Annotated in this window: 48 protein-coding genes (1 of these 48 cut by a window edge); 25 read left to right on the top strand and 23 right to left on the bottom strand. The window is 71.7% G+C overall.

The window, feature by feature from the left end; translation table 11 throughout:
- Positions 1-459, bottom strand: partial view of a M4 family metallopeptidase gene (locus tag PV343_RS30390; protein ID WP_319150250.1) — the start only. It extends 612 nt beyond the left edge of the window; 459 of the gene's 1,071 nt are visible here — the first part of the coding sequence; it begins with the start codon at positions 457-459; its stop codon lies beyond the left edge, outside the window.
- Between the two features lie 341 nt (positions 460-800).
- Between PV343_RS30390 and leuA the strand changes: the two genes are divergently transcribed.
- The 11 genes from leuA to PV343_RS30335 all read left to right on the top strand — a co-directional run bounded on the left by leuA (position 801) and on the right by PV343_RS30335 (position 17,058).
- Positions 801-2,522, top strand: coding sequence for a 2-isopropylmalate synthase (gene leuA / locus PV343_RS30385; protein WP_319150249.1), 1,722 nt, complete (start codon positions 801-803; stop codon positions 2,520-2,522).
- Between the two features lie 186 nt (positions 2,523-2,708).
- Positions 2,709-3,404 carry a TerB family tellurite resistance protein gene (locus PV343_RS30380; protein ID WP_319150248.1) on the top strand — a complete coding sequence of 232 codons (696 nt, stop codon included), beginning with the start codon at positions 2,709-2,711 and terminating at the stop codon, positions 3,402-3,404.
- Between the two features lie 142 nt (positions 3,405-3,546).
- The gene (locus PV343_RS30375) at positions 3,547-5,619 is read left to right on the top strand and encodes an MMPL family transporter (RefSeq protein ID WP_319150247.1); all 2,073 of its coding nucleotides are present in this window, start codon (positions 3,547-3,549) and stop codon (positions 5,617-5,619) included.
- 68 nt (positions 5,620-5,687) lie between these two features.
- Positions 5,688-6,986 (top strand): sensor histidine kinase, encoded by a 1,299-nt coding sequence (locus PV343_RS30370; RefSeq protein ID WP_319150246.1) that lies wholly within the window; start codon positions 5,688-5,690, stop codon positions 6,984-6,986.
- 56 nt (positions 6,987-7,042) lie between these two features.
- Positions 7,043-7,654 carry a response regulator gene (locus PV343_RS30365; protein ID WP_387949906.1) on the top strand — a complete coding sequence of 204 codons (612 nt, stop codon included), beginning with the start codon at positions 7,043-7,045 and terminating at the stop codon, positions 7,652-7,654.
- Complete coding sequence (locus PV343_RS30360; RefSeq protein WP_319150244.1) at positions 7,651-8,871, top strand: sialidase family protein; 1,221 nt, start codon at positions 7,651-7,653, stop codon at positions 8,869-8,871. Before PV343_RS30365 ends, PV343_RS30360 begins: the two co-directional genes overlap by 4 nt.
- A gap of 160 nt (positions 8,872-9,031) precedes the next feature.
- Positions 9,032-9,658, top strand: coding sequence for a hypothetical protein (locus PV343_RS30355; protein WP_319150243.1), 627 nt, complete (start codon positions 9,032-9,034; stop codon positions 9,656-9,658).
- The gene (locus PV343_RS30350; protein WP_319150242.1) at positions 9,655-10,242 is read left to right on the top strand and encodes a hypothetical protein; all 588 of its coding nucleotides are present in this window, start codon (positions 9,655-9,657) and stop codon (positions 10,240-10,242) included. Before PV343_RS30355 ends, PV343_RS30350 begins: the two co-directional genes overlap by 4 nt.
- On the top strand, positions 10,242-14,951 hold the full coding sequence (locus PV343_RS30345) for a putative T7SS-secreted protein (RefSeq protein ID WP_319150241.1): 4,710 nt from the start codon (positions 10,242-10,244) through the stop codon (positions 14,949-14,951). Before PV343_RS30350 ends, PV343_RS30345 begins: the two co-directional genes overlap by 1 nt.
- A gap of 42 nt (positions 14,952-14,993) precedes the next feature.
- Positions 14,994-15,362 (top strand): hypothetical protein, encoded by a 369-nt coding sequence (locus PV343_RS30340; protein WP_319150240.1) that lies wholly within the window; start codon positions 14,994-14,996, stop codon positions 15,360-15,362.
- Positions 15,363-15,804: 442 nt separating this feature from the next.
- Positions 15,805-17,058, top strand: coding sequence for a DUF1266 domain-containing protein (locus tag PV343_RS30335; RefSeq protein WP_415923525.1), 1,254 nt, complete (start codon positions 15,805-15,807; stop codon positions 17,056-17,058).
- Positions 17,059-17,090: 32 nt separating this feature from the next.
- Here PV343_RS30335 and PV343_RS30330 read toward each other — a convergent pair whose 3' ends face one another.
- On the bottom strand, positions 17,091-17,999 hold the full coding sequence (locus tag PV343_RS30330) for a hypothetical protein (protein ID WP_319150238.1): 909 nt from the start codon (positions 17,997-17,999) through the stop codon (positions 17,091-17,093).
- Positions 17,999-18,406, bottom strand: a complete 408-nt coding sequence (locus PV343_RS30325) for an ATP-binding protein (protein ID WP_319150237.1) — start codon at positions 18,404-18,406, stop codon at positions 17,999-18,001. Before PV343_RS30325 ends, PV343_RS30330 begins: the two co-directional genes overlap by 1 nt.
- A 202-nt stretch (positions 18,407-18,608) precedes the next feature.
- Here PV343_RS30325 and PV343_RS30320 point away from each other — a divergent pair, with 202 nt between their 5' ends.
- From PV343_RS30320 to PV343_RS30310, 3 genes are read left to right on the top strand one after another with little or no spacing between them, the layout of a single operon-like run.
- A complete protein-coding gene (locus PV343_RS30320) occupies positions 18,609-19,460 on the top strand; it encodes a helix-turn-helix domain-containing protein (RefSeq protein ID WP_319150236.1) in 852 nt (283 codons plus the stop codon).
- A 7-nt stretch (positions 19,461-19,467) separates the two neighbouring features.
- Complete coding sequence (locus PV343_RS30315) at positions 19,468-19,668, top strand: DUF397 domain-containing protein (protein WP_319150235.1); 201 nt, start codon at positions 19,468-19,470, stop codon at positions 19,666-19,668.
- A gap of 3 nt (positions 19,669-19,671) precedes the next feature.
- The gene (locus PV343_RS30310; protein ID WP_319150234.1) at positions 19,672-19,884 is read left to right on the top strand and encodes a hypothetical protein; all 213 of its coding nucleotides are present in this window, start codon (positions 19,672-19,674) and stop codon (positions 19,882-19,884) included.
- Positions 19,885-19,917: 33 nt separating this feature from the next.
- Here the strand turns inward: PV343_RS30310 and PV343_RS30305 are convergent, their stop codons facing one another.
- Genes PV343_RS30305 through PV343_RS30285 form a run of 5 tightly spaced genes read right to left on the bottom strand, consistent with a single transcriptional unit; the run spans position 19,918 to position 26,525 of the window.
- The gene (locus tag PV343_RS30305; protein WP_319150233.1) at positions 19,918-20,844 is read right to left on the bottom strand and encodes a dihydrodipicolinate synthase family protein; all 927 of its coding nucleotides are present in this window, start codon (positions 20,842-20,844) and stop codon (positions 19,918-19,920) included.
- On the bottom strand, positions 20,845-21,924 hold the full coding sequence (locus tag PV343_RS30300) for an ABC transporter ATP-binding protein (RefSeq protein ID WP_319150232.1): 1,080 nt from the start codon (positions 21,922-21,924) through the stop codon (positions 20,845-20,847).
- Complete coding sequence (locus PV343_RS30295) at positions 21,921-23,921, bottom strand: dipeptide/oligopeptide/nickel ABC transporter permease/ATP-binding protein (RefSeq protein WP_319150231.1); 2,001 nt, start codon at positions 23,919-23,921, stop codon at positions 21,921-21,923. The genes PV343_RS30300 and PV343_RS30295 overlap by 4 nt, the downstream gene beginning before the upstream one ends.
- Complete coding sequence (locus tag PV343_RS30290) at positions 23,921-24,877, bottom strand: ABC transporter permease (protein ID WP_319150230.1); 957 nt, start codon at positions 24,875-24,877, stop codon at positions 23,921-23,923. The genes PV343_RS30295 and PV343_RS30290 overlap by 1 nt, the downstream gene beginning before the upstream one ends.
- 4 nt (positions 24,878-24,881) lie before the next feature.
- Entirely contained in the window at positions 24,882-26,525 is a 1,644-nt protein-coding gene (locus PV343_RS30285; protein ID WP_319150229.1) for an ABC transporter substrate-binding protein, read from the bottom strand.
- A gap of 447 nt (positions 26,526-26,972) precedes the next feature.
- Between PV343_RS30285 and PV343_RS30280 the strand changes: the two genes are divergently transcribed.
- The 3 genes from PV343_RS30280 to PV343_RS30270 all read left to right on the top strand — a co-directional run bounded on the left by PV343_RS30280 (position 26,973) and on the right by PV343_RS30270 (position 28,917).
- Positions 26,973-27,194: a hypothetical protein gene (locus tag PV343_RS30280; protein WP_319150228.1), complete on the top strand. Its 222-nt coding sequence runs from the start codon at positions 26,973-26,975 to the stop codon at positions 27,192-27,194.
- A gap of 99 nt (positions 27,195-27,293) precedes the next feature.
- The gene (recO, locus tag PV343_RS30275; protein ID WP_319150227.1) at positions 27,294-28,040 is read left to right on the top strand and encodes a DNA repair protein RecO; all 747 of its coding nucleotides are present in this window, start codon (positions 27,294-27,296) and stop codon (positions 28,038-28,040) included.
- A gap of 28 nt (positions 28,041-28,068) precedes the next feature.
- Positions 28,069-28,917, top strand: a complete 849-nt coding sequence (locus PV343_RS30270) for an isoprenyl transferase (protein ID WP_319150226.1) — start codon at positions 28,069-28,071, stop codon at positions 28,915-28,917.
- A gap of 36 nt (positions 28,918-28,953) precedes the next feature.
- Here the strand turns inward: PV343_RS30270 and PV343_RS30265 are convergent, their stop codons facing one another.
- Genes PV343_RS30265 through PV343_RS30250 form a run of 4 tightly spaced genes read right to left on the bottom strand, consistent with a single transcriptional unit; the run spans position 28,954 to position 32,076 of the window.
- Positions 28,954-29,367: a Fur family transcriptional regulator gene (locus tag PV343_RS30265; protein WP_043475479.1), complete on the bottom strand. Its 414-nt coding sequence runs from the start codon at positions 29,365-29,367 to the stop codon at positions 28,954-28,956.
- A 59-nt stretch (positions 29,368-29,426) separates the two neighbouring features.
- The gene (locus PV343_RS30260; RefSeq protein ID WP_020939870.1) at positions 29,427-30,329 is read right to left on the bottom strand and encodes a metal ABC transporter permease; all 903 of its coding nucleotides are present in this window, start codon (positions 30,327-30,329) and stop codon (positions 29,427-29,429) included.
- A complete protein-coding gene (locus PV343_RS30255; protein WP_387949902.1) occupies positions 30,329-31,099 on the bottom strand; it encodes a metal ABC transporter ATP-binding protein in 771 nt (256 codons plus the stop codon). The genes PV343_RS30260 and PV343_RS30255 overlap by 1 nt, the downstream gene beginning before the upstream one ends.
- 17 nt (positions 31,100-31,116) lie before the next feature.
- A complete protein-coding gene (locus PV343_RS30250; RefSeq protein ID WP_319150224.1) occupies positions 31,117-32,076 on the bottom strand; it encodes a metal ABC transporter substrate-binding protein in 960 nt (319 codons plus the stop codon).
- A gap of 160 nt (positions 32,077-32,236) precedes the next feature.
- On the opposite strand from PV343_RS30250, the gene PV343_RS30245 reads away from it, so the two are divergent.
- Positions 32,237-33,619: a glycine--tRNA ligase gene (locus PV343_RS30245; RefSeq protein WP_319150223.1), complete on the top strand. Its 1,383-nt coding sequence runs from the start codon at positions 32,237-32,239 to the stop codon at positions 33,617-33,619.
- 57 nt (positions 33,620-33,676) lie between these two features.
- Here the strand turns inward: PV343_RS30245 and PV343_RS30240 are convergent, their stop codons facing one another.
- Both PV343_RS30240 and PV343_RS30235 read right to left on the bottom strand, forming a co-directional pair.
- Positions 33,677-34,792, bottom strand: coding sequence for an endonuclease/exonuclease/phosphatase family protein (locus PV343_RS30240; protein ID WP_319150222.1), 1,116 nt, complete (start codon positions 34,790-34,792; stop codon positions 33,677-33,679).
- Between the two features lie 206 nt (positions 34,793-34,998).
- The gene (locus PV343_RS30235) at positions 34,999-36,051 is read right to left on the bottom strand and encodes a chitinase (protein ID WP_319150221.1); all 1,053 of its coding nucleotides are present in this window, start codon (positions 36,049-36,051) and stop codon (positions 34,999-35,001) included.
- A 218-nt stretch (positions 36,052-36,269) separates the two neighbouring features.
- Here PV343_RS30235 and PV343_RS30230 point away from each other — a divergent pair, with 218 nt between their 5' ends.
- Positions 36,270-37,280 carry an aldo/keto reductase gene (locus tag PV343_RS30230; protein ID WP_319150220.1) on the top strand — a complete coding sequence of 337 codons (1,011 nt, stop codon included), beginning with the start codon at positions 36,270-36,272 and terminating at the stop codon, positions 37,278-37,280.
- A gap of 26 nt (positions 37,281-37,306) precedes the next feature.
- A complete protein-coding gene (locus tag PV343_RS30225) occupies positions 37,307-37,894 on the top strand; it encodes a TetR family transcriptional regulator (protein ID WP_319150219.1) in 588 nt (195 codons plus the stop codon).
- Positions 37,895-37,972: 78 nt separating this feature from the next.
- Here the strand turns inward: PV343_RS30225 and PV343_RS30220 are convergent, their stop codons facing one another.
- Both PV343_RS30220 and PV343_RS30215 read right to left on the bottom strand, forming a co-directional pair.
- Complete coding sequence (locus PV343_RS30220) at positions 37,973-38,197, bottom strand: hypothetical protein (protein WP_319150218.1); 225 nt, start codon at positions 38,195-38,197, stop codon at positions 37,973-37,975.
- A 112-nt stretch (positions 38,198-38,309) separates the two neighbouring features.
- Positions 38,310-39,737, bottom strand: a complete 1,428-nt coding sequence (locus PV343_RS30215; protein WP_319150217.1) for an MFS transporter — start codon at positions 39,735-39,737, stop codon at positions 38,310-38,312.
- 101 nt (positions 39,738-39,838) lie between these two features.
- On the opposite strand from PV343_RS30215, the gene PV343_RS30210 reads away from it, so the two are divergent.
- Complete coding sequence (locus PV343_RS30210) at positions 39,839-40,768, top strand: helix-turn-helix transcriptional regulator (RefSeq protein ID WP_319150216.1); 930 nt, start codon at positions 39,839-39,841, stop codon at positions 40,766-40,768.
- 63 nt (positions 40,769-40,831) lie between these two features.
- Here PV343_RS30210 and PV343_RS30205 read toward each other — a convergent pair whose 3' ends face one another.
- On the bottom strand, positions 40,832-42,283 hold the full coding sequence (locus PV343_RS30205; protein WP_319150215.1) for an MFS transporter: 1,452 nt from the start codon (positions 42,281-42,283) through the stop codon (positions 40,832-40,834).
- 256 nt (positions 42,284-42,539) lie between these two features.
- Between PV343_RS30205 and dusB the strand changes: the two genes are divergently transcribed.
- Positions 42,540-43,673: a tRNA dihydrouridine synthase DusB gene (gene dusB, locus PV343_RS30200; protein ID WP_319150214.1), complete on the top strand. Its 1,134-nt coding sequence runs from the start codon at positions 42,540-42,542 to the stop codon at positions 43,671-43,673.
- A gap of 16 nt (positions 43,674-43,689) precedes the next feature.
- On the opposite strand, the gene PV343_RS30195 is transcribed toward dusB, so the two are convergent.
- The 3 genes from PV343_RS30195 to PV343_RS30185 all read right to left on the bottom strand — a co-directional run bounded on the left by PV343_RS30195 (position 43,690) and on the right by PV343_RS30185 (position 49,706).
- Entirely contained in the window at positions 43,690-45,306 is a 1,617-nt protein-coding gene (locus PV343_RS30195; RefSeq protein ID WP_415923526.1) for a CDP-alcohol phosphatidyltransferase, read from the bottom strand.
- Positions 45,307-46,311: 1,005 nt separating this feature from the next.
- Positions 46,312-48,249, bottom strand: coding sequence for a glycogen debranching N-terminal domain-containing protein (locus PV343_RS30190; RefSeq protein ID WP_319150213.1), 1,938 nt, complete (start codon positions 48,247-48,249; stop codon positions 46,312-46,314).
- Entirely contained in the window at positions 48,246-49,706 is a 1,461-nt protein-coding gene (locus PV343_RS30185; RefSeq protein ID WP_319150212.1) for an MGH1-like glycoside hydrolase domain-containing protein, read from the bottom strand. Before PV343_RS30185 ends, PV343_RS30190 begins: the two co-directional genes overlap by 4 nt.
- Before the next feature lie 130 nt (positions 49,707-49,836).
- Between PV343_RS30185 and PV343_RS30180 the strand changes: the two genes are divergently transcribed.
- Both PV343_RS30180 and ppdK read left to right on the top strand, forming a co-directional pair.
- The gene (locus tag PV343_RS30180) at positions 49,837-51,057 is read left to right on the top strand and encodes an ROK family transcriptional regulator (protein ID WP_319150211.1); all 1,221 of its coding nucleotides are present in this window, start codon (positions 49,837-49,839) and stop codon (positions 51,055-51,057) included.
- A 472-nt stretch (positions 51,058-51,529) separates the two neighbouring features.
- The gene (ppdK, locus tag PV343_RS30175; protein ID WP_319150210.1) at positions 51,530-54,250 is read left to right on the top strand and encodes a pyruvate, phosphate dikinase; all 2,721 of its coding nucleotides are present in this window, start codon (positions 51,530-51,532) and stop codon (positions 54,248-54,250) included.
- Between the two features lie 160 nt (positions 54,251-54,410).
- Here the strand turns inward: ppdK and PV343_RS30170 are convergent, their stop codons facing one another.
- A complete protein-coding gene (locus PV343_RS30170) occupies positions 54,411-54,707 on the bottom strand; it encodes a zinc-ribbon domain-containing protein (RefSeq protein WP_319150209.1) in 297 nt (98 codons plus the stop codon).
- Positions 54,708-54,935: 228 nt separating this feature from the next.
- Positions 54,936-55,496, bottom strand: a complete 561-nt coding sequence (locus PV343_RS30165) for a DUF4232 domain-containing protein (RefSeq protein WP_319150208.1) — start codon at positions 55,494-55,496, stop codon at positions 54,936-54,938.
- A 116-nt stretch (positions 55,497-55,612) separates the two neighbouring features.
- Here PV343_RS30165 and PV343_RS30160 point away from each other — a divergent pair, with 116 nt between their 5' ends.
- Positions 55,613-56,545 carry an oxidoreductase gene (locus PV343_RS30160; RefSeq protein ID WP_319150207.1) on the top strand — a complete coding sequence of 311 codons (933 nt, stop codon included), beginning with the start codon at positions 55,613-55,615 and terminating at the stop codon, positions 56,543-56,545.
- Here the strand turns inward: PV343_RS30160 and nirD are convergent.
- A complete protein-coding gene (gene nirD, locus PV343_RS30155; protein ID WP_319150206.1) occupies positions 56,526-56,888 on the bottom strand; it encodes a nitrite reductase small subunit NirD in 363 nt (120 codons plus the stop codon). The genes PV343_RS30160 and nirD overlap by 20 nt on opposite strands.
- Between the last annotated feature and the right edge of the window lie 107 nt (positions 56,889-56,995).

Here is a 56,995-nt window from a genome sequence, read left to right as displayed (position 1 = left end):
CACCATCTGCTCGCCGTTCCAGAAGGCGTTGTCGTAGTCGGTGCCGTAGTGCACGCTCGCGTCCAGCGGCAGGCCCTCGCCGTCGATGGAGTTGCGGCCGTACGCCTTCAGGTACAGCTCGAAGGTGGCGCCGAGGCCCGCGTAGGCGCGGTTGACCGTGGCGTCGGGACCTGCCTCCGAGCCCTCCTCGCGGACCTTGGCGCCGGGCAGGTCCTCCCGGTGCCCGGCGTCGTAGATGGTGCGGTGCGGCTGGTCGGCCGCCGCCGAGGCGGGCGGGGCGACGGAGGGCGCGCCGATCACCGTGGTCAGGCGGCGGTGGGTGCGCTGGTAGGCGTCGTGCTCCAGGGACCGGCGGGCGGGGCCGGACAGGGCGGGGTCCTCGTTCCGGGCGAGCCGGTCGAGGACGTGCGGCGGCACGATCGTGCAGAAGACGGGCTGGGAGCCCCCGTTGGTCGTCATGTCGGGCACCCTTGCACTGCGTGACGCCCGTGTCACTAGGAGAGACCATGATTGCCGAAATACGGTGACAATAGGGTGCGATCGACCTCGCTCTCCGTAGCCGAAGTGGTATGGCGCACTATTTGTCCATTTAGCTATGGTTTGCCTGCGCGGTCCCGCATACTGATACGGGCTCTCGCGCCGCGGTGCGCTCGGCTAGCATTCTCCGCATCATGCTTTTCGGGCTGCTCCTCCTTAGCTGCCGCGGCGAGGGCCTGTAGTCGAGGCCGACCCCCTCCCCGCGGAGCTCGGCGTTGCGTCGTCGGCCGTCCTTCCGGACACCTTCCAAGGAGCCCCGCATCATGGCGAACCGCCAGCAGCCCAGTTCCATGCCGGTCCACAAGTACGGTCAGTACGAGCAGGTCGGCATCCCGGACCGCACCTGGCCGGAGCAGCGGATCACCGCCGCCCCCCGCTGGCTCTCCACGGATCTGCGGGACGGCAACCAGGCCCTGATCGACCCCATGTCGCCCGAGCGCAAGCGCCGGATGTTCGACCAGCTGGTCAAGATGGGCTACAAGGAGATCGAGGTCGGCTTCCCCGCCTCCGGCCAGACCGACTTCGACTTCGTGCGCTCGATCATCGAGGAAGAGGGGGCGATCCCGGACGACGTCACGATCTCCGTACTGACCCAGGCCCGCGAGGACCTGATCGAGCGGACCGTGGAGTCTCTGAAGGGTGCCCGCCGCGCCACCGTCCACCTGTACAACGCCACCGCCCCGGTCTTCCGCCGGGTCGTCTTCCGCGGCTCCAAGGACGACATCAAGCAGATCGCCGTCGACGGCACCCGCCTGGTGATGGAGTACGCCGAGAAGCTGCTGGGCCCCGAGACCGAGTTCGGCTACCAGTACTCGCCGGAGATCTTCACCGACACCGAGCTGGACTTCGCGCTGGAGGTCTGCGAGGCGGTGATGGACGTCTACCAGCCCGGCCCGGGCCGCGAGATCATCCTCAACCTGCCCGCCACGGTGGAGCGTTCGACCCCGTCCACGCACGCGGACCGCTTCGAGTGGATGGGCCGCAACCTGTCCCGCCGCGAGTACGTCTGCCTGTCCGTCCACCCGCACAACGACCGCGGCACGGCCGTGGCCGCCGCCGAGCTGGCCCTGATGGCCGGCGCCGACCGCGTCGAGGGCTGCCTGTTCGGGCAGGGCGAGCGCACCGGCAACGTCGACCTGGTCACCCTGGGCATGAACCTGTTCTCCCAGGGCGTCGACCCGCAGATCGACTTCTCCGACATCGACGAGATCCGTCGCACGTGGGAGTACTGCAACCAGATGGAGGTCCACCCGCGCCACCCGTACGTGGGCGACCTGGTCTACACGTCCTTCTCCGGCTCCCACCAGGACGCCATCAAGAAGGGCTTCGACGCCATGGAGGCCGACGCGGCCGCGAAGGGCGTCACCGTCGACGACATCGAGTGGGCGGTGCCGTACCTGCCCATCGACCCCAAGGACGTCGGCCGCTCCTACGAGGCCGTCATCCGCGTCAACTCGCAGTCCGGCAAGGGCGGCATCTCCTACGTCCTGAAGAACGACCACAAGCTGGACCTGCCGCGCCGCATGCAGATCGAGTTCTCCCGGCTCATCCAGGCGAAGACCGACGCCGAGGGCGGCGAGATCACGCCGAAGGAGATCTGGGCGGTCTTCCAGGACGAGTACCTGCCCAACCCCGACAACCCGTGGGGCCGCATCCAGGTCCGCACCGGCCAGTCCACCACCGACACCGACGGCGTCGACACCCTGACCGTCGAGGCCACCGTCGACGGCGAGGACACCGTCCTGACCGGTTCCGGCAACGGCCCGATCTCCGCCTTCTTCGACGCCCTGCAGTCCATCGGCGTCGACGTACGCCTGCTGGACTACCAGGAGCACACGATGAGCGAGGGTGCCTCCGCGCAGGCCGCCTCGTACATCGAATGCGCGATCGGTGACAAGGTTCTGTGGGGTATCGGCATCGACGCGAACACGACGCGTGCGTCGCTGAAGGCGGTCGTCTCGGCGGTCAACCGCGCGACCCGCTGAACCCCCTCTGACCGGCCCTTTCGGGGCCCCGGCCGCCGCATCCGGCGGCCGGGGCCCCGTCGGTTATCGGCCATCGCGCCGTGGAGGTCACGGAAAGGTCTCGTCCGAGGTACTGACTGAACCTCCAGGATGTGGCTAACATCACGCCAGCGCGGCGATGTTGCCGCGTCGTGACGGAGGTGCGACGTGCTGCCAGTACGGGGACGAGACGGCCGTGCCACCAGGGCTGCCCGCATTCTGGGCACCCGCACCGCATGGACACCCGTCGGGGACGGCGAGTTCTTCTGCCCCGGCTGCGGAGGCGACCGCAACTACCAGCGGCTGACCGGCCGGCGCCGCTTCACCCTCCTCGGGGTGCCCGTGCTGCCGCGCGGCGCGACCGCACCGGTCGTGGAGTGCGCGTCCTGCCGCCACCACTACGGCACCGACGTCCTCGACCACCCCACCACCCGCCGCTTCTCCGCGATGCTCCGCGATGCCGTGCACACCGTCGCCCTGGCGGTCCTCGCCGCGGGCGGCACCACCTCCCGTACGGCCCTGGAGACCGCCGCCTGCGCCGTCCGCGCCGCCGGCTTCGAGGACTGCACCGAGGACCAACTCGCCGCCCTGGTCGACGCGCTGGCCGCCGACACCGGCCGGGTCGCGGACGGACCGTGCGGCGCGAGCCTGACCATAGAGCTGCACGAGGCCCTCGACCCGCTCGCACCCCACCTCGCCCCCGGCGGCCGCGAGGCCCTGCTCCTCCAGGCGGCCCGCGTCGCCCTGGCCGACGGCCCCTACACCCCCGCCGAGCGCGACGCCCTCACCACCATCGGCGCCGCCCTGACCATCTGCGCCGACGACGTCAGCAGGCTGCTGGCCGCCGCCCGTACCCCGTCCTGATACTCCCCGGGGAGTAGCCGCACCCCCGGGACACCCGGGGCAGTAGCCGCGAACTCGCCCCCACGCCCGACGAAAGAGCCCGCCCCCGGCGGAAGTCTGGAAGCCGTAACCGGACATCCGCTGCAGAGGGAGGGCCCGATCCATGGGGGCCGCGACAACACGTGCGAGAGACGGCCGACGGGGGCTGCCCTGGCTGGTGCTGGGACTGTGGGTGGTCCTGCTGGCCGTGGCGGGACCCTTCGCCGCCAGGCTCACCGACGTCCAGCACGACCGTGCCACCGACTACCTGCCCGCCTCCGCCGACTCCACCCGGGTGGCCCGGCTCCAGGACCGGCTGCCGGGCGGCGAGACCACCGAGCTGGTCGTCGTCTACCACCGCGCCGGCGGCCTCACCGCCGCCGACCGGGCCACCGCCGCCCGGCAGCTCGCCGCCGTCGCCCACCGCCACACCCTGGCCACGCCCCCGCGGGGCGTCCCGTCCGCCGACGGCACCACCCTGATGTACCCGGTCGCGAGCAACGCCCCCGGAACCGACGAGAAGAAGCGCGACGCCCTCGTCGACGACGTCCGCGCGGCCGCCCGGAGCGCGGACGGGCTGACGGTCCGGGTCGGCGGCCCGGCCGCCCTCGCCACCGACGCCTCCAAGGTGTACTCCTCCCTCGGCGGCCCCCTGCTCTACACCACCGTCGCCGTCGTCGCCGTCCTGCTGATCCTCATCTACCGCAGCCCCCTGCTGTGGCTGGTCCCGCTCGCCGTCGCCGGCGTCGGCGACTTCCTCGCCCGCTCCGCGGCCTACGGCCTGCACCAGTTCTTCGGCACCACCGTCTCCGGCCAGAGCGCCGGCATCATGACCATCCTCGTCTTCGGCGCCGGCACCGACTACGCCCTCCTCCTGGTCTCCCGCTACCGCGAGGAGCTACGGCGCCACGAGCGGCCGTACGACGCCATGCGGGCCGCCCTGCGCGGCTGCGGGCCCGCCGTGCTCGCCTCCTCCGGCACCGTCGCCGCGGGCCTGCTGTGCCTGCTCGCCGCCGACCTCAACTCCAGCCGCGGCATGGGCCCGCTCGGCACGGTCGGCGTGCTGTGCGCGCTGGCCGCCATGCTGACCCTGCTCCCCGCCGTCCTGGTCCTGCTCGGCCGCCGCGTCTTCTGGCCCCTCGTCCCCGCCCACGGCAGCAAACCCAAGGCGCGCCGCTCGCTGTTCGCCGCGATGGGCTCCTCCGCCGGACGCCGTCCGCTGACCGTCCTCGCCTCCGGTGCCGTCCTGCTCGGCGCGCTCGCCCTCGGCGCCCTGCACCTGCCCGGACCGCTGAAGCAGCTCGACACCTTCGTGGACCGGCCCGACTCCGTCACCGCCATGGAGACCCTCGCCGCCGCCTACCCGCAGCGGTCCGCCCAGCCCATCGAGATCCTCGCCCCGGCGGACCGCGCCGACGCCGCCCTGACGGCGGTCGAGGGCACCCGGGGAGTCGCGGCCGCCCGGAGGGGCCGTACCGGCGGCGGCTGGACCGAGATCACCGTCACCGCGGCCGCCCCGCCCCAGTCCGCCGCCGAGACCGCCACCATCGAGGCGCTTCGGCACCGGCTGCCCGGCTCCCACGTCGGCGGCCCCAGCGCCCAGCAACTGGACCTGAAGGACACCGACGCGCGCGACCGGCTCGTCGTCGTACCGCTCGTGCTCCTGTCCGTGCTGCTGATCCTGGTCCTGCTGCTGCGCTCCCTCGTCGCCCCGCTGATCCTGGTCGGCGCGGTGGTCGCCGTCTGGGGCGCGGCGCTCGGCCTGGGCGGACTGGCCTTCGGCCCGCTGTTCGGCTTCCACGGCAGCGACCCCGGACTCGGCCTGCTCTCCTTCGTGTTCCTGGTCGCCCTAGGCGTCGACTACGGCATCTTCCTGATGCACCGCATGCGGGAGGAGTCACTGCACGGGGCCGGACCGGCCGAGGCCGCGCTCACCGCGCTGCGCACCACCGGCGGTGTCATCGCCTCCGCCGGACTCGTCCTCGCCGCCACCTTCGCGGTGCTGACCGACATGGGCCTGGTCCCCCTGGTCCAACTGGGCTTCGTCATCGCCGTCGGCGTCCTGCTGGACACCTTCCTCGTCCGCACCTACCTGGTGACCAGCGCGAGCGTGGCGCTGGGCCGCCGGGTGTGGTGGCCCGGACGGCTGTCCCGGCCGGCGCCGGACCCTGACCGGGTGCCGGAGCCCGTGGGCTGAGTCCCGCGGCCCGTGAGCCGAGTCACGGTGCGCCCCCGCCCTGTGCGGGGGCGCACGCGCAACGGAAGATGAGGACCGTGCAGGCAACCGTCACCGCTCCCCGCCCCCGCCCGGCCGGGGCATTCCTCCCCGCGTCCGCCGTGCCCCCGCGGCAGGACGCCGCCCTGGCCGCCGGCCTCGCCGCCCTGGCCTCCGCGATCGCCGTCACCGTCGGCAGCGGACGGCACCCGGACGCGCTCGGCTGGACCCTGCTGCTCGTCCTGCACGTGCCGCTGGCCTGGCGCCGGCGCGTGCCGCTGGCCGCGCTGGCGATCATGATCCCGCTGATCGCCTTCTACCATCAGCAGGACTTCAACCACTCCGCCCCGACGGCCGCGTCCATGGTCGTCCTGTACACCGTGGCCGTCAGCAGCGGCCCCCGGCGCACCGCCGTCATCGGCTGCGCCGTCATCGCCCTCATGCTGCTCCTGAAGATCCGCCACGGCATGGCCGGTCTCGCGGTGAGCTTCCAGATCAGCGGCTGGATCATCTCCATGCTGGTCCTCGGCGGCTACATCCGCGTGTACCGGGAGAACGCGGCCGCGGCCCTCGAACGCGCCGAACGGGCCGAACGCACCCGCGAGGAGGAGGCCCGCCGCCGCGTCGCCGAGGAACGCCTGCGCGTCGCCCGCGACCTGCACGACCTGCTCGCCCACAGCATCACCCTGATCGGGGTGCGGACCTCGGTCGCCGCGCACGTCCTCGCCACCGACCCCGAGCGCCTGGACCGGGCCGCCGTCGCGCGGGCCCTCGACGACATCGCCGAGACCTGCCGCACGGCCCGGGGCGAACTGCGCACCACCCTGGACGTCCTGCGCGACCCGGACTCCCCGGACAGCCGCGGCCCGCTGCCCGGACTGCCCGGCCTGGCCGACCTCGCCCGGGCGACCGCGGGCGCCGAGGTGGACCTGACGGTCACCGCCGGCGAGGTGCCGCCGGCCGTGGGGGCGGCCGCCTACCGGATCGTGCAGGAGGCGCTCACCAACGCCGTACGCCACGGCGGCCGGGAGGACCTGACGGTCCGGGTGCGGGTGGACGAGACGGACGGTGCCCTGCGGGTGCGGGTCAGCGACGACGGGGTGGGCGCGGGGGCGGGCGCGCGCACCGGGGAGGGAGCGGGGGCCGGGTACGCCGGGCGTGCCGGAGACGCCGACAGCGCGGGGAAGGCCGAGGACGGCACCCCCGGCACCCCCGGCGCGCCCGGCTACGGACTGCTGGGGATGCGGGAGCGGGCGCGCAGCGTCGGCGGGACGGTGACCGCGGGGCCCCGCACGGACGCGCCGGGCTTCGAGGTGATGGCCGTACTGCCGCTGGGAGGCACCGCGTGACCCCCGTCCGGGTGCTGCTCGCCGATGACCAGGCCCTGGTCAGGGCCGCGTTCGCGATGCTCGTGGAGACCGCGCCGGACATGGTGGTCGTCGGGCAGGCCGCCACCGGCCGCGAGGCCGTCGACCTGGCCCGCACCGAACGCGCCGACCTGGTGCTGATGGACATCCGCATGCCCGGGCTCGACGGCATCGAGGCGACCCGGCTGATCGCCGCCGACGAGGACCTGGCCGGGGTGCGGGTCCTGGTCCTCACCACCTACGACACCGACGAGCACATCGTGGACGCGCTGCGCGCCGGCGCCTCTGGGTTCCTGGTGAAGGACACCCGCCCAGCCGACCTGCTCGACGCGATCCGCGTCGTCGCCGCGGGCGAGGCGCTGCTCTCGCCCGGACCGACGGCACGGCTGATCGAGCGGTTCCTGCGCAGCCCCTCCGCCCCGCCGACGGCCGGTCCCGAGTGTCTGTCGGAGCGGGAGCGGCAGGTGCTGACCCTGGTCGCGAGGGGCCTCAACAACACCGAGATCGCCGAGGCGTTGGGGCTGAGCCCGCTCACCGCCAAGACCCATGTGAGCCGGATCATGGGCAAGCTGGGGGCGCGCGACCGGGCCCAGCTCGTCGTCGTGGGCTACGAGTCCGGACTGGTGACTCCGGGGACCATGGGGGCGTGACCCCGCTGAGCCGCGTCCTCCTCGCCGCCACCGCCTTCCTCACCCCGCTCACCACCGCCCACCCGGCCCGTCCCGCGCCCCCCGCGCGCCTCGCGTCCGGCTGCGTCTCCTCCGTGCCGTACGCGGCCGGGCAGGGCGGCTACGCCACCTACCGCATCCCCGCGACCGTCGTCACCCGGCGCGGCACCGTCCTGGCCTTCGCCGAGGGCCGGCACGACGGCGCGGGCGACAGCGGCGACATCGACGTGCTGCTGCGCCGCTCCACCGACGGCGGCTGCACCTGGGGCCCGCAGGCGGTCGTGGCCGCCGGGGAGGGCGACACCCGCGGCAACCCGGCCCCCGTGGTCGACCCGCGCACCGGCGCGGTCGTCCTGGTCACCTCGTACAACGGCGGACCGGTGACGGAGGCGCAGATCATGCGCGGCGAGGCCGCCCCGGACCGCGGCCGCCGGGTGTTCGTCCAGCGCAGCGTGGACGACGGCCGTACCTTCACGCGCCCGAGGGACATCACGGCTGAGGTGAAGCCCGCGCACTGGCGCTGGTACGCCACCGGCCCCGGCCACGCCCTGGCCCTCACCCGGGGCCCGCACACCGGCCGCCTCCTGGTCCCCGCCGACCACTCCACCGCCCCGCCGGCCGGCTCGTCCGACAGCGGCGAGGAGTCCAGGTACTACGGCGCCCACGCCCTCTACAGCGACGACGGCGGCCACACCTGGCACCTGGGCTTCACGGACACCACCCACGACGGCAGGACGAACGCCAACGAGACGACCGCCGCCGAACTCCCGGACGGCCGGGTTTACTTCTCGTCCCGAGACCAGAACGGCACGACCCCCGGCAACCGCGTGGACACCTACTCCGGCGACGGCGGCGAAACCCTGGACCGCCCCTGGCGCCGCCAGCCCACACTGGACGACGTCCCGGTGGTGGAGGGCTGCGCTCTGCAACTTCTCGGTGCGGATGCCCCTTTGATGTTCTCGGCGCCTTCGACACCCACCACTCGCCGTGGGATGGCCCTGTGGCGCAGCCCGGACGCGGGAAGGACCTTCATCAAGCTCCGCACCCTGTCCCCACGGCCGGCCGCCTATTCCGACCTGGTCCAACTGGACCTGAGCACGGTCGGGGTCCTGTACGAGACGGGTGAGGAGGGGCCGTACGAGAGGATCGAGTTCGCACGGGTACGCCTGGACCGGCCGACCGGGGCGCCACGGGGGTGACCCGAACTGTGCGTAATACGACGCTAGTTGACGGACCTTTGCCCATTATTGATCCGAAGCCCGTTGCTCACGCAAGCCCCCTCATGTGAGCATGGAAGATCGTTCACTGATCGCAAAGCAGCCGAACGTATCAGGACGGCTTGGTGAGGGGGAAGGCGCTGTGACCAGCGCTGAGCCGACGGGGGAGTCGGACGAGGGTGAGGTGCGTCCGCGCAGGTCGGCGCTGTCGGACATCGCGGAGCAGACGATTCTGCGCGCGGGCGAGGAACCGTCGCCCGGCGGCGGCACCGCCCCGGGGACCGTACCGCACCACGACTCGCGCGTGCTTGCTGAAGCGAACGAGAGCACCCGCTTCGCAGCGCACCGGCGCCGGTTCGGCGCCCGGCTCGGAGAGTTCCGCCGCAGCCGGGTCCTCGTCCCGTACGGGGAGAACGGCGCGGCGCTGACCGTGGAACTGCAAGGCGCACGGTGGTTGCTCGCGTTCACCGACGAGGCCGCGCTCGCACGCTTCGCGCGAGCGCGCGGGGAGACCGACCGGACCTGGCGGTACCGGGCGGTGTGGGGCGCCGCGGTCCTGGACGCGGGCGTCCCGGCGGTGGCCGCGGGGGCCGGAACCGAGGGCGGGGCCGGGCTGCCGTGCGGGGTGCTGGTGGACGCGGGTGACGGTGAGCGGGGACTGGTGCTGCCGCCGGTCGTGGGGATAGTGCCGGACGCATGCGCCCTGAACGGCCCAGCCATGGGCGCGGACGCGCACGCGGACAGCGGAACGGGGGAGGGACGGCGATGACCACGCCGAGCGGGGGCGGACAGCCGGACCTGCGGGTGCAGGGGCTGAAGCTGATGGCCGAGGGCATCAACAAGGCGCTGAGCGAGATGGATTCGCTCGGCGGGATGAAGGGCTGGGCGGGCGCGGGGCGCGGTTTCACCGGCCTGGAGATGGACGGCATGGCCGTCGGCGACGACCACCTCGGCGCGATGCTGCACACCTTCTGCGAGCGGTGGCAGTGGGGAGTGCGCGACCTGATGCAGGAGGGCAACGCGCTGGCGGAGGGGATGGGGCTCGCGGCCGGCACCTTCCACCAGACGGACGAGTACGTGAAGGGCTCGCTGAAGGTCGCCTACAACTCCGTGGTCGGGGACCCCTTCGCCTCCAACGACCAGGTGGAGAAGGAGAGCCTGGACCAGATCAACCACGCGGCGGCGACCACGGGTTACGGCGAGAAGGACCGCGAGAACCTGGTGGACTCCGTGAAGCAGACCGGCAAGGGCATGCTCACGGACGTGGAGACGAGCGAGGGAGTGCCGGGCAGCCCGATCCCGCTGTCGCCGTCGATCGTGCGGGACGTGACGGGGTCCGGGGAGGGCAACTGATGTCCTTCACGAGCAAGTTCAACCACGCGGTCGGATCGCTCAAGTCCGGTTACGACCACGTCAAACGGACGACGGGCCACGTCATCGACGAGGGCGCCCACGGTGTGGGCGACGCGCTCGACTGGGCCGGCGCGCACGGCGCGGCGGACAAGGTGGACGACTGGGGCGACTCCACGGCGTCCAAGCTGGGCGCGCACGTGGACGAACAGCAACTGGACGAGACCGAGGACCCGAAGGAACTCATCCACGGAGACCCGGCCAAGTTGCGCGAGACGGCGGGCCACCTGCGGACCTTCGCGCAGTCCTTCGGCGCCGTCGCCTCCGGCATGCAGAAGCTGGACTCGTCGGACTTCCAGGGCGAGGCGGCCGACACCTTCCGCGAGAAGTTCGCCACCCACCAGACCAAGTGGCGCCAGGCCGCCGAGGCGTGCGGCGAGGCCGCCGCGGGCCTGGAGGACTTCGCCCACACCGTGGAATGGGCCCAGGCCCAGGCTCGGGAGGCGGTGGCGAAGTACCGCGAGGGCAAGGCCGCCTCGAAGACCTACCAGCAGCAGGTGAAGACGTACGACGACGCGGTCGAGGCGGGCGACAAGGACCCCGGGCCCAGGCCCTCGGAGCAGGACCCGGGCGACGGGGCCAAGCAGGCGGCGGAAGAGATCCTGGCCGCGGCGAGGCGCCAGCGCACCCAGCTCGCCTCGGAGGCGGCGGCCCGTCTCGAACGAGCCCTGCAGCACGCCCCCAGCGAGCCCTCGGCCCTGAACCAGCTCAAGCTCGACGGCGCGGACGCCTGGGACGCCGCCAAGACCGAGGACATGCGCTTCTTCGGCGGCTTCATGCGCGGCCTCGGCGACCTGAACAACCTGGCCCGCAACGCCAACCCGCTCGACCCGTACGCGATCACGCACCCCTACGAAGCACTCCAGGCCAAGGTGGAACTGCTCGGCGGAGCCGTCCACATGGTCACCCACCCCACCCAGACCGCCGACGGCCTGTGGAACTCCTTCCTCCAGGACCCGGGCGGCGTCGGCGGCGAACTCCTCCCGCAGTTCCTCATCCCGGAGGCGGGCGCGGAGGGCGCGGCCGTGGACGGAGCCCGCGCGGCGGAGAGCGGCGTGAAGGGGGCCGAGGAAGGGGTCGCGGGGGAGCGGGGGGCGACGAATTCCGCCCGCGGCGAGGTCAGCCACGACCCGGCGCGGAAGTCCCACGGAGAGGGCAGCACGGAGAGCGGGGGCACCGACCCGATCAACCTCGCCACCGGGAAGATGTACCTGCCGCAGACGGACGTCACCCTCCCCGGCGTGCTGCCTCTTGTCATCAGGCGGCGAGTGGAGTCCGGCTACCACCTCGGCCGCTGGTTCGGTCCCTCCTGGTCCTCCACTCTGGACCAGCGCCTGGAGATCGACGCCGAAGGGATCGTCTTCATCACGGAGGACGGCCTGCTCCTGTCGTACCCGCACCCGGCGCCGGGCCTGCCCACCCTGCCCAGCCATGGCCCCCGCCGACCGCTGGCCCGGGTGGACGAGGGCTACACGGTCACCGACCCGGCGACGCTGCGCACCTGGCACTTCGCGGACAGGGGCGACAACCTGGCGGTGCTGGAGCAGATAGACGACCGCAACGGCAACTGGATCACGTTCGAGTACGACGCGGAAGGTACGCCGCTGGCTGTGACCTCCAGCAGCGGCCAAGGGGTCGGCATCACGACGGATGCCGGCCGAATAACCGCCCTCCACCTCGCGGCGACCGGTGAGGTGCTGAAGCGGTACGGCTACACGGACGGCAATCTGACGGAGGTCGTCAACTCCTCGGGTCTACCGCTCCGCTTCACGTACGACGGCGCGGGCCGGGTCACCTCCTGGACGGACACCAACGACCGCGGCTACGCCTACGAGTACGACGACCAGGACCGCTGCACGGCCGAGGGCGGCACGGCGGGCCACATGAAGCTGAGCCTGTCGTACCGGGACCCGGCCCCGGAGACCGGCCTGCGGACGACGACCGTGACGACCGGCGAGGGCCACACTCGCCACTACCTCGTGAACGCCACCTGGCAGGTGGTCGCGGTGACCGACGCCCTGGGCACCACCACCCGCTACCAGCGCGACCGGTACCACCGCCTGCTGTCACAAACGGACCCGCTCGGACACACGACGACGTTCCGCTACGACGAAGAAGGAAACCTCACCTCGGTCGTCCGCCCGGACGGCCGCGAGGCACGAGCCGAGTACAACGCGCTCGGTCTGCCCGTGAAGGTGGTGAACACGGACGGCACGGTGATCCGCCAGGCCTACGACGAGCGGGGCAACCGCACGTCGGTGACGGACTCGGCGGGCCGGACCACCCACTTCACCTACACGGAGGCGGGCCACCTGACTGCCGTGACCGACCCACTCGGTCACACGACGACAGTGGTCTGCGACCGTGCCGGTCGTCCCGTGGAGATCAGGAACCCGCTGGGCGCGACGACTCGCTACGACCGCGACGCGCACGGGCGCCCGACCGCGATCACGGACCCCGCAGGCGCGACGACCCGCCTGGAGTGGACGGTCGAAGGCCGGCTCTCGCGCCGCACGGCTCCCGACGGCACCACGGAGACGTGGACGTACGACGGCGAGGGCAACTGCACCAGCCACACCGATCCCGTCGGCGGCGTCGCCCGTTTCGAGTACACCCACTTCGACCTGTTGACGGCACGTACGGGCCCGGACGGTGTGCGCTACGAGTTCGACCACGACATGGAACTGCGCCTGACGAAAGTCACGAACCCGCAGGGCCTGACGTGGACGTACGAATACGACGCGGCGGGCCGCCTGGTGACGGAGACGGACTTCGACGACCGCGCATTGAGGTACGCGTACGACGCCGCGGGCCGCCTCGCCTCCCGCAGCAACGATCTCGGCGAGGTGGCGTCCTTCCAGCGCAACGAACTGGGCCAGGTGACCCGTAAGGACACGGCGGGCCAGGTGACGACGTACGCGTACGACTTCACCGACCAACTCGCCCAGGCGACCGGCCCCGACGGCACCACGCTCACCCTCCTGCGGGACCGCCACGGCCGCCTGCTCTCGGAAGCGGTGAATGGCCGCACCCTGACCTACACGCACGACGCGGCCGGCCGCCGCACCGGCCGCACGACACCGACCGGCGCCACCACCACCTGGTCCTACGACGCGGCCGGCCGCCGCACCGGCATGGTCGCCTCCGGCCGCACGATCGACTTCACCTACGACGAGGCGGACCGCGAACTGTCCCGCCGCATAGGCGAGACGGTCACGCTGGAGCACGCCTTCGACGCGCTGGGCCGCCTGACGACCCAGTCGGTCAGCGGGGCGGAGGGCCGCACGGTGCAACACCGGGTGTACACCTACCGCGCCGACGGCAACCTCATCGGCATCGAAGACCAGCTCTCCGGCTCTCGCCACTTCGACCTCGACGCGGCGGGCCGGGTGACGGCGGTACACGCGGCGGGCTGGACGGAACGGTACGCCTACGACGAGGCGGGCAACCAGACCCAGGCGAGCTGGCCGTCGAACCACCCGGGTCAGGAGGCGGTGGGCCCGCGCACCTACACGGGCACCCGCATCACCCGCGCGGGCAACGTCCGGTACGAACACGACGCGCTTGGCCGCATCACCCTCCGCCAGAAGACCCGCCTGTCCCGCAAGCCGGACACCTGGCACTACGAATGGGACCCCGAGGACCGCCTCTCCTCGGTGACGACCCCGGACGGCACGCGCTGGCGCTACACGTACGACCCACTGGGCCGCCGCACGGCGAAACTCCGCCTGGCGGAGGACGGCGAGACGGTCGAGGAACGGGTCGACTTCACCTGGGACGGCACGACACTCTGCGAACAGACGACGACGTCGGTGGAGCTACCCCACCCCGTCACCCTGACCTGGGACCACCAGGGCCTACGCCCCGTGACCCAGACGGAACGCATCACCGCGGCCGACGCCCCCCAGAACGAGATCGACTCCCGCTTCTTCGCCATCGTCACCGACCTGGTCGGCACACCGAGCGAACTCGTCGACGAGAACGGCGACATCGCCTGGCACACCCGAAGCACCCTGTGGGGCACGACGGCATGGGCTGCCGACAGCACGACGTACACGCCTCTGCGCTTCCCGGGTCAGTACTACGACCCGGAGACCGGGCTCCACTACAACTATTTCCGCCACTACGACCCAGAGACCGCCCGCTACCTCAGCTGCGACCCTCTCGGACTTTCCCCCGCCCCCAACGCCACTGCGTATGTTTACCATCCTCACACACGCTCAGATTCGCTAGGGCTTGCGCCGGACTATCCTGATGACGAAAAGCCGCGCGGAACGTTTGACTTTCGGGAGCCTAATCCGGATTTTCCCCCTGACAGTGCAGCCGTAGACGCCATGCGGTCCGCACCGACCGGCGGGAACATTGACTGTTCAGAGGTCGCTGAATATATTCGGAGAGAGAGCGGCGGAGGTGGGAAGATAATAAACTTCACCACACGCAATAGTTCCGAAATCGTAATCCCTGAACAAATGGGTCAAGAGTTGGTCACGTATCGCTATCACGATGTCTATACGGACGGAAGGTATGTTTACGACCCAGTAATGAGCAGAGACCCAATTCCTTATGGTGACTTCGAGCGAGCCATTCGTCTCCTGAATCCGGGAAAGAAGCTCATCATTTCGGACGGGGGGTATTCCGGCCCTCTCTGGTGATAGTAACGGGATGTGAGAATGTCAACGCGCAGTGAACGAGCGATGCAGGCGCTGAGCAGGTTTGGTGATCTCGCCTGGTTTAAATTGCCCACGGAATACAATGCAGTTTATGGGTACCGCCAGGTGCCTTATATGGGATGGCGCTTTGTGGTATCCAATGTGAATGTTGCGCTGCTCATCCAAGCTGTAGTGGAAAAGCTGTCAACTCAAGTGGAGTGGACGTTCGACAGAACAAGCCGAAACTGGCTGCTGTTTCCGAGTCGAATCTTGCAGGAGGCTCAAGGCCTCGATAATCCAGCCTTTGCAAACGCGGTCAGCTCGATCAGTGCCCACGATGAAGAATTCTGCCGAAAAGCCTTTTCGGATTTGGAACTCATCATCGCGAGCCTTCAGGAAGCTACAGTCCCGTAGGAATAGGGTTGATTGGCGGGGTGGAGTTCGAATGCAACCGAGGCCACCGGCTCGTCCCCGTCGGCGCCTGCGGCCTCTGTGTCGTGAGCGACGTCACTGTGAGCGGCTGGCCTCGACCGCGCAGGCCTCAGCCGTCCGCCCGGCTTCACCCATGAGGTGGTCTTCCGGCGCTGTCCTGTCTGCCAGCAGCACAACATCGTGCGTGAGGACGACTTCTTCTGCGTCTTTCGCGGCAGTGATCTGCCTGGGCTGTGGGCGGGTGGGTCAGAGAGGCGTCGGCACCCCTGATCGCGGACTGTGTGATCATTTCGGCGAAGAAAAATGCGACTATGAGCTCCGGTGGGGTTCGTACGGTATGCCTTTCGCGGATGATCCTTTGCGGTAGAGTCATTACTGCTACTCGCCCGTTTTGTGAACACTTAAGAGATAGGGGTTTCCGTCCATGTCACCCGGCGCTCCGCCTGCCGCCTACGGAAACGTCGTGCCCCCTGCCTGGGTCCCGCCCACCGAAATCGAGCAGGCGTTGCTCGACTACAAGTTGCGTGAGGACTGGGCCGCGTACTTCGACAGGCTGGCACGGGAACCGCTGTACCACGAGATATCGCGGGACAGGGCGGATACCGACCCCAGCACGACGTACTCGGTTTTCGGGCACGATCCGCGTGTCGGCGGTCCCGTCTGGGCGGTGTACACCGTGGGCATGCTGCCCGCTCCCGAACCGCATCGGGTGTTCGGCATCCACAGCCTCGGGTGGCTCGCCGATGCGTGGAAGCCGGGGCGTCCCGCGTGGATCGTGGTCAATCCGGGCAGCCCCTGTGAGGCGTTCCTCCCGGCGGCCCCACCTCATTCCGGGGCGTGGGCTCAGCATCATCGGCCCGGTCGCCCCCTCGGTGGCCGCCACAGGCTGCTCACTCTCCGGGTGGGTGGCCCACTTCAGGGATCTGTCGCCCACGGCCTCGCCTGCGGAGCGCTCCTGTGCGTCAGCAACGGGTCCGTATGGAATGCCATGGGCTGGCACGGGACGGGATACATAAACGAGCGGAAGCGGCTTCGCGAGTGGTGGGGCATCACCACCCGCGAGGAGTGGCAGCACTACCTCCGCGACCTCCTTGCCTGCGAGCAGCACAGCTCGGTCTGGGACTTCGCCCTCGGGCTGCGCCGCACCATCGCCCGGGACTTCGGTGGGCACGTCGACCCGGGGTACTGGCGACAGGCCGCAGCCAACGTCATCCGCTCGAAATCCGAGGGGTCGGTCGTGGTCACCGGAGACGGTGTCACCCGAACGGATCCTCGGCCCGAGCCCGAGATCGTGGCGCAGATCGAGGGAGTTCAGCGGCTCATCGGGCGTATCACCCGCTATGAAGCTCGCATGCGTGCCGACGGCGTGCTCGGCGAGGGGGCGTACGTCTCGTCAGTCGACGCGTGGGACCTCGGGCGGGCCTCGAAGATGGCCCGGTGGGGCCTCGGGGCCCGGTTCGGCACGCTGGAGGAGGCCGAGTACGCCGTCGTACAGGCGGGCCGAGTGGCCTCGCACTCCTACAGGTCGTGGCAGGACTTCTCCGCCGCCTACATCCTCGGACGGTGCCTTCACTTCGATGAGGAGGAGTTCGGCGACTGGTACCAGGACATGGTCGACGCCCACCGGATCCTGATGTCCGACCCCGGCAGCCCCTGGCTCAACCTTCCCTTTCGGTAGCCGTCTCGCCAGGGGTGAGTCCAGTCCTGCTGTCACTCCTCGGCGAACAGCTCCGACGTGTCCGTGGCGTGCACCGCCCGCTGGGCCCAGATCTCGAGCTGGTCCAGGTCCGCGCACGCCGCTACCCGTTCGCGGACCTCGTCCGGCACCTGAACTCCGCGCCACTGCAGGATGCGGAGGACCATCTCGGCCTTGGTTTCGATCCGGCCCTGCTCCAGTCCCTCCTCCAAGCCTTGTTCACGCCCCTCCTCCCGCACCTGCTCGGCCAGCGGGTGGCGCCAGAAGTACTGGATCGCTGTCATCAGGTTCCTCCACATCTGCTTCGCCTGGGGGTCGGTCAGGCACGAGTCGATGAACTGCACGAAGACGGCGGCGTTGTCAGGGTCGATAGTCCTCAGGGCGGAGGCCAGGGATTCCAGTATGGCGGCGGCCTGGGGGCCGCGTCCGTGTGTCATCGCCGAGAGCACCGCAAGAGGTACGTCCCGTTCGGCCTGGCGCTCGTCCGTGATCACCGGCACGTTGTCCGGGCCGAGCACGAGGGGCCGTACGGTCAGCGAGTGCCAGCCGGGGAAGCCGAGCCGGATGGGGCGGGACGCCCAGCGGGCCGTGGCGCTGCTCTGGGTGATCACGATCAGGACCGGCTCGCAGCGGTACTTCTCGTACAGGTAGGAGAGGTAGTAGGGCCAGCTGCCGCGTTTTCGGTCGTCCGCCTTGCCCTGTGACTCGACGACCAAGAGGTACGTGCCCTCGTCCGTCTCCGCCCGCAGCAGCGTGTCCACACGGCGCTCGACCGGTTCGATCTCCGTGAGGTCCACGTTCATCGCCGCGATCTCCCTCGGTTCGGGGAACGGCACGTGCAGCACCCGCTGTAACGCTCGGGTCAGCAGCGCCGGGTCCTTCTGGAAGATCCGGTGCAGTGCCTCGTGGGGCGAGCCGACCATCACACCGCCTCCAGCTCGCACCACACGTACTTGCCGCGGTCCCCGAACCGGCCCGACGGCTGCCAGCCCCAGTAGTCCGCGCAGGCCCGGATCAGGGCAAGACCGCGTCCGTCCTCGGCCAGTTCGGAGATCTGGTCCAACGGCTGGGGCGGCTGTGGCGGTCCGGGGTCCGTGTCCCAGGCCCCGATCCACACCAACCCCTGTGCCGTACGGCGAACCCTGAGCGCGGCCGGCCCCTTCGTGTGCCGTACCGCGTTCGAGATCAGTTCCGTCGCCAGGAGCTCCGCGGTGTCGACGAGCCGGATCAGGCCGTGCAGCGTCAGGACCATGCGCAGGGTGCGGCGGCACACCGTCACGGCTCTCAGATCGTTGGGGATGTAGAGGGTGTAGTCCCATGTCTCCGACATGCGGCAACTCCGTTCAGAAGGTGAGATTTCGGTGCGGTGGCATTGCCGCGCCCGCCTTGGCAGGGCGGAGCGGTGCGCTTCCGCTGCGTGCGCTTTATGTCACCGAACGTAGGGGCCAAATTTGGTCCCGTGCAAGTCGTTGTCGTAATCTCCGCCTGAACGAGTCACTCCTTCCGTGCAGTTGGCAACCTCAGGAGGGGCCATGCCGCGCAGGCAGCAGGCGAGTGCACGTCAGCAGCGCCTCGGCGCCGAGCTGCGGAGACTTCGTGAGGCCGCGGGGCTCAAAGGGCGAGAGGCCGCCGCGTTGCTGGGGACCGACTCCGCGCAGGTCAGCCAGATCGAGGCCGGCCTCGCTGGTGTCAGCAAGGTGCGCTTGCGGCGGATCGCGGCCCAGTACGCCTGCACCGACACGGAGCTGGTGGACGCCCTGGCCGCGATGACCGTCGCTCGGACGCAGGGGTGGTGGGAGGAGTACCGAGGACTCCTCCCGACGTCGTTCCTGGACCTGTCTGAGCTGGAGCACCACGCCGCGTACCGCTGGGACGTGGAATTCCTGTACATCCCCGGGCTTCTCCAGACGGAGGACTACGCGCGGGCGCTCTTCTCGTCCCGGGTTCCCGAACTGCCCGAGGAGGAGTTGGAGCTGCGCGTTCGGCACCGGATGCGGCGGCGGACCATCCTCGAACGGGAGCGGCCGACCCCGTACGACGCCTTGGTCCACGAAGCGGCGCTGCGCATCATGGTCGGCAGCCGCGCCGCCTCACGTGCTCAGCTCACGCGCGTCCTGGAGCTTTCCGAGGCGGACCACGTCTCTGTGCGCGTGATCCCCTTCGAGCTCGAGCACTTCAACGACGTCGGTGCCGCCATGACGTATGTGGGTGGTGCCGTGCCGAGACTCGACACCGTCGTGCGCGATGGACCTCATGGCACGGTCTTCGTCGACTCTGCGGCACAACTGGGTGTGTTTCGAACGCACTTCCGTAGACTGCAGGCGGTGTCGCTTGATCCTCAGGGATCGCGCGACCTCATCCACAGGCTGTCAAAGGAGCTGTGAGGCGCTCATGGCCAACCGTGATCAGTGGCGCAAGTCGTCCTACTCCGGCGGCGGCGACGGCAACGCCTGCGTGGAGATAGCCGCCCGCCATCTGCGGATAGCAGTCCGCGACTCGAAGGCCCCCGCCAGAGGGATGCTCTCCTTTCCGCCGCGAGCCTTCGCCCCCTTCCTGGAAGCCCTGAAGGGGCAGCGGTCCGAGGGGCGGTGAATCGTGCAGAAGAAGTCGCGCGAAGAGCTCGTTCGCATCGTTCAGCAGCTCATTGACGCGAACCTCCCGGAAGAGGCGGAGGACCGTCTTCTGGGCAGCCTCAGGGCGAGCGTGCTCCATCCGCGGGTGTCGGACCTGATCTACTACTCCGACCCTCCGCTCACAGCGGACGAGGTAATCGAACAAGCTCTCGCTTATCGCCCTATCGCACGGTGAGTGAATCCGGGCTCACTGCCAACCGCTGGAGCACTAGAGCAACCCCGCCCCCGCCAAGAACTTCCCCACCCTCGCCACCTCGTCCCCCGACAACGGCACCTGCGGCTCCGCCGTCGCCGCGCAGGCGATGACGCCGCGCAGGTGCAGCGCCGCCTTGAAGGCGCCCAGTGCGGACGAGCTGGTGCCCATGCGCTCCGGGGCGCCGACCCCGACGATGCCGAACAGGGCGCACAGCCGCTCCTGTTCGGCGCGGGCGGCCTCCCAGTCGCCGGACCGGCACAGGCGGTGCAGGCGGACGTAGCCGTGCGGGTCCACGTTGGCGAGGCCGGGGACCGCGCCGTCGGCGCCGAGGGCCAGCGCGGAGTCGACCAGCAGCTCGGAGCCGGTCAGGACGCTGAAGCCGGGATGGGCGCGGGCGCCGGTGACGATCTCGCGGAAGGCGGCCAGGTCGCCGCTGGAGTCCTTCAGACCCGCCAGTACGCCGTCGGCCGCCAGGCCGAGCACCACCTCGGCGGGGAGCTTGGTGTGCACGGCGGACGGGATGTCGTAGGCGATCACCGGGACCGGGCTCGCGGCCGCGATCCGGCGGTAGTGGTGGACGATCTCGGACGGGTGGGTGCGGGCGTAGAAGGGGGCCGTGACGACGACGGCCCGGGCGCCGGCCGCGGTGACCGCCGAGACGTGGTCGAGGACGCGCGGGGTGGTCATGTCGATGGCCCCGGCGATGACCGGCAGCTCTCCGGCGACGTGGGCCACCACCGCCTCCACCACCTGCCGGCGCTGCCGGTCGGTCAGGAAGGCCGCCTCCGAACTCGAGCCCAGCAGGAACAGGCCGTGCACCCCGCCCGCCACCAGGTGGTCGACCAGCGCGAGCAGCGAGGGCACGTCCACCTCGCGCTCCGGTGTGAGGGGCGTGCAGACGGGCGGGACGACACCGGTCAGCGGGGCGGGCAGGCTCATTCAGGGCTCCTGACGGGCTGGGCCCCGGGCACGGGGCGACCGGGCAAGGGTCGGCTGGGCAGGGTTCGGCTGGTCCTCCTCCACAGGATGGTGGCAGCGGTAGCGGTGTCCCGGGCGTGACGCGGCCGAGAAATCCGGCATCGCGGCGGCGCACACCTCGTCGGCCTTCCAGCAGCGGGTGCGGAACGGGCAGCCGCTCGGCGGGCGGGTCGCCGAGGGCACCGGGCCGGTCAGCGGGATCGGGTCGACGGGCTCCAGCAGACCGGGCGTGGCGGAGAACAGGGCCCGGGTGTACGGGTGCCGGGTCCGCATCCCCGCGGATCCCGGTCCCGTCGTCCGCCCCGGCGGCGCGGTGACCCGGTCCGCCGGGGTCTCCTCCACGATCCGGCCGAGGTACATGGTGATCACCCGGTCGCTCATCCGCCGTACCGTCTGGATGTCGTGCGAGACGAACACCAGGGCCAGGCCCAGGCGTTCGCCGAGGTCCAGCAGGAGGTTGAGGATCTGGGCGCGGACCGAGACGTCCAGGGCGCTGGTCGGCTCGTCGGCCACCACCAGGCCGGGGTCCAGGGCGAGGGCGCGGGCGATGGCGACGCGCTGGCGCTGGCCGCCGGAGAGCTGCCCGGGCAGGGCGTCGGCGACCGCCCGGGGGAGACCGACCAGGGCCATCAGCTCCCTGACCCGCTCCTCGCGGGCGGCCCTGGTGCCGCGGCCGTGGACGTCCAGCGGGTCGCGCAGGATCCGCCGTACCGTCAGCCGGCGGTTCAGGGCCGTCGACGGGTCCTGGAAGATCATGCCGGTGCCCGCGCCGACCACCGCGCGGCGCTCGGCCGGCGGCATCGACCATAGGTCGCGGCCCCGGAAGGACACCGTCCCGGCGGTCGGCCGCTGGATGCCCACCAGTACCTTCGCCAGCGTCGACTTCCCGCACCCCGACTCGCCGACCACGCCGACCGTCTCACCGGGCGCGACGGCGAGATCCGCGCCGGTCAGCGCGTACACCCGGTCGCGGGTGAACAGGCCGCCGCCGCGCGCCTTGTGGACGACATGGGCGTCCCTGACTTCGACGACAGCGCTCACTGCAGTGCCTCCTCGCTCTCCGTCGACGTCAGCTCCACCGCCGGGTGGTGGCAGGCGGCTGTGTGCGTGGGCGTGCCCGTGAGGACGGGCGCGGTGGTGTGGCAGACCTCGGTGGCGAGCGGGCAGCGGTCGGCGAAGCGGCAGCCCGCCGGGAAGTCCGCCGGGGCCGGTACGACGCCCCTGATCTGCGTCAGCCGCTCCTCGGCGGACTCCAGCGAGAGCACGCTGCCGAGCAGGCCGCGGGTGTAGTGGTGGGCTGGTGCGGCCACCAGGTCGGCGGTCACCCCGGTCTCCACGATCTGCCCGCCGTACATGACCGCCACCCGGTCGGTGACGTCGGCGACCAGCGCCAGGTCGTGCGAGACCAGCACGAGCGCGAACCCCAGCTCCTCGCGCAGCCGCAGCAGCAGCTCCATCACCTGCGCCTGCACGGTCACGTCCAGGGCGGTGGTCGGCTCGTCGGCGACGATCAGCCGGGGGTCGCGGGAGAGGGCCATGGCGATCAGGACGCGCTGGCGCTGACCGCCGGAGAGTTCGTGCGGATAGCTGCGCAGGGTGCGCTCGGGGTCCAGCCCGACCAGCGACAGCAGTTCGCGCGGGCCACGGCGGCCGCCGCGCCGTACGAGCTGCTTCAGCTGGGCTCTGACGGTCATCGCCGGGTTCAGCGAGGACAGCGCGTCCTGGTAGACCATCGCCATCTCGTGGCCGAGCAGCCGCCGCCGTACCCGCATCGGCTCCGCGAGCAGGTCCCGCTGCCGGAAGCGCACCTGGCCGGTGACCCGGGCCGTCCGCGGCTGGAGTCCCATGACCGTGAGCGCGGTCAGCGACTTGCCGCAGCCCGACTCGCCGACCAGGCCCAGCACTTCACCGGGGTACACCTCGAAGCTGACGCCGTCCACGATGTCCACGCCCCGGTGCCGGCCGGAGAACCCGATGGCCAGGCTCTCCACCGCGAGCACCGGCGGGCCGTCGGTCCCGTCGGGCGCGGACCGGGTGCGGGCCCGGGAGCGCAGCCGCAGGGCGGCCTCGGCGAGGCCCGGCAGCGGGAGCACCTCGCCGGTGCCGGGCTCCGGTGTCTCCAGGCGGTCCCCTCGTGCCAGGTCCCCTCGCGCCTCCACCTCCCGGGCGGCCGGTGCCGCCCACGCGTCCGAGACGCCCTCGGAGAGGACGTTCAGGGCCAGGACGGTGAGCAGGATCAGCGCCCCGGGGAAGACGGTCGCCCACCAGCCGCCGGTCAGCACCATGTTCTTGCCGTCGGCGATGACACTGCCCCAGGACGGGTCCGGGGGCCGCACGCCCGCGCCGATGAAGGACAGCGACGCCTCGAAGACGATCGCCTCGGCGACCTGCACCGTGCAGAACACCAGCACGGGCGCGGCGCAGTTGACGGCCACGTGCCGCAGCACGATGTGCGGGGTGCGGGCGCCGATCACCCGTTCCGCGGTCACGTAGTCCTCGCCGTACTGGTCGAGCACGTTCGCCCGCACCACCCGGGCCACGGGCGGGGTGAACAGGAACGCGATCGCGTAGATCAGCACGCCGATCCCGCCGCCGAAGACGGCGACGAGCACGGCGGCGAGCGCGATGCCGGGGAACGCCATCACCACGTCCAGGCAGCGCATCAGCGTCTCGTCGACGGCCTTGCGGGAGGTCGCCGCGAGCGCCCCGAGCAGCGCGCCGGCGACCAGTGCGAGTGCGGTCGCGCCCAGCCCGATCGCCAGCGACCAGCGGGCGCCGTACATCAGCCTGCTGAGGACGTCCCGGCCGAGGCTGTCCTGACCCATCCAGTGCGCGGCGGACGGGTGCCCGGTGCCGCCGGCCGGGTCCTGCTGGTCGAGCGGGTCGTCCGGGGCGAGCACCGGGGCGAGAACGGCGACCAGGAGGACCAGGCCGAGGAAGCAGACGGCGACCTTCGACACGGGCGGGAGCCGGCGCCACCCCCGGAGCCGGACTCCGGGTCGGGAGAGCCGCCCGGCGAGGCTCGCGCGCGTGTCCATCAGGCCGCCCTCAGACGTGGGTTGACGAGCAGGTAGAGGATGTCGATGACGAGGTTGACGACGACGAACCCGGTGGCCGTGGTCAGCACGACCCCCTGGACCACGGCCGGGTCGCCGTTCTGCACGGCGTCGATCATCAGCTTGCCCATGCCGGGCAGCGAGAAGATCGTCTCGATGACGACCGCGCCGCCGAGCAGGTAGCCGACCCGCAGCCCGAGCACCGTCAGCGGGTTGACGAGCGCGTTGCGCAGCACGTTGCGGCCGACGACCACCCGGGGCGGCAGCCCGCTGCCGATCGCCGTGCGGACGTAGTCCTTGTCCAGTTCCTCCACCACCGACGTCCGCACGATCCGGGTGAGCTGGGCGGCCACCGGCAGCGAGAGGGCGAAGGCGGGCAGCGCCATGGTCTTCAGCCAGCCGGTGACGGAGTCGGCCGGATTGACGTAGCCGCCGGTCGGGAACCAGCCCCGGTCCACCGCCAGGTACTGGATCATCAGCAGCGCCAGCCAGAATCCGGGTGCCGCCACGCCGACGAGGGAGACGACCCGGATGAGCTGGTCGGGCAGCCGGTCCCGGTGGACGGCCGCCGTGACCCCGCCGGCCAGGGCCAGCACCACCGCGATGCCGAGGCCGAGGAAGGTCAGCTGGAGGGTGAGCGGCAGCGCGGTGGTGATCTGGTCGGCGACCGGTGCCCGGGTCAGCGCGCTGGTACCGAGGTCGCCGTGGAGCAGGTCGCCGACGAAGTGGACGTAGCGCACCGGCAACGGGTCCAGCAGGCCGTTGCGCTCCCGGAACTCGTGCAGTTGCCCCGGGGTGGGGCTGGCGCCCTGGAAGAACGCGGACGCCGGGTCGACGTCCGAGAACCGCATCACCAGGAACACGAACAGCACGATCCCGAGCAGCAGCGGCACCAGCAGGGCGACGCGGCGGAGCAGGATCCGTACGACCGCCGTCATGTCGTCAGGCCCACCGCGCCTGCAGGAGGTTGAGGCCCGGGTAGGGCTGTGGCCTTATCCCGCTGAGCGCGCGCGGGTCCCAGGCGGTCATCAGCTCGTTGTGGACGACCGGGTAGAGGACGGCCTGTTCGGCGACGACGTCGATGTAGTCCTGGATCATCGTCTTCTTCCGCGCCGGGTCCGGCTCCCGGGTCGCCCGGTCCATGTCCCGGAACAACGCCTTGGCGACGGGGTGGTCGGCCCAGCGGGTGTACCGCATCCAGAGGTTCTCGGGCCCGTAGTTGTAGTGCATGATCAGGTCGGCGTCGAGGCCGAACTGGTTGGGGTTGGAGGCGGCCGCGACCACCTGGTAGTCCTGCTTCTGGTCCATCTTGGTGAACACGGCCGTGGTCTCCTGCGGCGCCAGGGTGGTCTCCACGCCGATCGCGTCCCAGGACGACTTGACGGTCGGCAGGCAGTCCACGATCCAGCTCACGTTCACGGCGAGGATCTCGATCTTCAGGCCCTTGACCCCGGCGGCCTTCAGCAGCGCCCTGGCCTTCTCGGGGTCGTGGTCGTAGACGGTCCTGGCCCGCCGGTAGCCGGGGTTCCCCTCGTCCAGGAACGAGGTCGCCGGCTTCCCGTGCCCCTTCAGCGCGACCCGCACCATCTTCTCGGTGTCGATGGCGTGGTGCAGCGCCTGCCGCACCCGCACGTCGTCGAAGGGCTTGTGCCGGGTGTTGAACATCAGGAACAGGTTGTTCATCCCGGCACCGCCCGCGACCTTCAGCCCGCCCTGCTCCAGCCGCGCGACGTTGGCGTACGGGATGTTGTCGGCGATCTGCGCGCCCGCGCCCGACCCGGAGATCCTCGCCACGCGCGGGGCGGCGTCCACGATCGTCAGCCAGTTCATCCGCTTGAAGGCGGGCCTGCGCGGGCCGTTGTAGGCGGCGAACGCCTCGAAGGTGGTGTTCGACTTCGGGTGGTGCGCGGTCTGCCGGTACGGTCCCGAGCCCACCGCCAGCCCCTTGATCGCGTCGTCCCAGGCGCCCGGCCGGGAGAACACGTGCTGGGGCATGACCTTGGCCAGGGTGAGCCGGGCGAGCCCGTCCGGGAACGGGAACCTCAGGCGCAGCTCGACGGTCCGGGCGTCGACCTTCCTGGCCTCCTTCAGCCAGCTCACGAAGAAGCCCTTGGCGAGGGTCTGGGTGCCCGGGTCGAGGATCCGGTCGAAGACGAAGACGACGTCGTCCGCGGTGACCGGCTTGCCGTCGTGGAAGGTCGCGCCGGAGCGCAGCGTGAACCGCCAGGTGGTGGCGTTCGGGTCCTTCGGCAGCTCGGTGGCGAGCGCCGGGTAGGGAGTCCGGGAGATGGGGTCGGTGTCGAGCAGCCCCTCGTAGACGTGGTTGTTGGCGGCCATGGCGAACGCGGACGCGGTCTGCGTCGGGTCCCAGCTCCCGTCGTTGCCGTACCCGATCACCGCGGTCAGGGTGCGGTCCTTGCCGCTGCCCTCGCCCCCGGTGTCGTTCGTGGACTGCGGGCCCGCGGAGCAGCCCGCCAGCACCGGCGGCAGGGCGGCCGCCGCGCCCAGCGCTCCCGTGTACTTCAGGAACGACCGGCGGCGCGCCGCCGGCCTGTCCGGCCCGTCGTCGGTCACGTCGTCGCGCACGGTTCCTCCAGCGAGGTCGGGGAGGGGAAGGGAGGGCGATGGGGTGCTAGGGAGACGCACGAGGGAGGACATACGACGTCCTACGTCCGATCGGTCAGCGTGACCATAGGAGCGCCGCCGGGGGCGGTCAAGGGAGCACACACGAATGGCCCAGCCGCCCGGGGCGGCCCGGACGGGCGCGGGGCGCGGCGCCGGAGGGCGGGGCGCGGCCCCTCGCTCCTCTCCCCGGTCGCGTGCGCCGGGGCACACGTGTCCCCGAGTGTAGGCGCGCAGAGCCATCGAGGGGACACGAAGAGTGAAAACGGAGGAGACCGGAGAGGAAAGGGGAACCACCGGTTCGGCGCGACACCCGGCGCCGGACGCCGAAGAGGCGGAGGACACCTTGAGGGAACCGCGGATCTCGCCGGCACGGGCGACCGTCGCCGCCGGCCCAGGGGCGGCGCCCCGATGAAGCCCGCGCAGCCGCCGCTCGGCACCTGCGCCGTCGACACCAGCACCGGGAGGCTGGGTGTCGTCATGGGGCACGAGGGGCCTTACGTACAGTTACGGCCGTACGGCGGGGGCAGGGAGTGGGACTGCGACCCCGGCACCGTCCGCAGCGCCACCCCCGCCGAGCGCCTCAGAGCGGTCACCGGCCACGACGGCGCGCGCGGCGACGAGTTCTCCTGAGGGAAGCGGCGACGAGGCCACCTGAAGGAAGCCGGGACGGCATCCGTGGTATCCGCCACCCCGGCCCCGGACGGGGGATCCGTACGGGAGAATGGGCCCATGAGTCTGTTCCGCGACGACGGCATCGTGCTGCGCACCCAGAAGCTGGGCGAGGCGGACCGGATCATCACCATGCTCACCCGCGGTCACGGGCGGGTACGCGCGGTGGCCCGGGGCGTGCGGCGCACCAAGTCGAAGTTCGGGGCCAGGCTCGAACCGTTCTCCCACGTCGACGTGCAGTTCTTCGCGCGCGGCAGCGAGCTGATCGGGCGCGGGCTGCCGCTGTGCACCCAGAGCGAGACCATCGCGCCGTACGGCGGCGGGATCGTGACCGACTACGCCCGGTACACGGCCGGCACCGCCATGCTGGAGACCGCCGAGCGGTTCACCGACCACGAGGGCGAACCCGCCGTCCAGCAGTACCTGCTGCTCGTCGGCGCCCTGCGGACCCTCGCCCGCGGCGAGCACGCCCCCCACCTCGTCCTGGACGCCTTCCTGCTGCGCTCCCTCGCCGTCAACGGCTACGCGCCCAGCTTCGGCGACTGCGCGAAGTGCGGCATGCCCGGACCGAACCGGTTCTTCTCCGTCGCCTCCGGCGGCTCGCTCTGTGTCGACTGCCGGGTGCCCGGCTGCGTCGTACCCTCCCCGCAGACCCTGGTACTGCTCGGTGCCCTGCTTACGGGAGACTGGGAGACGGCGGACGCGTCCGAGGCGCGCCACGTCCGGGAGGGCAGCGGGCTGGTGTCCGCCTACCTGCACTGGCACCTGGAGCGCGGGCTGCGCTCGCTCAGGTACGTCGAGAAGTAGCACGCAAGCAGAGGGAGACGAGAAGCTCATGGTCGTACGCGGGATCCTGGGGCGCCAGCGCCGCGAGTACAGGTCGCCGGAGCCGCACCCGTCCGGCGCCCGCGCGCCGAAGCTCCCGGGCGAGCTGGTCCCGAACCACGTGGCGATCGTCATGGACGGCAACGGCCGCTGGGCCAAGGAGCGCGGGCTGCCCCGCACCGAGGGCCACAAGGTCGGCGCCGAGCGCGTCCTCGACGTGCTCCAGGGCTCCATCGAGGTCGGCGTCCGCAACATCTCCCTGTACGCCTTCTCCACCGAGAACTGGAAGCGCTCGCCCGACGAGGTCCGCTTCCTGATGAACTTCAACCGCGACTTCATCCGCAAGACCCGCGACCAGCTCGACGCGCTGGGGATCCGGGTGCGCTGGGTCGGCCGGATGCCCAAGCTGTGGAAGTCGGTCGCCAAGGAGCTCCAGGTCGCCCAGGAGCAGACCAAGGACAACGACCTGCTCACCCTGTACTTCTGCATGAACTACGGCGGCCGGGCGGAGATCGCCGACGCCGCGCAGGCGCTCGCGGAGGACGTGAAGGCGGGCCGCCTCGACCCGTCCAAGGTCAACGAGAAGACGCTCCAGAAGTACCTGTACTACCCGGACATGCCGGACGTCGACCTGTTCCTGCGCCCCAGCGGCGAACAGCGCACCTCCAACTACCTGCTCTGGCAGAGCGCGTACGCCGAGATGGTCTTCCAGGACGTGCTGTGGCCGGACTTCGACCGCCGCGACCTGTGGCGGGCCTGCGTCGAGTTCGCCTCCCGCGACCGGCGCTTCGGCGGTGCGGTCCCGAACGAGGAGCTCATCGCCATGGAGGCCGCCATGAAGGGCAACGACCCTTCGTAGGCCCTTCGTGACGCTCCCCGGGCGCCGGTGGCGCGGTCAGCGCCCGGCCGCGCACTCCGCGCACGTGCCGAAGATCTCCACCGTGTGCGCCACGTTGACGAAGCCGTGCTCCGCCGCGATCGCCTCGGCCCACTTCTCCACCGCGGGGCCCTCCACCTCGACCGCCTTGCCGCAGGAGCGGCAGACGAGGTGGTGGTGGTGCTCGCCGGTGGAGCACCGGCGGTAGACGGACTCGCCCTCGGAGGTGCGCAGGACGTCTACCTCGCCGGCGTCGGCGAGGGACTGCAGGGTGCGGTAGACCGTGGTCAGCCCGACGGAATCGCCCTTGTGCCTGAGCATGTCGTGCAGCTCCTGCGCGCTGCGGAACTCGTCGACCTCGTCGAGCGCCGCCGCCACGGCCGCACGCTGCCGGGTGGAGCGGCCCCTCACGGGCGGTCCAGCGGTCGTCACCGTCGTCTCCTCACGTCTGCGCCTGCCCGGGCCATTGTGCCAGCCCGGCCTGCCGGCGGTCAGACGCCGACCCCGTCGCCGGCCTCCCGCGTGGCCGGAATCGAGCACTCGGCGGGGTCGCCCGCGGGCCGGGCCGCGGCGGCCGCGCGGGCGCGTCGCCGGGCCAGGGGCGTGGCCAGGGCGCTGAGCACGCCGAACGCTCCGATGGTCAGCAGGACGATCGTCGCGCCCGGCGGGACGTCCTGGTAGAACGAGGTCACCGTGCCGCCGATCGACACCGTGACGCCGAGGGCGACGGCGATCGCGAAGGTCGCGGCGAAGCTCCGGGTGAGCTGCTGCGCGGCGGCGACCGGCACGACCATGAGCGCGGAGACCAGGATCAGGCCGACCACCCGCATGGCGACCGTGACCGTGACGGCCGCGGTGACCGCGGTGAGCAGGTTCAGGGCGCGCACCGGCAGCCCGGTGACCCGCGCGAACTCCTCGTCCTGGCTGACCGCGAACAGCTGGCGGCGCAGGCCGAGGGTGACGACGACCACGAACGCGGCGAGCACCATGATCGCGGTCACGTCGGAGGGCGCGACCGTCGACAGCGAGCCGAACAGGTACGACGTCAGGTTGGCGGTGGAGCCGCCCGGTGCGATGTTCACGAACATCACGCCGCCGGCCATGCCGCCGTAGAAGAGCATGGCGAGGGCGATGTCGCCGCGCGTCCTGCCGTACCAGCGGATCAGCTCCATCAGGACCGAGCCGAGGACGGAGACGGCCGTGGCCATCCACACCGGCGAGGCGTGCAGCAGGAAGCCGAGGCCGACGCCGGTCATCGCCACGTGCCCGATGCCGTCGCCCATCAGCGGCTGGCGGCGCTGGACCAGGTAGATGCCGATGGCGGGCGCGGTGATGCCGACCAGGACGGCGGCGAGCAGCGCCCGCTGCATGAAGGCGTAGTTCAGGAGTTCCATCAGCTCAGCAGTCCCGTGCGGATCGGTTCGGCGCCCGCGGGTGCGTGCGGATGCACATGGTCGTGGCCGGGCAGGGCGTGCTGACCGACCGCGCGCGGAGGCGGGCCGTCGTGCAGCACGCAACCGTCGCGCAGGACGACCGCACGGTCGATCAGCGGCTCCAGCGGGCCCAGTTCGTGCAGGACGACCAGGACGGTGGTGCCCCGGGCGACCTGCTCGCGCAGGGTGGCGGCCAGCACCTCCTGGCTGGCCAGGTCGACGCCGGCCATCGGCTCGTCCATGATCAGCAGCTCGGGTTCGGAGACCAGGGCGCGGGCGATCAGTACCCGCTGGTGCTGGCCGCCGGAGAGCGCGGTGACCGGGTCCTTGGCGCGGTCCGCCATGCCGACCATGTCCAGCGCCCGGTGCACGGCCTCCCGGTCGGCACCGCGGAAGAAGCGGAAGCGGGTGCGGGCCAGCCGCCCCGAGGCGACGATCTCGGCCACCGTGGCCGGGACCCCGCCGGCGGCGCTGGTGCGCTGGGGCACGTACCCCACGCGGGCCCAGTCCCGGAAGCTCCGGCGCGGGGTGCCGAACAGCTCGATCGCGCCGGAGCCGGCCGGCACCTGGCCGATGAGGGTGCGCACGGCCGTCGACTTGCCGGAGCCGTTCGCGCCGAGCAGCGCGACGACCTCGCCGGCGCGCACGGTCAGGTCGATGCCGCGCAGCACCGGCCGCGAGCCGAGCTCCGCGGTCACCTTGCGCATCGCTATGACGGGTTCGCCCATGATCTCGTCCTCCCTGCCGGTCACTTGGCGCCCAGGGCCCGCTGGAGCGCCCTCAGGTTCGCTTCCTGGACCGCGAAGTAGTCCTTGCCGCGGGACTTCGCCGTGATCCCCTCGATCGGGTCCAGCACGTCGGTCCGCAGGCCCGAGTCGCCCGCGACGGTCTTCGCCGTCCGGTCGCTGACGAGCGTCTCGTAGAAGACGGTGGAGACGCCGTCGCTCTTGGCCATCTCCGCCAGGTCCCGCACGCGCGCTGCGCTGGGCTCCGACTCGGGGTCGAGGCCGTTGATGGCCTCCTCGGTGAGGCCGTAGCGCTCGGCGAGGTAGCCGAAGGCGGCGTGCGTGGTGATGAAGACCCTGGTCCGCGTGTGCCCGAGGCCGTCCTGGAAGCGGGTGTTCAGGTCGTCAAGACGCTTGACCAGGGCGGCGGTGTTCCTCCGGTAGTCGGCCGCGTGATGGGGGTCGGCCTTCTCGAAGGCCTTGCCGACACCCTCGGCGACCTGGGCGTAGCGCACCGGGTCGAGCCAGATGTGCGGGTCCTTGCCGGGTGTCTCGGCGTCCTCGTGGGTGTCGTGCGCGGCCGCGTGCCCGCCGACTTCGCTGCCGTGCTGCTCCAGGGTGGTCAGCGAGGCGGCGTCGATCTTCGTGCCGACCGGGGACTGGGCCACCGCGTCGTCGACGGAGGGCTGGAGGTTCTTCAGGTAGAGGACCGCGTCGGACTCCTCGAGCAGGGCGATCTGCCGGGGGCTGATCTCCAGGTCGTGCGGTTCCTGCCCCGGGGTGGTGAGCGTGGTGACGTGGACGTGGTCGCCGCCGATCCGCTCGGCGAGGAAGGCCATCGGGTAGAACGACGCGACGACGTCGAACCTGCTCGTGTTGCCCCCCGCGACGCCGTCGGTGGAGCACGCGGTCAGCGCTGCCAGGCCGAGCGCGAGGGCGGCGGCGAGCGCGGACCGGGGTATGAGGCGTCGACTTACGTTCATGACAGTCATTTTCAACAAACATGGAAACCGTTGTCAACAACGCCTGTGGGAGCCTGTAGACGGGGGCCGATTTGGCCGTGGGGGAGCCTGCGCCGGTAACCTGAATCATTCGCTGGAAGCATCTCGCTTCAACGCCCGTCGTCGTAATGAAGAGAGCACCGTGGCCGCCGACAAGATCGACACCATCGTCAGCCTGAGCAAGCGCCGTGGCTTCGTTTTCCCCTGCAGTGAGATCTACGGCGGCCAGCGTGCCGCCTGGGACTACGGACCGCTGGGTGTCGAGCTCAAGGAGAACATCAAGCGCCAGTGGTGGCGTTACATGGTGACGTCGCGCGAGGACGTGGTCGGTATCGACTCGTCCGTCATCCTGGCCCCCGAGGTCTGGGTCGCCTCCGGCCACGTCGCCACCTTCACGGACCCGCTGACCGAGTGCACCTCGTGTCACAAGCGGTTCCGCGCGGACCACCTGGAAGAGGCCTACGAGGAGAAGAAGGGCCACGCCCCGGCGAACGGCCTCGCCGACATCAACTGCCCGAACTGCGGCAACAAGGGCCAGTTCACCGAGCCCAAGCAGTTCTCCGGTCTGCTGTCGACGCACCTCGGCCCGACCCAGGACAGCGGCTCGGTCGCCTACCTGCGCCCGGAGACCGCCCAGGGCATCTTCACCAACTTCGCCCAGGTGCAGAGCACCTCGCGCCGCAAGCCGCCGTTCGGCATCGCCCAGATGGGCAAGTCCTTCCGCAACGAGATCACGCCCGGCAACTTCATCTTCCGCACCCGCGAGTTCGAGCAGATGGAGATGGAGTTCTTCGTCAAGCCGGGCGAGGACGAGAAGTGGCAGGAGTACTGGATGGAGCAGCGCTGGAACTGGTACACGGGCCTCGGCCTGCGTACCGAGAACATGCGCTGGTACGAGCACCCGAAGGAGAAGCTCTCCCACTACTCCAAGCGCACCGCCGACATCGAGTACCGCTTCCAGTTCGGCGGCAGCGAGTGGGGCGAGCTCGAGGGCGTCGCCAACCGCACCGACTACGACCTCGGCGCCCACTCCAAGGCCTCCGGCCAGGACCTCTCCTACTTCGACCAGGAAGCCCAGGAGCGCTGGACGCCGTACGTCATCGAGCCGGCGGCGGGTGTCGGCCGCACCATGCTGGCCTTCCTGCTCGACGCCTACGTCGAGGACGAGGCGCCCAACGCCAAGGGCAAGATGGAGAAGCGCACCGTGCTGCGCCTCGACCACCGGCTCGCCCCGGTGAAGGTGGCGGTGCTCCCGCTGTCCCGCAACCCGGAGCTGTCCCCGAAGGCCAAGGGCCTCGCCCAGGCGCTGCGCCAGCACTGGAACATCGAGTTCGACGACGCCGGCGCCATCGGCCGCCGCTACCGCCGCCAGGACGAGATCGGCACGCCGTTCTGCGTGACCGTCGACTTCGACACGCTCGAGGACAACGCGGTCACCGTCCGCGAGCGTGACTCGATGAAGCAGGAGCGCGTCTCGCTCGACCAGATCGAGGGCTACCTGGCCAGCCGCCTGATCGGCGCCTGACCCACGGCCTCATTGGTGCCGGGCTCCCGCAGGGCGGGGGCCCGGCACCGTCGTGTCTCAGAGGTCCAGGTCCACGTAGAGCGCCGCGTGGTCGGACGCCGCGTCGGTCTTCGACGTGACGGTGTCGAACGACTTGATGCCAGGCGGCGCGAAGAGTCCCCGGGTCTCCAGCCCGACGTGCTGCACCTGAGGCCAGAGCGACGGAGGCAGCAGCACGTAGTCGATCTTGTCGCGCTCGCTGCGGCAGTCCCCGTGGGTGCCGGGCTCGCCGTGGTAGGACGGGTGGCTCATGACGTCCCGCAGCCCGGTGTCCCGCAGCTCCTCGGCCGCCGCGCTGGTCGGGTCGTCGTTGAGGTCTCCGGCGACCAGGACGTGCGGGGTGCGCTCCGAGGCGGCGCGGTAGATCTCCGCGACCCGCCTCGCCTGGGCCAGCCGCAGCTCCGGGTCGTCGTTGAACTTGCTCTTGAGGTGGTTGCCGAGGACCACCAGGGGCGACCCGTCGAGCCGGATCTCGAACGCGGGGCAGTCCCGGCTGAAGAGGCGCTCGTCGGGGTGCTCCGGGTCGGTGTCGAAGAGGTGCGTCCGCACGGACGTGATCGGGTGGCGGCTGAGGATCCCGATGTCGATGCCCCGGGGGTCGTTGCCGTCGATCAGCAGGTTGTACGGGTACGGGCGTCTGCCGAGCGCCCCGGCCAGCACCTGGGTGTTGAAGCGCTCCAGGGTGAGCCGGTCCTCGACCTCCACGGTGAGCAGGATGTCGGCGTCGACCTCCGAGACCACCCGGCCGGTGTTGCGCACGACGTCCAGGTCGAGGTCGTCCTGCCCCAACTCGGCCCAGCCGGCCCACCCGGTACGGCCGTCCGCGGTGACCTCGACCTTGGTGTTCTTCCCGGTCCCGGACGTCCGGAACAGCCCGGAGCCCTTGCCGGGACGGGACTGGTTGACGTAGATCGGCGGAGGGTCCTGCGGGTCGATGGCGTACGCCCGGTGCTTCTCGATGATCCGGGCGATCTCCTTCTTGTCGCCCTCCTGATACACCGGCAGGTCCAGGAGGGTGACCAACTTGGCGAAGTCACCGAGGACTTCCTCGCGCTTCGCCGTATCCGCGAGGCGGAAGGCCGTGGGCCGGCGGAACACGTTCTCCATGTTGAAGGTGGCGATACGGACGCTCATGGCGGGCCTCCTCCGGCGGCGCGAGAGCACCGCGGGGCCGGCGGCAGGCGCCGCCTGAGGACTGCTCGCCGACAGTTCCCATTCTCCGGGCACCACGCAGCGGTGTCCAACGGAACGGGCCCGGAGCGGGGAACCGGTGCTGACCTCGCGTCAGGGGAGGATGGACCGGGGCGCGGGGGGTCGCCGCCCGCGCCCCGGCCGCACGGTCAACGTCCCTGCAGCGTCCGGACGTTGTCGCCGAAGGTCCAGTTCTTCGAACCGTCCCAGTTGGCCGACCACGTCATCAGGCCCTTGAGGGCGCCGCCGTAGTGCTTCCACGCCTGGGACACCAGGGAGGGGGACAGGTAGCCGCCGCCCGCGCCGGGCTGGGCGGGCAGGCCGGGCACCTGCTTGTCGTAGGGCACCTTCACGGTCGTGCCCTGCACGACGAGGCCCTTGGCGAGGCAGTCGGTCTGCGCGGTGAAGCCCTGCATCGTGCCCGCCGAGTACGAGTCGCCGGAGCAGCCGTACATGCTGCCGTTGTAGTACTGCATGTTCAGCCACCACAGCCGCCCGTTGTCCGCGTACTTCCTCACGATCGGCAGGTAGGCGCCCCAGATGGAGCCGTAGGTGATGCTGCCGCCGGTCACGTAAGCGGTCTCCGGCGCCATCGTCAGGCCGAAGCCGGCCGGCATCCGGGCCAGGACGCCGTCGATGATGCGGATCAGATTGGCCTGGGACGTGGACAGTTGGGTGATGCTGCCGCTGCCCACGAGGCCGGTCTCGATGTCGATGTCGATGCCGTCGAAGTTGTACTTCTGCAGGATCGGGACGATGGTCGCGACGAACCGGTCGGCGACCGCGCTGGAGGAGAGGTCGATGCCGGCCGCCGCGCCGCCGATGGACAGCAGGATCGTCTGGCCGGACGCCTTGGCCGCGCACATCTCGGCGGGCGTGGCCACCTTCACGCCGCTGTCCATGCCGTCCTCCCACAGCGCCGTCCCGTCCGAGCGGATGACCGGGAAGGCCGCGTTGATCACGTTGTAGCCGTGGGCGGCCAGCCGGGAGTCGGTGATCGGGGTCCAGCCGAAGGGCGGGTGGACGCCGTTGGCGGAGCCGTCCCAGTTCTCCCAGTAGCCCTGGAGCACCTTGCCCGCCGGGCGCGGCTTCACGGCGCAGGTGTCGGCGGCAGAGGCGGCGGGGGCGGTGGCGACGGCGAGCGGGGCGAGGACGGCCGTGGTGAGCGCGGCGGTGAGCAGACGCAGCGTGCGGCGGAGCATGCGGGGCCTCCCGGTGGGGGTGCGGTGAGGTGACGTAGGCATGACAGTGCGCTGCTTCGACAGTGCAGGTGGTCCAGACCTCTCGTCAATAGGTCTGGACCAAGTCGCCCTCCGGGGTGCGTGATGCGGGCGCAAGGTGCCCTGCGGGCGGATGGCGGCTGACAAATGACAGATGACAGATATTGAAATCTGTCATCTGTCATGGCAGAGTGGAGGACATGACGATCCGAACCCGCACCCTCGGAACCACCGGCCCCCACGTCTCCGCCCTCGGCCTCGGCTGCATGGGCATGTCCGCGCTGTACGGCGACGCCGACCGCGCCGAGTCCGTCGCCACCGTCCACGCCGCCCTCGAAGCGGGCGTCACCCTGCTGGACACCGGCGACTTCTACGCCATGGGTCACAACGAGATGCTGATCGGCGAGGCCCTGCGCACCGCGCCCGCCGCCCTGCGCGAGAAGGCCCTGCTCAGCGTGAAGTTCGGCGCCCTGCGCGACCCGGACGGCAACTGGAGCGGCTACGACGGCCGTCCCGCCGCCGTGAAGAACTTCGCCGCCTACTCCCTGCAGCGCCTCGGCGTCGACCACATCGACGTCTACCGCATCGCCCGCCTCGACCCGGACGTGCCGATCGAGGAGACCGTCGGCGCGATCGGCGAGCTGATCGAGAAGGGGTACGTCCGGCACGTCGGCCTGAGCGAGGTCGGCGCCGACACCATCCGCCGGGCGGCCGCCACCGCACCGGTCGCCGACCTGCAGATCGAGTACTCGCTCATCTCGCGCGGCATCGAGCGGGAGATCCTGCCGACCACCCGTGAGCTGGGCATCGGCATCACCGCGTACGGCGTGCTCTCCCGCGGCCTGATCTCCGGCCACTTCTCCCAGGACCGGCGGCTGGCCGCCAACGACTTCCGCGCCCACTCGCCCCGCTTCCAGGGCGAGAACCTGCGCCACAACCTGACGCTGGTCGAGGCGCTGCGCAAGATCGCCGAGCAGAAGGGCGTGACCGTCGCGCAGATCGCCATCGCCTGGGTGCTCTCCCGCGGCGAGGACATCGTGCCGCTCGTCGGTGCCCGCACCCGCGACCGGCTGGGCGAAGCGCTGGGCGCGGCGGACATCACCCTGGACGAGGCCGACCTCGCCGCCGTAGAACAGGCCGTCCCCGCCGACGCGGCGGCGGGCGACCGCTACCCGGCGGCACAGATGGCACACCTCGACAGCGAGCACTGACCTCGCCCCCGGGTACGGTCTATGGCATGGCACCGACCACCGAGACCCTGACCGCCGAGCGCATCCTCGAAGCGACCGAGGAGGTGCTGCGCCGTCACGGCCCGGCCAAGGCCACCGTTGTCGACGTGGCCCGCGCGCTCGGGGTCAGCCACGGCAGTGTCTACCGGCACTTCCGCACCAAGGCGGCGCTGCGCGAGGCGGTGACCAAGCGGTGGCTGGACCGTACGTCGGAGCGGCTCGCCGGCATCGTCGCCGGTGACGACGCCGCCGAGGACCGGCTGCGGGCCTGGCTCGCGGCCCTGTTCGAGGCCAAGCGGCACAAGGCGGGCGACGACCCGGAGCTGTTCGCCACCTACACGGTGCTGACCGACGAGAACGGCGAGGCGGTCGGCGAGCACGTCACCGACCTCACCGCCCAGCTCGCCAGGATCATCGAGGCGGGCGCGGGGACGGGCGCCTTCACCGCCCCCGACCCGACCGCCGCGGCCCGCGCCGTCTTCCAGGCCACCGGCCGCTTCCACGACCCGTGCTACGCCCGGGAGTGGCAGCAGCCCGGCATCCGCACGGAGTTCGAGGCCGTCGTCGAGCTGCTGGTACGGGGCCTGAAGGCATAGGTCCCACTTGGGGCTGGGGCTGGGCCTGCGGCTGGAACCGGGCCTGCGGCTGGGGCCGGGCCGGGGCCGGGCCGGCCGTCAGCGGGACGGCTGGCGGGTGGCCGACGGGTCCACCGTCGCCTGGTGGGCCTCGGCCAGGTGCTCCTCGGCCTTCAGCCAGGGCAGGAACTGGGCGCTGCGGCGCCAGCCGCAGGTGTCGCAGCTGATCGTGCGCTGCACACCCGTGCGCCGCACCCGGACGACGTGCTCCCGGCCGTGCCCGTCCCAGCGGCTGACCTTGCTCGTGCTGTTGTCCCGCGGCATGACGCCTCCCCACGTCCGGCAGACCCGACCGCAAGGAGTGTGCAGCAGGTTCAACATCAACAGGAGTTCCTTCGCGGCGAGTTGTCCAAGCCGTGTCCCGGGCCCGGCCGGCTCAGCCGACCGTGCGCGGCAGCCGCAGGCTGAGCAGGCCGGTCAGCACCACCCCCGCGAGTTGCACCAGCAGCGTGACGACCAGCGCGTCCCGCATGCCCTGGTGCGGGACGAGGGCCAGGAAGAGCGTGCCGAGGGTGGCCACCCCGAGGGCGAGCGCGGACTGCTGCGTGGTGACCATCACACCGCTGCCGACCCCGGCCCGGGCCGGCGGCACCTCGGACATCACGATCCGCATCAGGTTGGGGAGTTGCAGCGCCTGCCCCGCCCCGGCGACGGTCACGCCCGGCAGCAGCGAACCGAAGCCCAGGTGTGGCCAGTCCCGCCAGGCGGCCAGCACGATCAGCAGCACGCCCGCACCCTGCACCACGGCACCGGCGGTGAGCACCCGGGTGCCGTACCGGGCGATCAGCCGCGGCCCGGCCAGGGAGACGAAGAGGAAGGCCACCGCCATCGGCGCGAGCGCGAGCCCCGCCGGCACCGGTCCGAGCCCGGCGCCCCGCTGCAGCGCCAGCGCGATCACGAACATGAACCCGCTGAAGCCGACGGAGAACGGCAGGATCAGCATCAGCCCCCGGCGCAGGGACGCCAGCGCGAACAGGCTCGGCGGCACCAACGGGGTGCGCCCCTGCCGGTCCGCCCGCCGCTCCACCGCGTAGAAGGCGGCCGCGGCGAGAGGGAACGCGGCCAGCGACAGCCACGTCCACAGCGGCCAGCCGGCGGCCCGGCCCTCGGTCAGCGGTGCGAGCAGCGTCAGCAGGGACACCGCGAGCAGGACGGTGCCGGGCCCGTCGACGGGCTCCGGACGCGGGGAGCGGGTCTCCGGCACGTACCGCACGGCCAGCACCAGACCCAGCAGCACGACCGGCACGTTGACCAGGAAGATGGCCCGCCAGCCGCTTCCGGCGAGGTCGGCGGCGACCAGCACCCCGCCCAGGATCTGCCCGGCCACCATGGACAGCCCCGCGGTGGCGCCGTACAGGCTCATCGCCCGGGCCCGGCGGCCGCCGCTCGTGGCGGCCTGGATGGTGGCGAGCACCTGCGGCAGCATCGCCGCGGCGGACGCGCCCTGCGCGGCCCGCGCGCCCACCAGCCACCAGGCCCCGGGCGCGAGCCCGCAGGCCAGCGAGGTCAGCCCGAAGGCGGCCATGCCGGCGAGGAACAGCCGCCGCCGGCCGAACAGGTCCCCGAGCCGGCCGCCGAGCACGAGCAGCACGGCGTAGGCGACCCCGTACGAGGCGACGACCAGCTCCAGCACGGCCTCGCCCGCGGCGAGGTCGGCACCGATGGTGGGCAGGGCGACGTTGACGATGAAGAAGTCGACCAGCGGCAGCGCGGCCGCCAGCAGAACGGTGAACAGCCCGGGCCCGCTCAGCACGGGCGAGGACGCCCGGGCGCGGACCGCGGAGGTGGTGACGGTCTGTGTCATGCCCCCGAGCCTGCGCGCGCCCTCAGACGGGTACCAGAGTGTCCTTGTCCTGGTACAAGAAATACCTGGCAACAGGATCCGCCGCGGAGCACCCTGGAGCCATGACGACCACCGCCCAGCGGACCGCCGCCCCGTCGGCCGCGCCCAGCCGTTCGACCGCGCCGACCCCGCCGACCGCGCGGGGTGCGGAGATCCGGCGGCACGAGCTGGCCGCCTTTCTGCGCAGCCGGCGCGAGCGGATCACGCCCGAGCAGGTCGGGCTGCCCCGCGGGGCCCGGCGGCGCACCCCAGGACTGCGCCGGGAGGAGGTCGCCCAGCTCTCCGCGGTCGGCGTCACCTGGTACACCTGGCTCGAACAGGCCCGCAACATCCAGGTGTCCGTGCAGGTCCTGGACGCCCTGGCCCGCACCCTGATGCTCGACGCCGGCGAACGCGCCCACCTCTTCCAGCTGGCCGGCGCCACCGATCCGAGCCCGGCCGCGGACTGCCCCAGCGTGACCCCGGCCCTGCGCGAGATGCTCCGCGCGCTGGAGCCGGTCCCGGCCTGCATCCAGAACAGCAGGTACGACATCCTCGCCTACAACCGCACCTACGGCCTGCTCCTCGGCGACCTGGACGCCGTACCGCCCGAGGACCGCAACTGCATGCTCCTCGTCTACACGAACAGCGACTGGCGGGCGGCCATCGTCCACCTCGACGAGACCATGCGTCTGATGGCCGCCCGGCTGCGCGCCTCCCTGGCCGGCCATCTCGGCGAGCCCGCCTGGAAGATGCTGGTCAAGCGGCTGCAGACGGAGTCGGCGGAGTTCCGCGAGAACTGGGAGCGGTACGAGGTCGTCGGCCACCGCACCAAGATCAAGGAGTTCCTCAACCCGCACGTGGGGCATCTGACGCTGGAGCACACCGACCTGTGGCTGGGACCGGACGCCGGACCGCGGATGGTGACGTACACCCCCCGGAACGAGGAGACCCGTCGGCGCCTGGAGAAGCTGCACGAGAAGGCGCTGGCGGGTCAGGGGCACGGCGCCTGAGGGCCCCTGGGGGCCCCGAGTCGCCCTCGGGTCAGGCGCCCCCTCGGGTGGGACGCCCCCGGGTCAGGCGCGCCCGGAGGCCCCGACGACCTCGCGTACCTCGGCCGACTCCAGCCGGTCCGCCGTGCGCTCGGCGGTCCGCCGGGCCCAGCGCCCGCTGGAGACGAAGCCGAGGACCAGCACGGCCAGCCCGCACGCGGTGAGGATCCACCATCCCGGCTTGGCGGCCGACACGAACGTGTCCCTGTACGGCGAGGACCCCACCCCGGAGGCGAGCACCGCTCCGACGACCGCCACACCGAGCGACTGACCCAGCTGCCTGCTGGTGGAGGCGACCGCGGCCGCGACCCCCGCCTGGGCCCGGGGCATCCCGGACACCGCCGTGTTGGTGATCGGGGCGTTCACGAAGCCGAAGCCGATGCCGAACAGCATGTAGCCGACGAACAGGGTGGCGTCGGAGGTCTCCGCCTCGAAGACCGCGAACAGCACCCCGCTCGCGGTCATCGCCGCGCCGGCCAGCACCAGCGGCAGCCGCGGCCCCCGGCTGCCCACCAGGCGTCCGGACAGCGGCGCGCACAGGAACGTGGGCGTGGCCATCGGCAGCATCCACAGGCCCGCGTGCAGCGCGTCGAGGCCGCGCACGTTCTGCAGGTACAGCGTGGACAGGAACAGGAAGCCGCCGAGCGCCGCGAACGCGCTGACCGCGATCACGGTCGCGCCACTGAACGGGACGGAGTGGAAGAAGCGCAGGTCGATCAGGGGTTCGTCGCGGCGGGGCTCGTACCAGAGCAGTGCGAGCAGGGCCACGACCGCCACCACGGCGAAGGGGGCCACGGCGCCGAACCCGGCGTCCGGCGCCTCGATGATCGCGTACGTCAGCGAGCCGAACAGGGCGATGACCAGCAGCTGGCCGATCGGATCGGGGCGGCGGGCCTTGGGCGCCCGGGACTCCGGCACGAACCGCAGCGTGAGCAGCAGGGCCGCGAGGCCGACCGGGAGGTTGACCCAGAAGATGGAGCGCCAGCCGACCGACTCCACCAGCAGGCCGCCGACCAGCGGACCGGCCGCCATGGAGATGCCGACCACCGCGCCCCACACCCCGATCGCGCGGGCGCGCTCACGGGAGTCCGTGAAGGTGTTGGTGATGATCGACATGGCGACCGGGTTGAGCATCGAGCCACCGACCGCCTGGACCATGCGGAAGACGACGAGCAGTTCGAGGTTGGGCGCGAGCGAGCAGAGCAGCGAGCCGATCGAGAAGACGACCAGGCCCGACATGAAGATCCGCTTGCGGCCGATGCGGTCGGCGGTGGAGCCCGCGAGCATCAGCAGGGAGGCCAGGACCAGCGTGTAGGCGTCGATGGTCCACTGCAGGCCGGAGGTCTCGGCGTGCAGTTCGCGCTGCATCGAGGGCAGCGCGACGTTCAGGACGGTGTTGTCGAGGCTCACGATCAGCAGACTCATGCAGCAGATCGCGAGCACGAGCATGCGTCGGCGGTGGCTGAGCTCGGGCATGGTCCCCATCGTACGCGGATTTCGATAGTGCATCTAACTAATGACCGTTACAAGATACCGGCGTGTCCTCACTGGCGTGTCCGTGCCGGGGCCGGTGCCAGGCCGTGGGGTCCGGAAGTCACCCCGGCCACCCCCTGTACCCGGGGCGGCCGGAGGCCAAGCTTCCCGGGCTCCGGGAGGGGCCGGCGGAGCAGGGTGGGGAGTGAGGGACAATGGTTCCTTGCCTCCCGCCGTACGTCCGTCCCGGAGCCGTCTGATGACCCACCCGCTCTCCATCGGCCCGCACGCCGTCGCGCCGCCCGTCGTGCTCGCACCCATGGCGGGCATCACCAACGCGCCCTTCCGCACCCTGTGCCGGGAGTTCAGCGGCGGCAAGGGCCTGTTCGTCAGCGAGATGATCACCACCCGGGCGCTGGTCGAGCGCAACGACAAGACCATGCACCTGATCAAGTTCGACGCGAGCGAGCAGCCGCGTTCGATCCAGCTCTACGGTGTCGACCCGGCGACCGTCGGCAAGGCCGTCCGCATGATCGCGGAGGAGGGCCTCGCCGACCACATCGACCTGAACTTCGGCTGCCCGGTCCCCAAGGTGACCCGGAAGGGCGGCGGCTCCGCGCTGCCGTACAAGCGCAACCTGCTGCGGGGCATCCTGCGCGAAGCGGTCAGCGGGGCGGGTGACCTCCCCGTCACGATGAAGATGCGCAAGGGCATCGACGACGACCACATCACCTACCTCGACGCCGGCCGCATCGCCGTGGAGGAGGGCGTCACGGCGATCGCGCTGCACGGCCGCACGGCCGCCCAGCACTACGGCGGCACGGCCGACTGGGAGGCCATCGCCCGGCTGAAGGAGCACGTGCCCGAGATCCCGGTGCTCGGCAACGGCGACATCTGGTCGGCCGAGGACGCGCTGCGCATGGTGCGGGAGACCGGCTGCGACGGCGTGGTCGTCGGGCGCGGCTGCCTCGGGCGGCCGTGGCTTTTCGCCGACCTGGTCGCCGCCTTCGAGGGGCGCACCGAGGACCTGGCCCGGCCGACGCTCCGCGAGGTGGCCCGTGTCATGGTCCGCCACGCCACCCTGCTCGGCGAGTGGATCGGGGACGAGTCGAAGGGGGTCGTTGACTTCCGCAAGCACGTCGCCTGGTACCTCAAGGGCTTCGCGGTCGGCTCCGAGATGCGCAAGCGGCTCGCGATCACCTCCTCGCTCGCGGAACTGCGGGCAGGTCTGGACGAGCTCGACCTGGACCAGCCCTGGCCGGCCGGCGCCGACGGGCCCCGCGGCCGTACGTCCGGCAACAACCGTGTGGTGCTGCCGGACGGCTGGCTGAAGGACCCGTACGACTGCGCGGGCGTCGGCGAGGACGCGGAGCTGGACACGTCCGGCGGCTGACACCCCCCGCCTGCGGTCAGCCCCGCTTCGGGTGCGGGGTCGACCCGTAGGCCGTCAGGAAGCGGTCGCGGAAGGAACTCATCTTCCACACCGGCGCGTCGTGCGCGGGCCGGAGGCCGTCCGTCCAGCCCCAGCCGTCGACCTTGTCGAGGACCTTCGGGTCCTTGGCGACGATCGCGACCGGCACGTCACGGCTGGCGTGGTTGCCGCTGACGCGGGCGATGGGCTGGTGGTCGCCGAGGAACACCAGCACGGTGTCCTTGCTGCCGTAGCGCTCCAGCCACTGGGTGAGCGCGGTCACCGAGTACTGGACCGACTTGCCGTACTCCTGCCGGGACCTGGTGGTGTCGGCGATGATGTCGGCCGGCTTGTTGCCCGCCGCCTGGATGCCCTTGAAGACCGAGCCGTCGCCGAGCTGGTCCCAGCCGACCATCTTCGGGATCGGCGCCCAGGGCTGGTGGCTGGAGGTGAGGATGAGCAGCGACATCCGCGCCTTGCCGTCGGCGGGCTTCTTGCTGTGCACCCGCTCCTGGTACTGCTGGAGCGCGTACTGGTCCGGCATGGTCGACCAGCTGAACTTCGGTCCCCTGTAGCCGAGTTCGAAGGCGTTGTAGACCTTGTTCAGGCCGTAGAAGCTCTGCTCGGGCCAGGCCTTCTGCACACCCGGCATGACCCCGACGGTGTCGAAGGCGCCGGTCTTCTCGAACGCCTTGGTGAGGCTGAGGTGATCGCTCGCCATGACGGTGCGGTAGCGCTGCTGGTTGTTGACCCACAGCCCCGACATGGTGGTGGAGTGGCCGAGCCAGCTGCTGCCGCCGTAGGTCGCCGAGGTCAGCCAGCCGCTCTTGGCGTGGAAGCCGGCCTTGGCCAGCGCGGCGGTGCGCTCGTCCAGGGTCCTGTCGACGCCGGGCGCGATGATCGGGTCCTCGATCGCGCTGCGGCCGTAGCTCTCGATGAACGTGAAGATCATGTCCTTGCCGCGCAGGTCGGGTACGAGCTGGGCGCCTGGGGTGTCGCCGAAGGCGTCCACCTTGGCCACCTTCCGGAACTCCGCCTCGTCCCGGAGGGTGTCGCTCACCCGGTGGGCCTGGATCTTCAGGGCGGCCGCGGTGCGGTCCGAGGCGATCGGCACGCCGGAGATCTGGAGGCCGAGCGAGGAGCAGGTGATCCACACGACGCCCGCGACCAGCGTGCCGCGGGTGGCGGTGCCGGTGTGCCGGGCGAGCAGGTTGCTCAGCCGGACCATCGACAGCGCCAGCAGCACGAAGAGCAGCAGGACCACGACGGTCAGACCGGCGGTGGCCGCGAGGGTGGCCGTGCGGCCGAGCGAGTCCTCCAGGTACGACTGCGCGTCGCCGAGCAGGCTCCAGTCGAGGACGAGGTTGAAGCTGCGGCCCAGGTACTGGTTGAACCCCATGTCGAGCAGGTTCAGCACGGTCATCGCGGCCAGCGCCGCGCCGGACACCGCGGCCAGCACCACCCGGGGCCGGCGCGGCAGGGCCAGCATCACCGCTGCCCCGATGACCGCCTCCGCCGGGATCCGGACGAACTTCGCGGGCCGCAGCCCGACCACGGTGTTCGGCAGCACCAGCGCGGCGACGACCAGCGCGGCGGCCAGCACGGTCAGCACCACGGACAGCCCGCGTGCGGCCCCCGGACGCGCCGCCCGCCAGCGCGTCACCCGCCGGGCCCACCGGGCCCGCACCCCGCCCGCACCGGCCACCGTCGCGGGGGTGGGGTGGGCTTCACCGGCGGTCACCGGGGTGGGGCCGGCTTCGTCGGCGCCGGGCGCCTTGGCTTCGCCGGTGCGGGCGGCCTGGTCGATCCCGGACTGCGCGGCCTCGCCGGCGGCGGACTCGTCGGAGCCGGGCGCCGGCGCCTTGTCAGCGCTGGGTCGTGCGGCCTCACCGGTGACAGCGGCCTTGCCGGTTCCGGACTGTGCGGCTTCGTCGGCGCCGGTCTCCGGGGCCTCTCCGGCGCCGCTGGTCGCGTCGGCGTCCGGCTTCGCTGCTCCTTCGGCGGGGCGGGCCTTTGAGGCGACCGTCTTCGTGTCCTCGCCCCTGGGGCCGACCGTGTCGGGACTGGGCGTCGGGGCATCGCCGGCGGCGCTGGTCGCGTCGGCTTCCGGCTTCGATGCCTCGTCGACGGGCGCGGCCTCTGAGGCGAACGTTTTCGTGGCCTCCGGGCCGGCGTCAGCCTCCTCGGCGCTGTCGGTGCCGGGTTCCGGGGCCTCCCCGGTGGCAGCGGGCCCGCCCGTGCCGGGGGCCTGACCGGTGGCGGCGATCCCAGCAGTGCCGGGCTCCTCCGCCTCCCCGGTCGTCCCCGGCTCCGCCGCCCGGGGCTTGGGGGGCTTGCCCGCGAGCGGCCGGGGGGCCTGCGCGGTGACCGGCTCCGCTTCGGTCGGGGTGTCCCCGGTCGTCGCCCCCGGTGTGTCCGGCGACTGGCGCGTGCTCGTGTGCTGAGACAACCCGGAGGTCCTTCCGTGCGAGACCCGTGACGGAGTGGCGGGCCACGCCGGGAGGCTGGGCAGGGCCGGGGAAACACGGCCCGCCTGGCCCGCCGCCATTCCGTACGGCCCGCCCGAGTCCGCTGTTCACGGGCCTCGGCAAACACCGGGCAAACGCCCGGTCAAGGTCCGTCAGACCCCGCCGACCGCGGTGAGCAGGGCCAGCGGGGCCGCCGCCGAACGGGCCTCGCGGACGCACGCGTGCGGGTACGGCACCGGCTCCGGGTGGGTGCCGCGGCCGTAACCCGCCAGAACCTCCGGCAGCCGGTGACCGGTAGCCGTCGCCGCCTCCACCAGGGCGCGCGCCACCGTACGGGCCTCGTCGTGCAGCCCGTACCGGGCGAGACCCAGTGTGATCAGCGCGTTGTCGTGCGGCCAGACCGAGCCGCGGTGGTACGACAGCGGGTGGTACGCCGGCTGGCCGGAGGCGAGGGTGCGCACCCCCCAGCCCGAGAAGAAGTCCGGTTCCAGCAGGCGCCGGCCGACGACCTCGCCGTACTCCTTGTCCAGCAGCCCCGACCACAGCAGGTGCCCGGCGTCGGAGGCCAGCGCGTCCACCTGGCGGCCGTCACCGTCGAGCGCGAGCGCCGGGAAGGAGTGCTCCCGCATCCAGAAGTCCCGCTGGAAGCGGTCCCGGAGGTCGGCCGCCGCCTGCTCCAGCAGCGCCGCGTACGTCTCGTCGGCCCACGCCGTCCGCGCCACCCACGCCGTGCGGCGCAGCGCGTCGTACGCGTAGCCCTGGGCACCCGCGGCCATCACCGCCCCGGTGGGCCGGGTGCCGTCGGACCAGCAGATGGCGCCGGGGGAGTCCTTCCAGTTCTGGTTGGCGAGGCCGCCCTCGTCGGCGCGGTACACGAGGTAGCCGCGCGAGGTCAGCCCGCCGTGGTCCAGCATCCAGCCGACGGCGGCCCGGGCGTGCGGCTCCAGACGCCGGGCCAGGTCCGTGTCGCCGGTCCGCTCGGCGTAGGCCCCGAGCAGGATCAGGAACAGCGGGGTGGCGTCGACCGAGCCGTAGTACCGCCCGAACGGCACCTGCCCGAAGTGCGCAAGCTCGCCGTGCCGCACCTCGTGCACGATCTTGCCGGGCTGCGCCGCGGACGCACCACCGGTCGTGGTCGCCTGCGTCGCGGCCAGCGCGAGCAGCGTGGCGGCGGCCGAGCGGGGCCGGTACGGCAGCGTGAACAGGGCGGTGAGCAGCGCGTCCCGGCCGAGCAGGGTGAGGAACCAGGGGGCGCCGGCGGCCGGGACGCGCAGCTCCTCGCCGTCCGGCCCGGTCGCGGGCACCTGGAGCGCGGCCAGGTCGGCCAGGCCGCGGGCGCAGGCCCTGGCCAGCTCCGGCCGGCCGGTCGGGAACGCCACGCCCTCCACGAACCGCTCCTCCAGGCCGACGACCTGCTCGCGCACCGAGGCGGGGGAGCGCGGGACCCGCAGCGCGCGCCGGTCGCCGTGCGGGCGGGCCATCACGCGCAGCATCAGCTCGGTGGTGCCGTGGGGTTCCAGCTCCAGGGTCCACACCAGGCGGCGGGCGCCGGTGCCGGTCTCCTCGACGGCGTCCGGGGCGGGCTCGGCCGTGATGGTCGTGCAGGACCGCCACTCGGCCCGCCGGTAGGTGAACTGGATGCCGTCGTCCAGGATCTGCCGGGAGCGTACGGCGCCGGCCTTGACGTAGGTGCGGTGGTCGGAGCGGAGCTCGAACTGGTCGGTGAAGTCGACGTCGGCGGTGAGGGCGAGCCGGACGGTGGTGGGCGCCGGGCGGTTGCTGGTCACCCGCAGGGACTCGACGAACGAGCCGTCGCCGACGGCCTGTTCGCGGAAGAGGGTGTGCCCGGGCGGCTCCTGCCGGCCCCCGCGCGGCACCAGCGCACAGCGGGCCGTGTCGCCGTCGGTGACCGGGGTGAGCACCTCGGGCACCGCGCCGTCGACGGTGAGCTGCCAGCGGCTGAGGTGCCGGGCGTCGCGCACGAAGAGCCCGTCGGGGGCACTGCCGCCCCGCACCCCGCTGATGTCGCCGCGGTCGCCCACGGCGGCGAAGGTCGCCCCGTGCACGAGCAGATGATGCCGGTCCGTCATTGCCGGTCCCCTCCCTGTTCACTGGTGTCGAACGCGCCGGTGGCCGTGTGGGACACGGCGGGGCCCCGGCGCTCGTGCAGCAGGTCCAGTGCGAGCGCGGCGGTCCAGCCGAAGCCGGTCGCGCCGCACGCCTCGCCGGTGTACGGGTCGACGTACTCGGCGAAGCCGGTGGCCCCGGCGAGGGCGGGCACCGCCGCGCGCAGGGCGTCGGCCCGGTCCCGCTCGCCGTGCGTCCGCAGCCCCCGCTCCAGCAGCCAGCTCGTGTTGAACCAGGCGGGTCCGCGCCAGTACCGGTGCGGGTCGAAGGCCTCGCCGAGCAGGTCGTAGCTCGGGACCAGCGCCGTGGACCGGCCGAGCCCGAAGTGCGGGCCGCACAGCGTGCGCACGAGTGCGCCGGCGACGTCCCCCGGCAGTTCCGGCAGCAGCAGCGGGACCAGCCCGGACACACCGCGCTCGGGCAGCAGGCCGCCGCCGCGCAGGTCCCGGCACAGGAACATCCCGCTCGCCGGCTCCCAGAGCCGTTCCACCAGGGCCGCCGTCAGCCGCTCCGCACGGGCGCGGCGGGCCGCCCCGGGCGCCCCCAGCTCCTCGGCGATCCGGGCCAGCGCACGCTCGGACGCGATCAGCAGGGCGTTGAACGCCGGGTCCTCGACGGCGAACTCCCCGCCCCCGTCGGCGTACCCGGCGTCCCGGTAGTCCGCGGCCAGCCGCACGTACCGCCCGTAGTCGAGGTCGGTCGGCCGGTCCTCGGCGGCGCCGTGGCCGAGGTCGGCACGGCGGAAGGAGCGGGCCGGGGCGGGAGTGACCCGGGAGAGCGGGAGGTCCCAGCAGGGGCTGTTGTCCATACCCTGTTCCCAGGGGTGCACGACGGACGCCAGGCCGCCCCCGCCCAGGTCCCGCCGGTGCAGCAGATAGCGGTGCCAGGCGGCCAGCCGGGGATACGTCCGGGCCAGGAATCCGCGCGCCCGCGACAGGACGGGATCGGCGCGGTGCACCAGCCAGACCGCCAGCGCGTGCACGGGTGGCTGCACGATGCCGGACGTCTGTACGGTGCGCGGGGCGCCGGCCGCGCGCCCCGCGGTCGAGGAGCGCCAGAAGTCGGGGCTCGGGAAGTACGCGTCGAGCGGTACGGAGGGGTTGAAGACGATGTGCGGGACGCGCCCGTCGCCCCACTGGGCCGCCAGCAGGGTCTCCAGCTCCGTCTGCGCCCGCAGCGGCGACAGGTGCCGCAGGCCGATGGCGACGAACGCCGAGTCCCAGGACCACTGGTGCGGATACAGGCTCTGGGAGGGGACGGTCGAGCTGCCCGTCCAGTTCGCCGCCAGCACGCGGGCCGCCCGCGCCCGCAGCGACGCCTCGGCCGGGGCGGACAGGGCTGGGGCCGGGGCCGGGGCCGGTGGATCGTATGCGATCTCGCGCTCAGGGGCACAGGCTGTGAGCTGGGAAGTGCGGTCCACTCGGGGCTCCCCTAAGACGTCCGGCCGACCGGGTTTGACGGTGGCCGGCGGTGGCTACCGTGGGGTTACGTCTATTTAACACGCAAAACCCACTATGTAATGCGAGTTTGAAGAACACAAGGGGGTGTGCATGACCGGACGGCCCGGCAGGAGCGGCAAGGGCGGTAGTCAGCCCGGCGCCGGCGACCTGCTCGAACTGGTGCGCAGCGGACGGGCGGTGACCCGGGGCGCGCTCCAGCAGGCCACCGGACTGTCCCGGGCCACCGTCGGCCAGCGCCTGGACCGGCTGTTCCGGGCGGGCTGGCTGCGCGAGGGCGCCGGGGGTCCGGTCGAGTCGCCGCTCGGCGGGCGCCCCGCCATCACCCTGGAGTTCGACGACTCCCACGCGGTCGTCCTCGCCGCCGACCTCGACACCCGACACGCGCGCGCGGCCGTCCTCACCCTGACCGGCGAGCTGGTCGCCGAGCGCGCGGGCACCCTGGTGGTGGAGGACGGACCCGAGGCGGTGCTGGGCGAACTCGGCCGCTGGTTCGGCGAGCTGCTGGCCGAGGCCGGGCACCCGCCGCACGAGGTGTGCGGCATCGGGCTCGCGGTGCCGGGCCCGGTGGACAGCGAGACCGGCCGGGTCGTACAGCCGCCGATCATGCCGGGCTGGGACGGCTACGACATAACGGGCCGCCTCTCCCGCGCCTTCACCGAGCGCACCGGCGCCGGTCACGTCCCGGTCCTGGTCGACAACGACGCCAATCTGATGGCCTACGGCGAACAGCGCACGGCGTACCCCGACTGCTCGGCGTTCGTGCTGGTGAAGGTGTCCACGGGCATCGGCGCCGGGGTGGTGGTCGGCGGCTCCGTCTACCGGGGCGTCGACGGCGGCGCGGGGGACATCGGGCACATCCGGGTGGGCTCCGAGGCGCTGTGCCGGTGCGGCTCGTACGGCTGTCTCGCCGCCGTCGCCAGCGGCGGTGCCGTGGCCCGGCGGCTGGCGGAGTCCGGGGTGCCGGCCGCGTCCGGCTCGGACGTACGGGAGCTGCTGGCCGCCGGGCACCCTCAGGCGGCCGCGCTGGCCCGGGAGGCCGGACGCCGGGTGGGGGACGTGCTGGCCACGGTGGTGACCCTGCTCAACCCGGGCGTCCTGATGATCGCCGGCGACCTGGCCGGGACCGCCTTCCTCACCGGCGTCCGGGAACTGCTCTACCAGCGGGCGCTGCCCCGCTCCACCGCCCGCCTGGACGTGGTGACCTCCCGGCTGGGGGAGCGTGCGGCGCTGGTGGGAGCGGGCGCGCTGGTCGTGGAGCACCTGTACGCGCCCGAGCGGGTCGAGGAGCGGCTGCTCGCGCTGGGCGTATGACCCGCTCGGCTGTGCACGCCGGGTGCGTGACCCGCTCGACCCGCGCGCGGCGTGCGACCCGCTCCACCTGCTCGTCTCCGGTCCGGACACACGTCCGCATGGTGAAATCGGGCGCGCTGTGGCAGCGTGATTCTCGCCACCCTTGATAAGGGTTGCGCTCAGATGAGCGGATCTTGGGCGACTGCACTTCTCCAAGGGGTGGCACTCGGTGCCACCCCTTGATCGTTCATCGATCGAACTCAGACGTGCCGGAGGCCGCTCACCTGAGCGATAAACCCCGCCTTCGGGAGTGTGCGCGTTCAAGAGGTGAACACATGCCGCCGCAGTTGCTTGCCAAGCTTTGACTTTCAATCCGCTGGCGGACGAGTGGTTACAGGCGCATGACGGGCAAGTGGACGTACCCAGGTGCCTTCGATCTGGGTATGTTCCTGGCCGTCAGGGCAGCCACCGCGGCCTCAAGGAGTCGAGACCCGTGTCGGAAAACAAAGAACCCCACGTAGCGAAGTTCGTTTACGACTTCACCGAGGGCAACAAGGAGCTCAAGGATCTCCTCGGCGGCAAGGGTGCCAACCTCGCCGAGATGACGAACCTGGGCCTCCCGGTCCCTCCCGGCTTCACGATCACCACGGAGGCCTGCAAGGTCTACCTGGAGAGCGGCGAGGAGCCCGCGGCACTGCGTGACGAGGTGAGTGCGCACCTCGACGCCCTCGAGCAGAAGATGGGCAAGAAGCTCGGCCAGGCCGACGACCCCCTGCTCGTCTCGGTCCGCTCCGGCGCGAAATTCTCCATGCCCGGCATGATGGACACCGTCCTGAACATCGGCCTCTCCGACAAGTCGGTGCAGGGCCTGGCCAAGCAGGCCGGCGACGACCGCTTCGCGTGGGACTCCTACCGCCGCCTCATCCAGATGTTCGGCAAGACCGTCCTCGGCGTCGACGGCGAACTCTTCGAGGAGGCCCTCGACGCGGCCAAGGCCGCCAAGAAGGTCACGGTCGACACCGACCTCGAGGCCGCCGACCTGAAGAAGCTGGTCACCAAGTTCAAGAAGATCGTCAAGACCGAGGCCGGCCGGGACTTCCCGCAGGACCCGCGCGAGCAGATGGACCTCGCCATCAAGGCGGTCTTCGACTCCTGGAACGGCGAGCGCGCCAAGCTGTACCGCCGTCAGGAGCGCATCCCGCACGACCTCGGCACGGCCGTCAACGTCTGCTCGATGGTCTTCGGCAACCTCGGCCCCGACTCCGGCACCGGCGTCGCCTTCACCCGCGACCCCGCCTCCGGCCACCAGGGCGTCTACGGCGACTACCTGCAGAACGCGCAGGGCGAGGACGTGGTCGCGGGCATCCGCAACACGGTCGCGCTCGCCGAGCTGGAGAACATCGACAAGAAGTCGTACGACCAGCTCATGCAGATCATGGAGACCTTGGAGAACCACTACAAGGATCTCTGCGACATCGAGTTCACCATCGAGCGCGGCCAGCTCTGGATGCTCCAGACCCGCGTCGGCAAGCGCACCGCCGGTGCCGCCTTCCGCATCGCGACCCAGCTCGTGGACCAGGGCCTCATCGACGAGACCGAGGCGCTCCAGCGCGTCAGCGGCGCCCAGCTCGCGCAGCTGATGTTCCCGCGCTTCGACGAGTCCGCCAAGATCGAGAAGGTCGGCCGGGGCATCGCGGCCTCTCCGGGCGCCGCGGTCGGCAAGGCGGTCTTCGACTCCTACACCGCCGTGAAGTGGTCCCGCTCGGGCGAGAAGGTCATCCTCGTCCGCCGCGAGACCAACCCCGACGACCTCGACGGCATGATCGCGGCCGAGGGCATCCTGACCTCGCGCGGCGGCAAGACCTCCCACGCGGCCGTGGTCGCCCGCGGCATGGGCAAGACCTGTGTCTGCGGCGCCGAGGAGCTCGAGGTCGACACCAAGCGCCGCCGGATGACGGTGCCCGGCGGCCACGTAGTGGAGGAGGGCGACGTCATCTCCATCGACGGCTCCTCCGGCAAGGTCTACCTGGGTGAGGTCCCGGTCGTGCCGTCCCCGGTCGTCGAGTACTTCGAGGGCCGGATGCACCCGGGCGCGGACGACGCCGACGAGCTGGTCGAGGCCGTGCACCGGATGATGGCCTTCGCCGACCGCAAGCGCCGCCTGCGCGTGCGCGCCAACGCGGACAACGCCGAGGACGCGCTGCGCGCCCGCCGCTTCGGCGCCCAGGGCATCGGCCTGTGCCGCACCGAGCACATGTTCCTCGGCGAGCGCCGCGAGATGGTCGAGAAGCTGATCCTCGCCGACACCCAGGAGGAGCGCGAGGCGGCCCTGCGGGAGCTGCTGCCCCTGCAGAAGAAGGACTTCGTCGAGCTGTTCGAGGCGATGGACGGCCTCCCGGTGACGGTCCGTCTGCTCGACCCGCCGCTCCACGAGTTCCTGCCGGACATCACGGAGCTGTCGGTCCGCGTGGCCCTGGCCGAGTCCCGCCAGGAGCCGCACGAGAACGAGCTGCGCCTGCTCCAGGCGGTGCACCGCCTGCACGAGCAGAACCCGATGCTGGGCCTGCGCGGCGTGCGCCTCGGCCTGGTCATCCCGGGTCTGTTCACCATGCAGGTCCGCGCGATCGCGGAGGCCGCGGCGGAGCGCAAGGCCGCCAAGGGCGACCCGCGCGCCGAGATCATGATCCCGCTGGTCGGCACGGTCCAGGAGCTGGAGATCGTCCGCGAGGAGGCCGACCAGGTCATCGCCGAGGTCCAGGCGGCGACGGGCACGGAACTCAAGCTCGCCATCGGCACGATGATCGAGCTGCCGCGCGCCGCGCTCACCGCCGGCCAGATCGCGGAGGCCGCGGAGTTCTTCTCCTTCGGCACGAACGACCTGACCCAGACGGTGTGGGGCTTCTCCCGGGACGACGTGGAGGCCTCGTTCTTCACGGCCTACCTGGAGAAGGGAATCTTCGGCGTCAGCCCGTTCGAGACGATCGACAAGGACGGCGTCGGCTCCCTGGTGAAGGCGGCCGCCCAGGCCGGCCGCGCCACCCGCCCCGACCTCAAGCTCGGCGTCTGCGGCGAGCACGGCGGCGACCCGGAGTCGGTCCACTTCTTCCACGAGGCCGGCCTGGACTACGTCTCCTGCTCCCCGTTCCGCATCCCGGTCGCCCGCCTGGAAGCGGGCCGCGCGGCCACCAACTCGGCGGGCAGCGACCACCGCTGACCCCGAAGAACCCCGGAGCCGTCGTCGGTCCCCGACCCTCAGACCGATCGACGACGGCTCCGGCGCACGAAAGATGAAGAGAAGCGGCGGCATCCTGTGCGGGGATGCCGCCGCTTCGTGCATCGGCTGTCGTGGCTGGGGGGGGCAGCCTTCCAGCCGATCAGGCTCCGGAGTGCTGGTACGCCTGCTGTGCCTGCCCGTACGCCTCCCCGCCGGGAGTGCCTGTGGCCGGTGCCTGCGACTGCTCGGCCCACTCCCTGGGCACCTCCTGCTGCGTGCCGCAGAACGTGCACTGAATCTCCCATCTCGTCGAGATGGGGAACAGCGGCACGAAGAACAGCGTGAACTTGGTGACGTACTTCGTGACCGTGTGCGCGGCGGGGTTGCCGCAGTGAGGGCAGGTCAGCATGAGTATCGCGAGCCGGTACAGGTATCCGCTGGTGCCGAAGACGATCATTGGTGGAGTCCTTGAAAGTGGGGGGGAGGAGGCTGAGTGGAGGCGGTGGGCGTCCGCTCTCCGTGCCGTGCGGTGATTCCATTACGCCCCGGGTGGGGGGTCTGGGTCATGGCCCGGAATCGCGTGGCTTGACAAGGCCGTGAGGAGCTCGCGACGCCGGAGGGGGCGGCCCCCTGTGCTGGGGTGCCGCCCCCTCCGGCGTGGCCGAGGCCTGGCCCGCCTCGTCGCTCAGATGGTGCCCTCCGTGTTCACCGGGCCGACCTCGAAGATGTTCGAGCAGGTTTTCCAGTGGGCGGGGACCAGGACGGCCGTGTGGGAGGCCGGGGGGTAGACGCGCAGGTAGGAGGCGGTGGGTCGGCAGGGGCCGCCTATCGGGCCGTTGGTGGTACGGAGCACGGCTGTCGCCGTGTGGGCGGGGGTGAGGGTGACGGTGGCGTACGGGGTGCCGGAGCGGGTCGCCGCCGGGCCGATCCGGTGGTGCGCCGTGTCCAGCGCGCTGACGCCCGGGTAGCCGCGCAGGGCGCACTTCGTGCTGCTCGTGTTGGTGAAGACGACGGACCAGTAGAGGGAGCCGGCCGCGCCCTCTTTGTGGCCCATCGAGACGTAGAGGTCGTTCAGGGCGCAGGTGCGCGGGCCGGCCGGGGCCGCGGCCGCCGTGGCCGTCGTCGTGCCCCAGGCGACTCCCGCGGTCGCGAGGGCCGCCGCCACCGCCGCCAGGGCGGCGGGCAGGCCCCTGCGGGGCAGACGTCGGGCCAGGCCGAGGGAAGAGTGCCGAGTATGCGGAAACATGGCGTATCCGCCTCCAAAGGGCGAATGGGTGGATGAAGGTCGCTATGTTGGATGCACCTCCGGCGGGAAAAGTTGTGCGGTCCGCCGGCCGATGCGGGAAAGGTGGCTGACACGTCGTGCACGGGCCCCGTTGGACCACCGCCGACATCCCCGACCTGAGCGGCCGCACGGCCGTCGTCACCGGGGCCAACGGCGGGCTCGGCTACGTCACCGCGCGGGAGCTCGCCCGCAAGGGGGCGCGGGTCGTGCTCGCCTGCCGCAGCGAGACGCGGGGGCGTGAGGCGGCGGAGCGGCTGCTGGAGGAGGTGCCCCGGGCGGAGGCCGAGGTCCGGCGGCTCGACCTCGGCGACCTGACGTCCGTGCGCTACTTCGCCGCCCGGCTGCCGTACGAGCGGATCGACCTGCTGATCAACAACGCGGGCGTGATGGCCCTCCCTCGCGGGACCACGGCGGACGGCTTCGAGACCCAGTTCGGCGTCAACCACCTGGGCCACTTCGCCCTCACCGCACTCCTCGCGCCCGCCCTGCTGGCCACCCCGGGCGCCCGGGTCGTCACCGTGTCCAGTCTCATGCACGCCCTGGCCGCGATCGACCTCAGGGATCTCGGCGGCGGCCGCCCCTACCGGCGCTGGATCGCCTACGCCCGCTCCAAGACCGCCAACCTGCTCTTCACACACGAGCTGGCCCGCAGGTTCGCCGCGTCCGACGCGGACGTCGTCGCGGCCGCAGCCCACCCCGGCTACGCCGCCACCGGGCTCCAGACCGCCGGGCCGCGCGCCGAGGGGCGCCGCGTCGCCGAGCGGGTCATGCGGCTCGGCAACCAGGTCTTCGCACAGCCGGCGGAGGCCGGGGCCCTGCCCACGCTGTACGCGGCGACCGCGCCCGGCGTGCGGCCCGACTCGTTCTACGGGCCGTCCTTCGCCATGTGGCGGGGTGCGCCGGCGCCCTCCTGGCGAGCCCCGTGGGCCGAGGACGACCGCATGGCCGCCCGCCTCTGGGACGCCTCGGCGCGACTGACCGGCGTCGACTTCAGCCCTCCAGGGGCTTGAACCGCACCTCGTAGGCCGGCACCCGCACCGACTCGTCGTCCAGGCACGCGCCGGTCTCCAGGTCGAAGCGCTGCTTCAGCAGGGGGGACGCCACGAACGGGCGGCCGCGGTGGGTGCCGGTCAGGCCGCGGGAGAGCACCGCCGCGCCGGTGAACGGGTCACGGTTGCCGATCGCGTAGAGGCGGTCCGAGCGGTCGCGGAACACCGCCACCTGGCCGCCGTCCGGCAGCAGGGCGGCCACCCCGCGGCCCGGGGCCATGCGGTGCAGGTCGCACACGGTGAACCAGCCCTCCGTCCAGCGGAGCTGCACCTTCAGGTCGGTCGTCTCCAGTGCCAGGGTCATCGCTGGGCGCTTCCTTCCAGGACGTCTTCAGCGGGCCGCATGCCGATCGACAGCAGCGGCAGGTCGGGCTTCATCTGGTCGCGTTCGGGGACGAAGGCGACGACCGG

This window comes from Streptomyces sp. WI03-4A, from assembly GCF_033792105.1.
Lineage (GTDB): Bacteria > Actinomycetota > Actinomycetes > Streptomycetales > Streptomycetaceae > Streptomyces > Streptomyces collinus_A.
Note: the sequence above shows the minus strand (reverse complement) of the source record. Positions and strands in the feature narration are given on the sequence as shown.

What these genes read in the sequence shown, in the direction of transcription:
- PV343_RS30215 (WP_319150217.1), bottom strand. Translation starts at nt 39,737, where the DNA reads ATGACACAGACCGTCACCACCTCCGCGGTCCGCGCCCGGGCGTCCTCG.
- PV343_RS30335 (WP_415923525.1), top strand. Translation starts at nt 15,805, where the DNA reads ATGTCACCCGGCGCTCCGCCTGCCGCCTACGGAAACGTCGTGCCCCCT.
- PV343_RS30365 (WP_387949906.1), top strand. Translation starts at nt 7,043, where the DNA reads ATGCTCGTGGAGACCGCGCCGGACATGGTGGTCGTCGGGCAGGCCGCC.
- leuA (WP_319150249.1), top strand. Translation starts at nt 801, where the DNA reads ATGGCGAACCGCCAGCAGCCCAGTTCCATGCCGGTCCACAAGTACGGT.
- PV343_RS30240 (WP_319150222.1), bottom strand. Translation starts at nt 34,792, where the DNA reads ATGAGCGTCCGTATCGCCACCTTCAACATGGAGAACGTGTTCCGCCGG.
- PV343_RS30315 (WP_319150235.1), top strand. Translation starts at nt 19,468, where the DNA reads ATGGCCAACCGTGATCAGTGGCGCAAGTCGTCCTACTCCGGCGGCGGC.
- PV343_RS30295 (WP_319150231.1), bottom strand. Translation starts at nt 23,921, where the DNA reads ATGGACACGCGCGCGAGCCTCGCCGGGCGGCTCTCCCGACCCGGAGTC.
- dusB (WP_319150214.1), top strand. Translation starts at nt 42,540, where the DNA reads ATGACCCACCCGCTCTCCATCGGCCCGCACGCCGTCGCGCCGCCCGTC.
- PV343_RS30330 (WP_319150238.1), bottom strand. Translation starts at nt 17,999, where the DNA reads ATGGTCGGCTCGCCCCACGAGGCACTGCACCGGATCTTCCAGAAGGAC.
- PV343_RS30345 (WP_319150241.1), top strand. Translation starts at nt 10,242, where the DNA reads ATGTCCTTCACGAGCAAGTTCAACCACGCGGTCGGATCGCTCAAGTCC.
- nirD (WP_319150206.1), bottom strand. Translation starts at nt 56,888, where the DNA reads ATGACCCTGGCACTGGAGACGACCGACCTGAAGGTGCAGCTCCGCTGG.
- recO (WP_319150227.1), top strand. Translation starts at nt 27,294, where the DNA reads ATGAGTCTGTTCCGCGACGACGGCATCGTGCTGCGCACCCAGAAGCTG.
- PV343_RS30375 (WP_319150247.1), top strand. Translation starts at nt 3,547, where the DNA reads ATGGGGGCCGCGACAACACGTGCGAGAGACGGCCGACGGGGGCTGCCC.
- PV343_RS30370 (WP_319150246.1), top strand. Translation starts at nt 5,688, where the DNA reads ATGAGGACCGTGCAGGCAACCGTCACCGCTCCCCGCCCCCGCCCGGCC.
- PV343_RS30220 (WP_319150218.1), bottom strand. Translation starts at nt 38,197, where the DNA reads ATGCCGCGGGACAACAGCACGAGCAAGGTCAGCCGCTGGGACGGGCAC.
- PV343_RS30270 (WP_319150226.1), top strand. Translation starts at nt 28,069, where the DNA reads ATGGTCGTACGCGGGATCCTGGGGCGCCAGCGCCGCGAGTACAGGTCG.
- PV343_RS30205 (WP_319150215.1), bottom strand. Translation starts at nt 42,283, where the DNA reads ATGCCCGAGCTCAGCCACCGCCGACGCATGCTCGTGCTCGCGATCTGC.
- PV343_RS30280 (WP_319150228.1), top strand. Translation starts at nt 26,973, where the DNA reads ATGAAGCCCGCGCAGCCGCCGCTCGGCACCTGCGCCGTCGACACCAGC.
- PV343_RS30250 (WP_319150224.1), bottom strand. Translation starts at nt 32,076, where the DNA reads ATGAACGTAAGTCGACGCCTCATACCCCGGTCCGCGCTCGCCGCCGCC.
- PV343_RS30165 (WP_319150208.1), bottom strand. Translation starts at nt 55,496, where the DNA reads ATGTTTCCGCATACTCGGCACTCTTCCCTCGGCCTGGCCCGACGTCTG.
- PV343_RS30230 (WP_319150220.1), top strand. Translation starts at nt 36,270, where the DNA reads ATGACGATCCGAACCCGCACCCTCGGAACCACCGGCCCCCACGTCTCC.
- PV343_RS30170 (WP_319150209.1), bottom strand. Translation starts at nt 54,707, where the DNA reads ATGATCGTCTTCGGCACCAGCGGATACCTGTACCGGCTCGCGATACTC.
- PV343_RS30325 (WP_319150237.1), bottom strand. Translation starts at nt 18,406, where the DNA reads ATGTCGGAGACATGGGACTACACCCTCTACATCCCCAACGATCTGAGA.
- PV343_RS30305 (WP_319150233.1), bottom strand. Translation starts at nt 20,844, where the DNA reads ATGAGCCTGCCCGCCCCGCTGACCGGTGTCGTCCCGCCCGTCTGCACG.
- PV343_RS30210 (WP_319150216.1), top strand. Translation starts at nt 39,839, where the DNA reads ATGACGACCACCGCCCAGCGGACCGCCGCCCCGTCGGCCGCGCCCAGC.
- PV343_RS30190 (WP_319150213.1), bottom strand. Translation starts at nt 48,249, where the DNA reads ATGACGGACCGGCATCATCTGCTCGTGCACGGGGCGACCTTCGCCGCC.
- PV343_RS30340 (WP_319150240.1), top strand. Translation starts at nt 14,994, where the DNA reads ATGCAGGCGCTGAGCAGGTTTGGTGATCTCGCCTGGTTTAAATTGCCC.
- PV343_RS30235 (WP_319150221.1), bottom strand. Translation starts at nt 36,051, where the DNA reads ATGCTCCGCCGCACGCTGCGTCTGCTCACCGCCGCGCTCACCACGGCC.
- PV343_RS30225 (WP_319150219.1), top strand. Translation starts at nt 37,307, where the DNA reads ATGGCACCGACCACCGAGACCCTGACCGCCGAGCGCATCCTCGAAGCG.
- PV343_RS30260 (WP_020939870.1), bottom strand. Translation starts at nt 30,329, where the DNA reads ATGGAACTCCTGAACTACGCCTTCATGCAGCGGGCGCTGCTCGCCGCC.
- PV343_RS30180 (WP_319150211.1), top strand. Translation starts at nt 49,837, where the DNA reads ATGACCGGACGGCCCGGCAGGAGCGGCAAGGGCGGTAGTCAGCCCGGC.
- PV343_RS30290 (WP_319150230.1), bottom strand. Translation starts at nt 24,877, where the DNA reads ATGACGGCGGTCGTACGGATCCTGCTCCGCCGCGTCGCCCTGCTGGTG.
- PV343_RS30350 (WP_319150242.1), top strand. Translation starts at nt 9,655, where the DNA reads ATGACCACGCCGAGCGGGGGCGGACAGCCGGACCTGCGGGTGCAGGGG.
- PV343_RS30320 (WP_319150236.1), top strand. Translation starts at nt 18,609, where the DNA reads ATGCCGCGCAGGCAGCAGGCGAGTGCACGTCAGCAGCGCCTCGGCGCC.